Annotated in this window: 54 protein-coding genes and 1 pseudogene; 28 read left to right on the top strand and 27 right to left on the bottom strand. The window is 74.0% G+C overall.

Annotated features, from left to right (window positions below):
* Positions 1-256: 256 nt before the first annotated feature.
* Together ACI794_RS18395 and ACI794_RS18390 are read left to right on the top strand one after the other, a co-directional pair.
* Positions 257-817: an alpha/beta fold hydrolase gene (locus ACI794_RS18395; RefSeq protein WP_456617074.1), complete on the top strand. Its 561-nt coding sequence runs from the start codon at positions 257-259 to the stop codon at positions 815-817.
* Positions 818-819: 2 nt separating this feature from the next.
* Positions 820-993 carry a hypothetical protein gene (locus ACI794_RS18390; protein WP_456601750.1) on the top strand — a complete coding sequence of 58 codons (174 nt, stop codon included), beginning with the start codon at positions 820-822 and terminating at the stop codon, positions 991-993.
* Positions 994-1,028: 35 nt separating this feature from the next.
* Here the strand turns inward: ACI794_RS18390 and ACI794_RS18385 are convergent, their stop codons facing one another.
* Positions 1,029-1,745 (bottom strand): CPBP family intramembrane glutamic endopeptidase, encoded by a 717-nt coding sequence (locus ACI794_RS18385; protein ID WP_456617073.1) that lies wholly within the window; start codon positions 1,743-1,745, stop codon positions 1,029-1,031.
* A 2-nt stretch (positions 1,746-1,747) separates the two neighbouring features.
* Here ACI794_RS18385 and ACI794_RS18380 point away from each other — a divergent pair, with 2 nt between their 5' ends.
* From ACI794_RS18380 to ACI794_RS18330, 11 genes are all read left to right on the top strand, one after another.
* A complete protein-coding gene (locus ACI794_RS18380; RefSeq protein WP_456617072.1) occupies positions 1,748-2,134 on the top strand; it encodes a hypothetical protein in 387 nt (128 codons plus the stop codon).
* Positions 2,131-2,331 carry a DUF6186 family protein gene (locus ACI794_RS18375; protein ID WP_456601753.1) on the top strand — a complete coding sequence of 67 codons (201 nt, stop codon included), beginning with the start codon at positions 2,131-2,133 and terminating at the stop codon, positions 2,329-2,331. Before ACI794_RS18380 ends, ACI794_RS18375 begins: the two co-directional genes overlap by 4 nt.
* Before the next feature lie 379 nt (positions 2,332-2,710).
* Positions 2,711-3,118 carry a hypothetical protein gene (locus ACI794_RS18370; protein WP_456601754.1) on the top strand — a complete coding sequence of 136 codons (408 nt, stop codon included), beginning with the start codon at positions 2,711-2,713 and terminating at the stop codon, positions 3,116-3,118.
* Between the two features lie 235 nt (positions 3,119-3,353).
* Positions 3,354-3,566 (top strand): hypothetical protein, encoded by a 213-nt coding sequence (locus ACI794_RS18365; protein ID WP_456601755.1) that lies wholly within the window; start codon positions 3,354-3,356, stop codon positions 3,564-3,566.
* 53 nt (positions 3,567-3,619) lie between these two features.
* The gene (locus tag ACI794_RS18360) at positions 3,620-4,393 is read left to right on the top strand and encodes a hypothetical protein (protein ID WP_456617071.1); all 774 of its coding nucleotides are present in this window, start codon (positions 3,620-3,622) and stop codon (positions 4,391-4,393) included.
* Complete coding sequence (locus ACI794_RS18355; RefSeq protein WP_456617070.1) at positions 4,393-6,192, top strand: fumarate reductase/succinate dehydrogenase flavoprotein subunit; 1,800 nt, start codon at positions 4,393-4,395, stop codon at positions 6,190-6,192. Before ACI794_RS18360 ends, ACI794_RS18355 begins: the two co-directional genes overlap by 1 nt.
* Positions 6,189-6,944: a succinate dehydrogenase/fumarate reductase iron-sulfur subunit gene (locus ACI794_RS18350; protein ID WP_456601758.1), complete on the top strand. Its 756-nt coding sequence runs from the start codon at positions 6,189-6,191 to the stop codon at positions 6,942-6,944. The genes ACI794_RS18355 and ACI794_RS18350 overlap by 4 nt, the downstream gene beginning before the upstream one ends.
* 186 nt (positions 6,945-7,130) lie before the next feature.
* Entirely contained in the window at positions 7,131-7,496 is a 366-nt protein-coding gene (locus tag ACI794_RS18345) for a peroxiredoxin (protein ID WP_456601759.1), read from the top strand.
* 102 nt (positions 7,497-7,598) lie between these two features.
* Entirely contained in the window at positions 7,599-8,339 is a 741-nt protein-coding gene (locus tag ACI794_RS18340) for a LuxR C-terminal-related transcriptional regulator (RefSeq protein ID WP_456617069.1), read from the top strand.
* 202 nt (positions 8,340-8,541) lie between these two features.
* Positions 8,542-9,993, top strand: coding sequence for an NAD-dependent succinate-semialdehyde dehydrogenase (locus ACI794_RS18335; protein ID WP_456617068.1), 1,452 nt, complete (start codon positions 8,542-8,544; stop codon positions 9,991-9,993).
* Positions 9,994-10,129: 136 nt separating this feature from the next.
* Positions 10,130-11,425: an acyl-CoA dehydrogenase family protein gene (locus tag ACI794_RS18330; protein ID WP_456617067.1), complete on the top strand. Its 1,296-nt coding sequence runs from the start codon at positions 10,130-10,132 to the stop codon at positions 11,423-11,425.
* A 99-nt stretch (positions 11,426-11,524) separates the two neighbouring features.
* Here the strand turns inward: ACI794_RS18330 and dhaM are convergent, their stop codons facing one another.
* The 4 genes from dhaM to ACI794_RS18310 are packed head-to-tail and all read right to left on the bottom strand — an operon-like array spanning position 11,525 to position 14,761.
* Positions 11,525-11,938 carry a dihydroxyacetone kinase phosphoryl donor subunit DhaM gene (gene dhaM, locus ACI794_RS18325; RefSeq protein ID WP_456601763.1) on the bottom strand — a complete coding sequence of 138 codons (414 nt, stop codon included), beginning with the start codon at positions 11,936-11,938 and terminating at the stop codon, positions 11,525-11,527.
* A gap of 2 nt (positions 11,939-11,940) precedes the next feature.
* Positions 11,941-12,573: a dihydroxyacetone kinase subunit DhaL gene (gene dhaL, locus ACI794_RS18320; RefSeq protein WP_456617066.1), complete on the bottom strand. Its 633-nt coding sequence runs from the start codon at positions 12,571-12,573 to the stop codon at positions 11,941-11,943.
* 2 nt (positions 12,574-12,575) lie between these two features.
* The gene (gene dhaK / locus ACI794_RS18315) at positions 12,576-13,577 is read right to left on the bottom strand and encodes a dihydroxyacetone kinase subunit DhaK (protein ID WP_456617065.1); all 1,002 of its coding nucleotides are present in this window, start codon (positions 13,575-13,577) and stop codon (positions 12,576-12,578) included.
* A gap of 53 nt (positions 13,578-13,630) precedes the next feature.
* Entirely contained in the window at positions 13,631-14,761 is a 1,131-nt protein-coding gene (locus tag ACI794_RS18310; protein ID WP_456601766.1) for a TerC family protein, read from the bottom strand.
* A 188-nt stretch (positions 14,762-14,949) separates the two neighbouring features.
* Here ACI794_RS18310 and ACI794_RS18305 point away from each other — a divergent pair, with 188 nt between their 5' ends.
* Positions 14,950-15,324 (top strand): DUF6578 domain-containing protein, encoded by a 375-nt coding sequence (locus tag ACI794_RS18305; RefSeq protein ID WP_456601767.1) that lies wholly within the window; start codon positions 14,950-14,952, stop codon positions 15,322-15,324.
* Here the strand turns inward: ACI794_RS18305 and ACI794_RS18300 are convergent.
* The 6 genes from ACI794_RS18300 to ACI794_RS18275 form a co-directional block, all read right to left on the bottom strand.
* Complete coding sequence (locus ACI794_RS18300; RefSeq protein ID WP_456601768.1) at positions 15,265-16,062, bottom strand: CPBP family intramembrane glutamic endopeptidase; 798 nt, start codon at positions 16,060-16,062, stop codon at positions 15,265-15,267. The genes ACI794_RS18305 and ACI794_RS18300 overlap by 60 nt on opposite strands.
* Complete coding sequence (locus ACI794_RS18295) at positions 16,059-17,000, bottom strand: NAD(P)H-binding protein (RefSeq protein ID WP_456601769.1); 942 nt, start codon at positions 16,998-17,000, stop codon at positions 16,059-16,061. The genes ACI794_RS18300 and ACI794_RS18295 overlap by 4 nt, the downstream gene beginning before the upstream one ends.
* Before the next feature lie 58 nt (positions 17,001-17,058).
* A complete protein-coding gene (locus ACI794_RS18290; protein WP_456601770.1) occupies positions 17,059-17,871 on the bottom strand; it encodes an FAD binding domain-containing protein in 813 nt (270 codons plus the stop codon).
* A complete protein-coding gene (locus ACI794_RS18285; RefSeq protein ID WP_456601771.1) occupies positions 17,868-18,371 on the bottom strand; it encodes a (2Fe-2S)-binding protein in 504 nt (167 codons plus the stop codon). The genes ACI794_RS18290 and ACI794_RS18285 overlap by 4 nt, the downstream gene beginning before the upstream one ends.
* Positions 18,371-20,650: a xanthine dehydrogenase family protein molybdopterin-binding subunit gene (locus tag ACI794_RS18280; RefSeq protein WP_456601772.1), complete on the bottom strand. Its 2,280-nt coding sequence runs from the start codon at positions 20,648-20,650 to the stop codon at positions 18,371-18,373. The genes ACI794_RS18285 and ACI794_RS18280 overlap by 1 nt, the downstream gene beginning before the upstream one ends.
* Positions 20,651-20,839: 189 nt before the next feature.
* On the bottom strand, positions 20,840-22,414 hold the full coding sequence (locus ACI794_RS18275) for a cryptochrome/photolyase family protein (RefSeq protein WP_456601773.1): 1,575 nt from the start codon (positions 22,412-22,414) through the stop codon (positions 20,840-20,842).
* A gap of 165 nt (positions 22,415-22,579) precedes the next feature.
* Between ACI794_RS18275 and ACI794_RS18270 the strand changes: the two genes are divergently transcribed.
* From ACI794_RS18270 to ACI794_RS18235, 8 genes are all read left to right on the top strand, one after another.
* The gene (locus tag ACI794_RS18270) at positions 22,580-23,290 is read left to right on the top strand and encodes an ATP-binding cassette domain-containing protein (protein WP_456601774.1); all 711 of its coding nucleotides are present in this window, start codon (positions 22,580-22,582) and stop codon (positions 23,288-23,290) included.
* Entirely contained in the window at positions 23,291-23,593 is a 303-nt protein-coding gene (locus ACI794_RS18265; RefSeq protein ID WP_456601775.1) for a hypothetical protein, read from the top strand. It abuts the gene before it with no gap.
* Positions 23,590-24,426: an ABC transporter permease gene (locus ACI794_RS18260; RefSeq protein ID WP_456582000.1), complete on the top strand. Its 837-nt coding sequence runs from the start codon at positions 23,590-23,592 to the stop codon at positions 24,424-24,426. The genes ACI794_RS18265 and ACI794_RS18260 overlap by 4 nt, the downstream gene beginning before the upstream one ends.
* Before the next feature lie 199 nt (positions 24,427-24,625).
* Positions 24,626-25,651 carry a 3-oxoacyl-ACP synthase III gene (locus ACI794_RS18255; protein ID WP_456601776.1) on the top strand — a complete coding sequence of 342 codons (1,026 nt, stop codon included), beginning with the start codon at positions 24,626-24,628 and terminating at the stop codon, positions 25,649-25,651.
* The gene (locus tag ACI794_RS18250; protein WP_456617064.1) at positions 25,648-28,236 is read left to right on the top strand and encodes an alpha/beta fold hydrolase; all 2,589 of its coding nucleotides are present in this window, start codon (positions 25,648-25,650) and stop codon (positions 28,234-28,236) included. Before ACI794_RS18255 ends, ACI794_RS18250 begins: the two co-directional genes overlap by 4 nt.
* The gene (locus tag ACI794_RS18245; RefSeq protein WP_456617063.1) at positions 28,233-29,258 is read left to right on the top strand and encodes an NAD-dependent epimerase/dehydratase family protein; all 1,026 of its coding nucleotides are present in this window, start codon (positions 28,233-28,235) and stop codon (positions 29,256-29,258) included. Before ACI794_RS18250 ends, ACI794_RS18245 begins: the two co-directional genes overlap by 4 nt.
* A 106-nt stretch (positions 29,259-29,364) precedes the next feature.
* Complete coding sequence (locus ACI794_RS18240) at positions 29,365-30,321, top strand: hypothetical protein (RefSeq protein WP_456617062.1); 957 nt, start codon at positions 29,365-29,367, stop codon at positions 30,319-30,321.
* Positions 30,210-31,106 carry a PHA/PHB synthase family protein gene (locus ACI794_RS18235; protein WP_456617084.1) on the top strand — a complete coding sequence of 299 codons (897 nt, stop codon included), beginning with the start codon at positions 30,210-30,212 and terminating at the stop codon, positions 31,104-31,106. Before ACI794_RS18240 ends, ACI794_RS18235 begins: the two co-directional genes overlap by 112 nt.
* 63 nt (positions 31,107-31,169) lie before the next feature.
* Here ACI794_RS18235 and ACI794_RS18230 read toward each other — a convergent pair whose 3' ends face one another.
* From ACI794_RS18230 to ACI794_RS18220, 3 genes are all read right to left on the bottom strand, one after another.
* Complete coding sequence (locus tag ACI794_RS18230; protein WP_456617061.1) at positions 31,170-33,128, bottom strand: 3-oxoacyl-ACP synthase III family protein; 1,959 nt, start codon at positions 33,126-33,128, stop codon at positions 31,170-31,172.
* Positions 33,125-38,653, bottom strand: coding sequence for an ATP-binding protein (locus tag ACI794_RS18225; protein WP_456617060.1), 5,529 nt, complete (start codon positions 38,651-38,653; stop codon positions 33,125-33,127). The genes ACI794_RS18230 and ACI794_RS18225 overlap by 4 nt, the downstream gene beginning before the upstream one ends.
* 62 nt (positions 38,654-38,715) lie before the next feature.
* Positions 38,716-39,531: a beta-ketoacyl-ACP reductase gene (locus ACI794_RS18220; protein ID WP_456601782.1), complete on the bottom strand. Its 816-nt coding sequence runs from the start codon at positions 39,529-39,531 to the stop codon at positions 38,716-38,718.
* A 249-nt stretch (positions 39,532-39,780) separates the two neighbouring features.
* Between ACI794_RS18220 and glsA the strand changes: the two genes are divergently transcribed.
* The gene (gene glsA, locus ACI794_RS18215) at positions 39,781-40,731 is read left to right on the top strand and encodes a glutaminase A (protein WP_456601783.1); all 951 of its coding nucleotides are present in this window, start codon (positions 39,781-39,783) and stop codon (positions 40,729-40,731) included.
* Between the two features lie 39 nt (positions 40,732-40,770).
* Here the strand turns inward: glsA and ACI794_RS18210 are convergent, their stop codons facing one another.
* From ACI794_RS18210 to ACI794_RS18175, 8 genes and pseudogenes are all read right to left on the bottom strand, one after another.
* Positions 40,771-41,679 carry an NAD-dependent epimerase/dehydratase family protein gene (locus tag ACI794_RS18210; protein WP_456617059.1) on the bottom strand — a complete coding sequence of 303 codons (909 nt, stop codon included), beginning with the start codon at positions 41,677-41,679 and terminating at the stop codon, positions 40,771-40,773.
* A gap of 66 nt (positions 41,680-41,745) precedes the next feature.
* Positions 41,746-42,966: an RNA polymerase sigma factor gene (locus ACI794_RS18205; protein ID WP_456617083.1), complete on the bottom strand. Its 1,221-nt coding sequence runs from the start codon at positions 42,964-42,966 to the stop codon at positions 41,746-41,748.
* Between the two features lie 170 nt (positions 42,967-43,136).
* Positions 43,137-43,547: a YciI family protein gene (locus ACI794_RS18200; protein WP_456601802.1), complete on the bottom strand. Its 411-nt coding sequence runs from the start codon at positions 43,545-43,547 to the stop codon at positions 43,137-43,139.
* 152 nt (positions 43,548-43,699) lie between these two features.
* Positions 43,700-44,737 (bottom strand): zinc-binding dehydrogenase, encoded by a 1,038-nt coding sequence (locus ACI794_RS18195; protein ID WP_456601785.1) that lies wholly within the window; start codon positions 44,735-44,737, stop codon positions 43,700-43,702.
* 194 nt (positions 44,738-44,931) lie between these two features.
* On the bottom strand, positions 44,932-45,957 hold the full coding sequence (locus ACI794_RS18190) for an NAD(P)-dependent alcohol dehydrogenase (protein WP_456617058.1): 1,026 nt from the start codon (positions 45,955-45,957) through the stop codon (positions 44,932-44,934).
* The gene (locus ACI794_RS18185) at positions 45,954-46,370 is read right to left on the bottom strand and encodes a hypothetical protein (RefSeq protein ID WP_456601787.1); all 417 of its coding nucleotides are present in this window, start codon (positions 46,368-46,370) and stop codon (positions 45,954-45,956) included. The genes ACI794_RS18190 and ACI794_RS18185 overlap by 4 nt, the downstream gene beginning before the upstream one ends.
* A gap of 198 nt (positions 46,371-46,568) precedes the next feature.
* Positions 46,569-46,757, bottom strand: a pseudogene (locus ACI794_RS18180) (iron-sulfur cluster assembly protein); the annotation flags it as partial.
* A gap of 46 nt (positions 46,758-46,803) precedes the next feature.
* Positions 46,804-47,847: an amidohydrolase family protein gene (locus tag ACI794_RS18175; RefSeq protein WP_456601788.1), complete on the bottom strand. Its 1,044-nt coding sequence runs from the start codon at positions 47,845-47,847 to the stop codon at positions 46,804-46,806.
* A 190-nt stretch (positions 47,848-48,037) separates the two neighbouring features.
* Here ACI794_RS18175 and ACI794_RS18170 point away from each other — a divergent pair, with 190 nt between their 5' ends.
* On the top strand, positions 48,038-49,522 hold the full coding sequence (locus ACI794_RS18170; RefSeq protein ID WP_456617057.1) for an AAA-type ATPase lid domain-containing protein: 1,485 nt from the start codon (positions 48,038-48,040) through the stop codon (positions 49,520-49,522).
* A 3-nt stretch (positions 49,523-49,525) separates the two neighbouring features.
* Here ACI794_RS18170 and ACI794_RS18165 read toward each other — a convergent pair whose 3' ends face one another.
* On the bottom strand, positions 49,526-49,708 hold the full coding sequence (locus ACI794_RS18165; protein WP_456617056.1) for a DUF3500 domain-containing protein: 183 nt from the start codon (positions 49,706-49,708) through the stop codon (positions 49,526-49,528).
* Between the two features lie 164 nt (positions 49,709-49,872).
* Between ACI794_RS18165 and ACI794_RS18160 the strand changes: the two genes are divergently transcribed.
* Positions 49,873-50,328, top strand: coding sequence for a hypothetical protein (locus ACI794_RS18160; protein WP_456601791.1), 456 nt, complete (start codon positions 49,873-49,875; stop codon positions 50,326-50,328).
* 87 nt (positions 50,329-50,415) lie between these two features.
* Positions 50,416-51,117: a hypothetical protein gene (locus ACI794_RS18155; RefSeq protein ID WP_456601792.1), complete on the top strand. Its 702-nt coding sequence runs from the start codon at positions 50,416-50,418 to the stop codon at positions 51,115-51,117.
* Here the strand turns inward: ACI794_RS18155 and ACI794_RS18150 are convergent.
* The 4 genes from ACI794_RS18150 to ACI794_RS18135 all read right to left on the bottom strand — a co-directional run bounded on the left by ACI794_RS18150 (position 51,053) and on the right by ACI794_RS18135 (position 53,993).
* Positions 51,053-52,264 (bottom strand): MFS transporter, encoded by a 1,212-nt coding sequence (locus tag ACI794_RS18150; RefSeq protein WP_456617055.1) that lies wholly within the window; start codon positions 52,262-52,264, stop codon positions 51,053-51,055. The two genes, ACI794_RS18155 and ACI794_RS18150, sit on opposite strands and share 65 nt — an antisense overlap.
* Before the next feature lie 60 nt (positions 52,265-52,324).
* The gene (locus ACI794_RS18145) at positions 52,325-53,332 is read right to left on the bottom strand and encodes an SMP-30/gluconolactonase/LRE family protein (protein ID WP_456617054.1); all 1,008 of its coding nucleotides are present in this window, start codon (positions 53,330-53,332) and stop codon (positions 52,325-52,327) included.
* Between the two features lie 96 nt (positions 53,333-53,428).
* On the bottom strand, positions 53,429-53,647 hold the full coding sequence (locus tag ACI794_RS18140; protein WP_456601795.1) for a hypothetical protein: 219 nt from the start codon (positions 53,645-53,647) through the stop codon (positions 53,429-53,431).
* 40 nt (positions 53,648-53,687) lie between these two features.
* Positions 53,688-53,993 (bottom strand): muconolactone Delta-isomerase family protein, encoded by a 306-nt coding sequence (locus ACI794_RS18135; RefSeq protein WP_456601796.1) that lies wholly within the window; start codon positions 53,991-53,993, stop codon positions 53,688-53,690.
* Between the two features lie 195 nt (positions 53,994-54,188).
* On the opposite strand from ACI794_RS18135, the gene ACI794_RS18130 reads away from it, so the two are divergent.
* Positions 54,189-55,703 (top strand): flavin-containing monooxygenase, encoded by a 1,515-nt coding sequence (locus ACI794_RS18130; RefSeq protein ID WP_456617053.1) that lies wholly within the window; start codon positions 54,189-54,191, stop codon positions 55,701-55,703.
* Positions 55,704-55,775: 72 nt separating this feature from the next.
* Complete coding sequence (locus ACI794_RS18125; protein WP_456617052.1) at positions 55,776-56,597, top strand: alpha/beta fold hydrolase; 822 nt, start codon at positions 55,776-55,778, stop codon at positions 56,595-56,597.
* Positions 56,598-56,833: the final 236 nt, after the last annotated feature.

Raw genomic sequence — 56,833 nt, 5'->3', positions numbered from 1 at the left:
AGGAGTCGTCCTCGTCCTCCACCAGATCCTGCGGCACTCCCTCGGACGGCTTCGCGTGCCGGCTGGGATCGAGCTCCTGCGCCACCGCGGGTAGGCACGCCCACGACGCGCTGCGCTTCGGTCGTGCGTCGTCCTCGTCCCGTGCGGAAGGTGCCATGCTGACGGTCGACGGCTGCACGGTGTCCGAGACGCTCGTCGAGGTCGGTGACGGGCACCGCCTGCACGTGCAGGACTGGGGCACGGGGGACGCGCCCCCGTGCTGTTCCTCCACGGCGGTCCCGGCGTCAGGGCCAGCGACGACTACAAGCAGTACTTCGACCCCTCGCGCCAGCGCGTCCTGTTCTGCGACCAGCGCGGCGTCGGACGCAGTGAGCCGTACGGGTCGCTGCAGGACAACACCACCGACCACCTCGTCGCGGACATCGTCCGGGTCCTCGACCACCTCGACGTGGACGACGCCGTCCTCATGGGCGGGTCCTGGGGCTCCTGCCTGGGACTGGCGTTCGCCGTGGCGCACCCCGAACGCGTCCGGGCGCTCGTGCTGTACGGATTGCTGACCGGCCGGCAGCAGGAGTCGGAGTGGCTGAACCAGGGCCGCTGGAGGACCTTCTTCCCGGAGGTGTGGCAGCGCAGAGCAGGGAGTCGGCGTACGCCTACACGACGGCGGACAGCGCCGTCATGCACCTGGACGACCGCTTCGCGCCGACGCCGTTCGCGGACGACTTCGACGCGACGCCGGCCCGCCTGCAGGCGCACTACTTCACCAAAAGCCACTTCCTGCCACCGGACCACATCCTGGACAACGCCCACCGGCTGACGATGCCGGTCTACGTCGTGCAGGGCAGGTACGACATGATCTGCCCGCCGGTGAGCGCGTACGAGCTGGTGCAGCGCCTGCCCCGTGGCGAGCTGGTCTGGGCCGTGAGCGGCCACGGGCCCGACCGCGAGAGCTGGAACCTGCTGCGCACGCTGCTGCTCGAGCTCACGCAGTAGTCCGGGGCCGGACCGCAGCGGCCGGCGCGGCGCCCTCACCCGAGACGGTGGGCCGCGGCTGCGGCCAGCGCGCCCAGGCTGTTCGTGGCCAGGTGGAGGAGGACGGGAGCCAGCAAGCTGCCGCTGCGGAGCCGCAGCCAGGCGAAGAGGATCCCGGCCGCCGCCGTGAAGGCGCAGCCCAGGAAGACGGCGGTGAACAGCCCCGCCGACCCGCCGGCCACCGTGTTGGCCGCCGCCGCGCTCAGGGTCGGGCGGATGTGCCAGATGCCGAAGAGCACCGCCGACACCGCGACGGCCGCGCGCGGCGAGAGCAGCCGCATCAGCGCGGCCAGCAGGACGCCGCGGAAGGCCGTCTCCTCCCACACGACGGTGCCGAGCGGGATCCGGACCAGCGCCTGGTAGGCGACCTCGGCGCAGCCGGCGTCCGCGAGCCGTGCGTCCGCCAGCAGGGGGCGGACCGCCGGTACCGCGAGTCCGATCACGTACCCGGCGGCGACCACGGCGACGCACGCCCCGCCCCACCGCAGCCCGGCCCGGGCACGACGCGGGTCGAACCCCAGTTCCTGCCACGTGAGGCGGGCGAAGCGCGCTCCCGCGAGGAGCAGGCCCGTCGCCGCCAGGTTCACCGCGACGTAGGACTGCGGGTAGCCCGGCATCCGGGTGATGACGACGTTGTTCCAGGCCCCGAGGAGCACGGCGACGGAGGCGGCGAACAGGAGCCCGCCCCGGAGGCCTGCTGCGCGAGCATGCACGCGTGAGGTCTTCCCCGTCCGCGCGCCGGCTCACCTCCGTGGCCGTAGCGCTGTCCTGCGCCGCCGCGGTCATGGCCTGGGGCGAGCTCTCGGTGGGTGCGCTCCTCGCGATCGGCACCGCAGGCACCGCCGTGGTCGTCGCGGGGCTGCTCCGGCGGTCCGGCGCGGCCGCTCCGCCGGTGGGGCGGCGAGGGCTGCCGTGGCTCGCCCTCGTGATCGCCGCCCTGTCCTGGGAGCTGGTGACGCTCGCCGACGACGGGCTGCCGACGGCGAGCGATCTCGCGGACCCTCTCCTCGCCGAGCCGTTGCTGCGCGGCGCCGCCACCGTGGGCTGGCTGGCCGTCGGGGCCTGGCTGATCGGTCGCGAGCGGCGCGGGCCCCGGCGATGACGGACGGCGACCTCACGAGCTCGGCCGGCTTCCTGGGGCTGCTCCTCGTCGCTCTGGCCCTCGAGGTCTCCGCCCGCCTCGGACTCGGTCCGGCCCGAGCGAGCGAGGCCGTCCGCGCCGCGATGCGGACGACGCCCGGCCGTGCCGTCGTCCTGCTCACCTGGCTCTGGCTCGGCGTCCACTTCCTGGCCCGTTGATCCGGTTGCACCGGCCGGCCCCCGGGCGGCACTTCCCGAAGCCGGGAAGGGCCGACGCGTCGACACCGCGTCGGTGACCGGACGAGTGTTCCCGGCGCGGGTGCCGCCAGAGATGGCTGGTACCCCGTCTGCGCATCGTGCTCGTGATCCGCGGTCGGTGCGGCATGATCCGTTGCGGCCGTGCGCCGTCAGAGGGGAGCGACCTGTGCCGTGGAGGTGGTCCGGACCGGCTCTGGCCCTGTTCGGCGGTGCGATCTGGACCCTCCACGCCCTGTGGTTGAGTGCTCGTCCGGAGGGCTGCGTGGGAGCGGACTGCCGTATCCCGGGGAGGTCGAACCGGCCGAGCGAGGACCTCGCCTGGCTCTTCCTCCTGTCCGTCGTGGCGCTCGCGGTGGCGGTGAGCCACCTCGCGGGCGGCCCCAAGGCCTCGGGACGGGGAGCACTTCGTGCCGGCGCTGCCCTGCTGTGGGCCGGCGCCGTGCTGCTCGCGGCGGGCATCGCCGTCAATGCCGCTCTGCCAGGGGACTCACCGCTGTGGTGGCTGCACGACACCGACTCGCTCGGCCGGCTCGTCCCGGTCGCCGGCGCCCTCCTGACGGGGGTGGGCGGAACACGGGCCGGCGGCGTGTTGCGCTGGTCGGGCTGGGCCTTGGTCGTCTCGGCCGTCGTGTCTCTCCCGTTCAACGCGCAGGACGACCGAGTGCTCCTGTCGGTCCCCCTGGGGGTGGCCTGGCTGGCCCTCGGGATCTCGTGCGCCGCGCAGGAGGAGAACCTGCAGACGGCGTGAGCAGCCGGCCGGCCGCTGCCCAGGTGCCTCCTCGGCGAGGCCGACGACTCACCTCGCCTCCAGGTGGCGCCAGGACCGCAGGGCGGGTCGAGATCACACGTACCGCAGCCGAGGCCCTTTCCTCCCTTCCACGTCCGTGGTCGACTGCGGTCCGGCGTCCCTCCCGGCGGCGCCAGCAGCCACTCTGGGGGCAGCGATGTCTTTGGATCAGGACGTAGCCGCGGCTCGTCAAGCCGTGGAAGGCCTGGAAACGGCCTGTCTCAAGGTCACGAGGCACTTCGGGGACACCGTGGACGCGCGCCGGCTGCGGCTCGACGTCGCGCGGCTGCGCGACGACCTCAACCTGCTGTGCGGTGCGCGAACCCGCACCGCGTACGACCCCGTCGCGGCCGTCTACGGGGACGGGGACGACGACGGCCTCGGCGGGTCGGGCCGCATCCGCCGGTGACCGCCACAGCGCCCCGCAGGTCCGGGGCCGTGTCCCCGGGGCACGGGAACGGGATGCCGGCACCGCGTCGTGCCGCGATCGCCGAGCGGACCTTGCGCACCGACCGGTGGTGGCTGCAGCCGCTGATCACCGTCGTGGTCCTGGTGCTGTTCATCGCGTACTCGACGTTCCGTGCCTTCCAGAACGCGTACTACTACGCCTCGCCCTACATCTCGCCGTTCTACTCGCCGTGCGTCACCACCCGGTGCGAGGGCGACAGCTTCCCGGAGCTCTTCACCGGGCCGGCCTGGATCTCCCCGGCCCTCTACATCCTCGTCCTGCCGTTGGGCATCCGGCTGACCTGCTACTACTACCGGAAGGCCTACTACCGGTCGTTCTGGCTGTCCCCGCCGGCGTGCGCGGTCGCCGAACCGCACCGCAGGTACACCGGTGAGACGCGGTTCCCGCTGATCGGGCAGAACGTGCACCGGTACTTCCTCTACGCGGCGCTGCTGTTCAACCTCATCCTCTTCTACGAGGCCTTCCGCGGGTTCCAGGACGAGACCGGCGAGTGGGGCCACATGGGCCTGGGCACGCTGATCCTGCTGGTCAACGCGGTGATGCTGTTCCTGTACTCGCTCTCGTGCCACTCCTGCCGGCACATCGTGGGTGGACGGCTGAACTCCTTCTCGAAGCACCCGTTGCGGTACAAGGCGTGGGGCCTGGTGTCGAAGCTCAACGCGCGCCACATGCAGTACGCCTGGATCTCGCTGTTCACCGTCGCCCTCGCCGACTTCTACGTCTTCCTGCTGGCCACCGGCACGATCACGGACGTGAGGTTCTTCTGATGGAGCTGGAGCAGCACGAGTACGACGTCGTCGTCGTCGGGGCGGGGGGTGCGGGTCTGCGGGCCGCCATCGAGGCCCACGGGTCCGGCGCGCGGACCGCCGTCGTCTGCAAGTCCCTGCTGGGGAAGGCGCACACGGTCATGGCCGAGGGCGGGATCGCCGCGGCCATGGCGAACCTCTACCCGGAGGACAACTGGCGGGTGCACTTCCGCGACACCATGCGCGGCGGGAAGATGCTCAACCACTGGCGGATGGCGCAGCTGCACGCGCAGGAGGCCCCCGACCGGGTCCGCGAGCTGGAGGACTGGGGCGCGCTGTTCGACCGCACGCCGGACGGGCTCATCAGCCAGCGGGATTTCGGCGGTCACCGCTACGCCCGCCTGGCCCACGTCGGCGACCGCACCGGGCTCGAGCTCATCCGCACCCTGCAGCAGCGCACCGTGGCGCTGGGCATCGACGTCTACATGGAGTGCACGGTCACCCGGCTCCTCACCGACGACAACGGCATCACCGGCGCGTTCGGGTACTGGCGGGAGTCCGGGCGGTTCGTCGCCTGGCAGGCGCCGTCGGTGGTGCTCGCCACCGGCGGGATCGGCAAGAGCTACAAGGTGACGTCGAACTCGTGGGAGTACACCGGCGACGGTCACTCGCTGGCGCTGCAGGCCGGCGCGACGCTGGTGAACATGGAGTTCGTCCAGTTCCACCCGACCGGCATGGTCTGGCCGCCGTCGGTACGCGGGATCCTCGTGACCGAGAGCGTGCGGGGGGACGGCGGCGTCCTGAAGAACTCCGCCGGCAACCGCTTCATGTTCGACTACATCCCGGACTTCTTCCGCAAGGAGACGGCGGAGACCGAGGAGGAGGCCGACCGCTGGTACGAGGACAAGAAGAACAACCGGCGCCCGCCCGAACTCCTCCCGCGCGACGAGGTGGCCCGTGCCATCAACAGCGAGGTCAAGGCCGGGCGCGGCACGCCGCACGGCGGCGTCTACCTCGACATCGCCTCGCGGCGGTCGGCCGAGTACATCCGCAAGCGGCTGCCCTCGATGTACCACCAGTTCAAGGAGCTCGCCGAGGTCGACATCACCGCCGAGGCGATGGAGGTGGGGCCGACCTGCCACTACGTCATGGGCGGTGTCGAGGTGGACCCGGACACGGAGGCCGCGCGCGTCCCGGGGCTCTTCGCGGCCGGTGAGGTCGCCGGGGGCATGCACGGGTCGAACCGGCTGGGCGGCAACTCGCTCTCGGACCTGCTGGTGTTCGGCCGGCGCGCCGGGGCGGCCGCCGCGGAGCACGCCCACCGCCGCCCGGACCGGAGCGAGCTGCCGGACGAGGTGCTGACCGACGCCGCGCGAGCGGCGCTCGCCCCGTTCGACCGGGAGGGCGGCGAGAACCCGTACACGGTGCAGCACGACCTGCAGCAGACGATGCACGACCTGGTCGGGATCATCCGTACGGCGCCCGAGATGGAGCAGGCGCTGGAGCGCATCGCGGCGCTCAAGGACCGGGTGGCGAACCTGTCGGTCGAGGGGCACCGGCAGTACAACCCGGGCTGGCACCTCGCGCTCGACCTGCCGCACATGCTCGTCGTCAGCGAGTGCATCGCGCGGGCCGCGCTCGAACGGCAGGAGAGCCGGGGCGGGCACACCCGGGACGACTTCCCGGCCGCCGACGCCGAGTGGGCGACGACCAACCTCGTCTGCTCGCGGGCACCCGACGGCTCGGTGGCGCTCACCCGGCAGCCGCTCCCGCAGATGCCATCCGAGCTCGCCGAGATCTTCGAGGAGGTCCCGGCATGAGCTACGACGCCACCTTCCGGGTGTGGCGGGGGGACGCCGCCGGCGGTGACCTCCAGACGTTCACGGTGGCGGTGAACGAGGGCGAGGTGGTCCTCGACGTCATCCACCGGCTGCAGGCCACCCAGGCCGGTGACCTCGCGGTCCGGTGGAACTGCAAGGCCGGCAAGTGCGGGTCGTGCAGCGCCGAGATCAACGGCCGCCCGCGGCTGATGTGCATGACGCGGATGAGCACGTTCGACGAGGGCGAGCCGGTGACCGTCACCCCGATGCGGACGTTCCCCGTCATCCGTGACCTGGTCACCGACGTGTCCTTCAACTACGAGAAGGCCGCCCAGATCCCGGCGTTCGCGCCCCGGCCGCGCGAGGCGGACGGCAGCCACCGGATGCAGCAGGTCGACGTCGAACGCTCGCAGGAGTTCCGCAAGTGCATCGAGTGCTTCCTCTGCCAGGACACCTGCCACGTCATCCGCGACCACGAGGAGAACAAGCGGAGCTTCGCCGGGCCCCGCTTCCTCATCCGGCTCGCCGAGCTGGACATGCACCCGCTGGACGAGCGGGACCGCCGCGACGCCGCCCAGGACGAGTTCGGCCTCGGCTACTGCAACATCACCAAGTGCTGCAGCGAGGTCTGCCCGGAGGGCATCCACCTGACCGACAACGGCATCATCCCGCTGAAGGAGCGGGTGGTGGACCGGCGGTTCGACCCGCTCACCTGGCTGGGGTCGAAGATCGGACGACGCCCGCCGCAGTGAGCCCTCGACGATCGGCGCGGTGTGGTCAACCGGGAGGGACAGCACCCCTGCGGCAGGACGTCGTGGCCGGGCGGTCGTAGGGAGAACACCGGATGTCCCGGTCCGGTCTCCTCCCTAGCGTTCGGGATGCCGTCGAACAGGCGGCGCGAGCTCCACGAGACGCTCCCGAGCGGACAGGAGAAGGCCATGAGCGGGAAAGCCGTGATCAGCCTGAGCACCGGGCTGGAGGACAGCGAGAAGGTGACGGTCGCGTTCCTCGTCGCGGTGGGGGCCGCGGAGTCCGGGCGGCCGACCCTGATGTTCCTCACCAAGGAAGCCGTCCGGCTCGCCGTCGAGGGTGTCGCCGTCGCCGTCGCCTGCGACGGTTGCCCGCCGCTGACCGACCTCATGAAGCGCTACGAGGTCGCCGGCGGCCGGTACTACGTCTGCCCTGTCTGCCTGAACGCCAAGCGGCTCGACCAGGCGGCGCTGATCGGCGGCGCCGAGGTCCAGGGGACGGTGCCGATGTGGGCGTGGATCGGGGACGACGGCGCCACGACGTTCAGCTACTGAGCGGCTACGGTCCCGCGCGGCACACGCTGCCGGGTCGTGCGGTGGCAGCAGGGCGCGCCACCTCCCCTCCCTGCCGCCCGCCTCCCCGGTCACGATGGCGGGGTGCGGCAGGACGGTGTCCGTCCCCTGGATCGCGGGACCCCGGACCAGGCACGCCTCGTCGGGCGTACCGCCCTGACCGACGTCTCCTTCGGGGAGGCCACGATCACCCGCGAGGTGATGCAACCCGGCTGGCGGTGGTCGGACGACGTCAGACCGGTGGTCGGCACCGATCTCTGCCGGGCCGGCCACCGGCTCTACGTCGTCTCCGGACGGATGCAGGTCGTGATGGAGGACGGCGACCTCGAGGTCGGTGAGGGCGATGCCGTGGTGATCCCCCCGGGCCACGACGCCTGGACCGTGGGCGAGGACCCGTGCGAGCTCGTGGACTTCTCCCCCGACTACAGCCGCCTCATGGCGGCCGGCGACGCCTACCGGCGGAGGACCGATCCGGCACGGCAGGACGGCGGCCACCGCTGCACGCCGACGGCCGCTGCCGCCGAACTGCGGGCCGACGCCCGCGCCGGGCGGCTCGACGGTGGCGCCGTGGAGATCGTGCTCAGCGCGGTCAGCCGGAGGTCGAGGCGGGTGTGCGGACCGGCGGGCCTGACCGCGCGGGAGACCCAGGTGCTGGCGCTGATCGCCACCGGCGCATCGGCGAAGCAGGTGGCCCACCTGCTCGGCATCTCACCCAAGACCGCGGCGACGCACATCGAGCGCATCTACGTGAAGACCGCGGTCACCAGCCGTGCTGGGGCCACCCGCTTCGCCATCCACCACGGCGTCATCGACCCCGCCTGCTGAGCAAGAGCTCCCGACTCGCCGCCTCGAACGCGACCGAGCGGGCCGGTCGGACCGTCGCGGCCGTGTGCGAACCTGCTCGGCGTCGACCCTGCGCCGGTGACCGTCGAGGTCGTAGGTCCCCTGCGTCGCGGATGACACGATCACCGTGGGGGGGCGCCGACCGCTCGCCCCGCGGAACCGGCTGGTCAGTGAGGAAGGCGCCATGACGAAGGACGCAGGACGCACGATCTACATCGACGGGCAGTGGCGTCCGGCCGACGGGGGTGCGACCTTCGCCGTCACGGATCCGGCCACGGGAGAGGTCATCGGCCAGGCGGCGGACGGTGGCCGGGCCGACACCGAGGCGGCGATCGCCGCCGCCGATCGTGCGCTGCCGGGCTGGTCGGGCGCGACGGCCTACGAGCGCGCGGCCGTCCTCGCCAAGGCGGACGCGCTGATGCGGGAGCGCCGCAAGGAACTGGCTGCGCTGATGACGCGGGAACAGGGCAAGCCGCTCAAGGCCTCGATGAACGAGGTCGCGTACGCGGCGGACTTCCTGGCGTGGTTCGCCGAGGAGGCCAAGCGCATCGGCGGCGTCACGATCCCCTCGGCGCGGGCTGATCAGCGGTTCGTGACGATGCGCCAACCGGTCGGCGTGGTCGCCGCCATCACCCCGTGGAACTACCCGATCTCCATGCTGACCCGCAAGCTCGCGCCGGCCATCGCCTCCGGGTGCACGTCGGTGCTCAAGCCCGCCGACCAGACCCCGCTGTGCGCCGTCGCCACCGTGCAGCTGCTGGCCGACGCCGGCCTCCCCGCCGGGGTGGTCAACCTGATCACCACCACGCGCGCGGCCGAGGTCGGGGACGCGCTCCTGGAGTCCCCGGTGGTCCGGAAACTGACGTTCACCGGCTCCACCGCGGTCGGGAAGATGCTGGTGCAGAAGGCCGGCGCCACCCTCAAGCGGGTGTCTGTGGAGCTGGGGGGCCACGCACCGTTCATCGTCTTCCCCGACGCCGATCCCGTGCGTGCTGCCAAGGGTGCCGCGCTGGTGAAGTTCCTCAACACCGGGCAGGCGTGCATCAGCCCCAACCGCATCTACGTCCACCGCTCGATCTACGACACGTTCGTGACGACCCTCGACCAGCGCATCGCGGCGCTGCGCGTGGGCAAGGGGGACGCCGACGGGGTGTCGATCGGGCCGCTGATCGACGATCGCGCCGTGGCCAAGATGGAGGCCCAGGTGCTCGACGCCCGCAGCAAGGGCGCCCGGGTCGTGGCCGGTGGCGAGCGGGTGCAGGTCGACGGGCTCGACGGCACGACCTTCTTCGCGCCGACGCTGCTGGCCGACGTCACGCCGGACATGCTCATCTCGTGCGAGGAGACCTTCGGGCCCATCGCCGCGGTCACGCCGTTCGACGACGAGGACGAGGTCATCGCCCGGGCGAACGACACCGAGTACGGCCTGGCGGCCTACGTCTACACCAACGACCTGTCGACGGCGATCCGGGTGACGGAGAAGCTGCGCTTCGGGATGATCGGCGTCAACGACATCAACCCGACGTCCGCAGCCGCCCCGTTCGGCGGGGTGAAGGCCAGCGGCCTGGGGCGCGAGGGCGGGTACGAGGGCATCGACGAGTACCTCGACACCAAGCTCATCGGCATCTCGGTGTGAACCGGTTCGAGCGGCCGACCGCCCCTGTGCCACGCTCCGGGTGCCGTCCTCCCGGGACCACGCGTGCCGCGCTCGTCGCCTCGCCCCGGGCGGAGACGCCCCTGCCGCCGCACGGACCAGCCGAGAGGGAGACCTGATGCAGACTGCTGAGCCAACGGAGCTGTTCGACCTGCGCATGAGCGAGGAGGCCCGGCCCCTCTACGACCGCGTCGTCCAGTTCCTGGAGGACGTGGTCGCGCCGATGCAGGAGGAGTACTTCCGGCTCGGCGCGGGACGCACCGACCCGTGGTCGTACGCGCCGGGGCAGCTCGAGGTGCTGGAGGCGGCCAAGGACAAGGCCAAGGCTGCCGGCCTGTGGAACTTCTTCCTCCCGGACTCGGAGGTCGGCGGGCTGACCAACCTCGACTACGCCTACATCGCCGTCGAGCTCGGCAAGTACCCGCTCGGCTCCGAGTCCCTCAACTGCTCGGCCCCCGACACCGGCAACATGGAGGTCCTCGAGCGCGTCGGGACCCCCGAGCAGAAGGCCCGGTGGCTCGAGCCGCTCCTCAACGGCGAGATCCGCTCCGCCTACGCCATGACCGAGCCCGACGTCGCCAGTTCCGACGCCAAGAACGTGCGGCTCCGGGCGGTGCGCGACGGCGACGACTACGTCCTCGACGGGGAGAAGTACTACATCTCCGGCGCCGGCGACCCCCGCTGCAAGATCATGATCGTGATGTGCCAGACGAATCCGGACGCGCCGGCGCACATGCAGCAGTCGCAGATCCTCGTGCCGATGGACACGCCGGGCGTCGACGTGCTGGGCCCGATGACCGTGTTCGGCCGCGACGACGCCCCGCACGGGCACATGCACATCCGGTTCACCGACGTGCGCGTGCCCGCCTCCAACATGCTCCTCGGCGAGGGCCGCGGCTTCGAGATCAGCCAGGTGCGCCTGGGGCCCGGGCGCATCCACCACTGCATGCGTGCCATCGGCCAGGGCGAGAAGGCGCTCGAACTGATGATCCGCCGGGGCAAGTTCCGCGAGGCGTTCGGCAAGCCCATCCTGGACCTCGGCAAGAACATGGAGACGGTGTCGCGGGCGCGCATCGAGCTCGATGCCTGCCGGCTCATGGTGCTGAAGGCCGCCAAGGCGATGGACGTGCTCGGCAACTCGCAGGCCCGGGTCTACGTCTCGGCGGTGAAGGCGATGGTGCCGGAGAAGGTCTGCCAGATCATCGACCAGGCCATCCAGATCCACGGCGCCACCGGGGTGTCGCAGTGGACGCCGCTGGCCGACATGTACACCAGCCAGCGCACCCTGCGCCTGGCCGACGGGCCCGACGAGGTGCACCACTTCGTCGTCGCCCGCAACGAGGCAGGTCGCTACGCGGAGCCCGCCCCCGGTCGCGCCGAGTCCCGCGGCCACGGCGTCTTCGCCGGCCCCTGAGCCAGCGGCTGCCCGGGAGCGGAGCCTCCCGGGCAGCCGGCCACGGCGTGGCGCTCCCCACTCACCGGCACACCGGTCGCGGCACGGCCGCCGAGCGGTTCAGCGACCCAGGTGGGCCTCCTTGGGTGCGAGCCCGCGCGCCGCCTCGGCGGCCACCCGGTCCCGGTCGGCTCCGCCGGCGGCGATCACGGCCGCACCGACCAGGCCCTCGACCAGCGGCGCCGCGCTGAGCACCACCCGCGCCCGGACGTCGTCGTCCAGGAGCTCCAGCGCCGTCTCGGCCGACATGACGGCGCTGCCCAGATCCATCAGCACCACCACGCCGTCGCCGGTGTCGGCGGCCGCGATCGCCGCGGAGACGGCGACCGCGTCGGTGCCCAACCCGCCGTCGTCGGTGCCGGCGGCCACCTCGATCGCCACGGTCGAGTTCGGCAGCATCTGCCGGGCCAGCTCGACCGCGGCCTCGGCCAGCGGCCGGCTGTGCGAGACGACGACGATCCCCACCGCCGCCACGGTCAGCTCCTCGCCAGGGTGGTCGCGGCGGCCTCGACCAGCAGGACCGCCGAGGCGGCTCCCGGGTCGACGTGACCCGCGCTGCGTTCGCCCAGGTAGCTCGCCCGGCCCTTGCGGGCGACCAGCGGCGTGACCGCGTCGCGCCCCGCCGCCGCGGCGTCCGCGGCCGCGCGCAGGGCGGCGCCCAGGTCCTGCCCGGCGCCGACGGCCTCGGTGAGGGCCTCGGCCGCCGGCACCAGGGCGTCCACCATCGTCTTGTCCTGCAGCTCGGCCTTCCCGCGTGCGACGACGCCGTCGACCCCGGCCCGGAACGCGGCGGCGAACGCGGCCGGTGAGCCGTCGACCAGGGCGCCGGACATCCGGAGGAAGAGCGTCCCGTACAGCGGGCCGCTGGTGCCCCCGACCTTGCTGATCATGGTCATCGCGACCGTCTTCAGCAGCGCCGCGCCGTCGGCGGGCGGGGTCGCGTCGAGGGCGGCGACGGCCGCGGTCATCCCGCGGTGCATGTTCGTGCCGTGGTCGGCGTCGCCGATGGCCGAGTCGAGCTCGGTCAGCTCGTCCCGGTGCTCGGTGACGGCGCGGGCGTACTCGCGCACCCACGCCGCGAGCGCGTCCACGTCCACGCGGTCGGCCACGCTCAGACCCCCCACCGCAGGGCGGGGGTGTTCACCGGCGCGTCCCAGAGCCGGATCAGCTCGTCGTCGACCTTCAGCAGGGTCACCGAGCAGCCGGCCATCTCCAGGCTGGTCATGTAGGAGCCGACCAGCGAACGGGCCACCGTCACCCCGGCCTCCGCCAGCACGGCCTGCACCTCCGCGTAGACCACGTAGAGCTCGATCAGCGGCGTGCCGCCCATCCCGTTGACGAAGGCGAGCACCCCGTCCCCGCCGGTGAAGTCCAGGTCGGCGAGCACCGGCTCCAGCAGCATCTCGGCGACCTCGCGGGCCGGGGCCACCGGTACCCGGCGGCGGCCGGGCTCCCCGTGGATGCCGATGCCCAGCTCCATCTCCCCCGCGGGCAGGTCGAAGGTGGGCTTGCCGGCGGCCGGGACGGTGCAGGAGGTGAGCGCCATGCCCATGCTGCGGCCCTGCCCGTTGACCCGGCGGGCCACCTCGGCGACCTCCGCCAGCGGGCGGCCCTGCTCGGCGGCGGCGCCGGCCAGCTTCTCCACCAGCACGGTGACGCCCACCCCGCGGCGGCCGGCGGTGTAGAGGCTGTCCGTGACGGCGACGTCGTCGTCGGTGACCACGGCGACCACCTCGGTGCCGGACTCGGCGGCCACCAGCTCCGCGGCCATCTCGAAGTTGATGACGTCGCCGGTGTAGTTCTTCACGATGTGCAGCACGCCGGCGCCGGCATCGACCCCCTGGGTCGCCGCGACCATCTGGTCCGGCACCGGCGAGGTGAACACCTCACCGGCGCACGCGGCGTCGAGCATGCCGAGGCCCACGAAACCGCCGTGCATCGGCTCGTGGCCGGAGCCACCTCCGGAGACCAACCCGACCTTGCCCGGCACCGGGGCGTCGCCGCGGAAGACGACGCGGTGCTCGGGGTCGATCCGCAGCTCCGGGTGGGCTGCGGCCATGCCGCGCAGCGCGTCGTCGACGACGTCTGCCGGGTCGTTGATGAGCTTCTTCATCGCGCGGCTCCTGATCGAGAGGTGGCCAGCGCACGGTAGAAGTGAGCCACGTCTCAGGGCAACGGGGGCCGGTCCGCATCGTCGTACGGGCGGCGCGCCGGACGCGACGCGGGGGCCGCTCCCGGGTGGCTCACGTGCCCGGTCTGGTGCTCCGGGTGCTCCTCACCACGCAGGTCGCCGCGGGTGGCGTGGAGGCTGGTGGCGGTGACCAGCGCGAGGATCCCCACGATCACCCCCAGCGACAGGAGGGTCGGGATCTCCGGGACACCCGGCCACACCCCGTGCGCCCAGTGGAGGACCAGCTTGGTGCCGATGAACGCGAGGATCGCGGCCAGGCCGTAGCCGAGGTGCACCAGCTTGCTGAGCGCACCGGCGAGGACGAAGTAGAGCGCGCGCAGCCCGAGGAGCGCGAAGGCGTTCGTGGCGAACACCAGGTACGGGTCGCTGGTGATGCCGTACACGGCGGGCACCGAGTCGACGGCGAAGACGACGTCCGTGGCGAGGACCGCCAGCACCACCAGCGCCATGGGGGTCGCCGCGCGGCGGCCGGCCTCCCGCACGAACAGCCGGGGACCGTGGTACTCGTCGGTGACCGGCATGAAGCGGCGGATCAGCTTGACCGTCCGCATCGAGGAGATGTCGACCTCGTTGCCGTGACCCGAGCGCTGGTCGCGCAGCACCTTCACCGCGGTGACCAGCAGGATCCCGCCGAACAGCAGGAACGCCCAGCTGAAGTTCGCCAGCACGGCCGCGCCGAGCGCGATGAAGATCCCTCGGAGGACCAGGGCGCCGACGATGCCGAAGAGCAGCACCCGCTGCTGCAGCTCCGCCGGCACGGCGAAAGCCGAGAGCAGGAGCATGAAGACGAACAGGTTGTCCACCGACAGCGACTTCTCGACCAGGTACCCGGTCAGGTACTCCAGGCCCGTCTGGGAGCCGTACTGGAGCCACACGAAGACGGCGAAGGCCAGGGGCAGCGCGACGTAGAAGATCGACCAGCCGACCGCCTCCCGCATCGACACGGCGTGCGGCCGGCGGGTGATCACGAAGTCCAGCGCCAGCAGGAGGACGACGGCGAGGAGGGTCACGGTCCAGAGGAACGGCGTCCCGATCGTCTGCAGCGCCGACACCGGCGCCTCCGGGAGTGCCGCGAACACCTCGTGATCCGGCGAGGTCGCCGTCATGCTCCGCTCCGTTCTGCCGTGTCCTCGCGCGTCCGGCGACAGGAAGAGGCGGGTGCGCGGCGGCACCGCCGTTAGGACGCCCGCCACGGCCTACCCACCGCAGCCGGACCCATCCCGGGGTCCGCCCGTCGTCACCGGACCGAAACATGACGTGCGGGTCCGCTGCCGGCTGGGCATAGGTTGCCGCCGTGGACGTCGTCGTGGAGGTGGGTGGCTGGGAGCACGAGTGCTGCGGCGATGCCATCGAGCGGGGCCAGCTGGTGGACCTCCGCTGCATCCGCCACGAGGGGCCGGACGGCCGGATGCGCCTCGTCGTGAGCCACCACGGCGGGCTCGACGTCCCGGCCGACGAGCGCGTCCGGGGGCGGGTGACCGAGATCCGGGTGGTCCGGGGCGGCGGGCCGGCGCAGGCGGTCCTCCGCGTGCCGAGCGGCCAGGCGCTGCGGGGCTTCGGCGAGGAGGACGACGGCCACCTGGAGGACCCGTGGACCGGTGAGGTGGTCTCACCCGCGGGCTCGGAGTTCCTCGTGACGGTCGCCGTCGTCCTCCCCGGGCGCCGGTGACCGCTCCTCGGCGAGCCGGTCGGCGAACAGCGGCGGCAGGTAGCGGAGCATGAGCGCCGACCACACGACGTGGGTGAGCACCGGCGCCTGGATGCCTCCGGTGATCCGGCGCTGCTGCGCGAACAGCAGCCCCATCGGGACGCTGGCCAGCACGAGCGCCGGGTTGCGGGTGGCCGTCGTGGCCAGCCCGTACACGGCGGTCGAGACGACCACCGGCCGCCGGGCCCCCGCGGCCGCGTAGAGGGCGCCGCGGAAGAACACCTCCTCCGCGACACCGTTGGCCAGCGTCGTCGTCGCCACGAGCGCGGTCGACCCCTGGTCGGCGTAGCGGAGCACCGACCCGATGGCGCGCTCCAGGACGGGGATCCGCCGGGCCACCAGCGCCGCGGCGTAGAACGCCCCGAAGGCGCCCACCCCCGAGGCGACGGGCGTGAGCACCGGCCGGCGCAGCCGGTCGCCCGGCCCGAACATCCGCCCCAGGTGCAGCGGCCCGGACGCCAGCCCCCCGACCACCCACGTACCGGCGACCCCGAGGGTCAACCCGTAGAACCGCGGCGAGCCCGGCGGCGTCGACAGGGACACCCCCAGCAGCGAGGCGCCGGCAACCGCGACGGCGCCGGTGACCCGCCGGCGTCGCCGGAAGGCCGCGTCGCTCTCCCGGTGGTCCCGCGGCACGCTCCGCAGCAGCGGGTGGGCAGCCCGGAGCACCCTGTCCCGCAGGGGCCCGCGGCTGCTCACCGCCGCGCTCCGCGGCTCAGCCACCCGCCGCGCCGCTCCCCCACCTGCTGCCGGCGTTCCCGCGCCCGCTCGATGAGCGCGGTGAGCACCATCTCGTCGTAGTCCATCGGCTCGAACGGGACGACGGACCGGATGGCGTCGTCGGTGACGACCACCTCGATGGTCATCGAGTCGATGAGCGACCGGCCCGTGGCGACGTCCACGTCGGTGACGAGGGCCAGCCAGCGCGAGGAGAGCTGCGGGCTGAGCAGCGGCACCGGGACGACGAACAGGTGCCGGTTCTGGATGTCGGCGACCCGGGTGAGCATCTGCAGGTAGGTGAGCACCTCCGGGCCGCCCACCTCGAACACCCGCCCCTCCGTCCCGGGAGCCTCCAGGACGCCGACCAGGTACCGGACGACGTCGGCCACCGCGATCGGCTGCGTCCGCGTGCTGACCCACCGGGGCGTGACCATGCCGGGCAGGTGGGCGACGAGCTGGCGGGTCATCTCCCAGGAGACCCCGCCGTGGCCCACCACGATGCCGGCGCGCAGCACGGTGACCGGCACGCCGGTGCCGCCCAGCAGCCGCTCGACCTCGCGGCGGCTGCGCAGGTGCGGGGAGAGCCGGTCGTCGTCGCGGCCGAGGCCCCCGAGGTAGACGATCCGGGCGACCCCCGCCGCGGCCGCCGCCCGGGCGAAAGCGCGCGCCGCGTCGGCGTCCTTCCGCTCGAAGTCCCGGTCGCCGAGGGAGTGCACCAGGTAGTAGGCGGCCTCGCAGCCCTCCAGCGCCGTCCGCAGCGACTCCTCGTCGCCGACGTCGCCCGCCACCGGGGTACCGGCGCCCTGGTAACCCTGCGGCCGCCGGGTCATCGCCCGGACGTCGTGGCCGGCTCCGGCCAGCGCGGTGGCCAGCCGGCTGCCCACGAACCCCGACGCGCCGGTGACCAGGATTCTCACCGGGACAGCCTCACCCGGAGGGGCGGTGGGCGCGACCCGTAGGCGGCCGGCAGCGGGCTCAGGCGGCGGCCCGCTCGAGGGCGCGCCTGGTGAGGAGCCGGGCCAGGTGCCGCCGGTACTCGGCGTCGGCGTGCATGTCGGCTCCCGGCGACGTCCCCTGGTCGGCGAGCTCGGCGGCCTCGACGATCGACGCCCCACGGGCGAGCGCCTCCTCGGTCGCCGTCGCGCGGAGCACCGTGCCCGCCATGCTGGCCAGCGCCACCCGTCCGTCGACGGCGGCGGCGGCCACGATCGGCCAGTCGTTCTCCCGCCGGGTGAATTTCTCGTAACCCCACCCGGCGGAGCCGGTGCGCGGCACCCGCAGCTCGACGACCATCTCGTCCGGCGACATGGCCGTCTCGAAGAAGCCGGTCCAGAAGTCGGTCACCGGGACCGCGCGGCGTCCACCGGGTCCCTGCAGGACCACGGTCCCGCCGAGGGCGAGCAGGGCGGTGGGCAGGTCGGACGCCGGGTCGCTGTGCGCGGTCGTGCCCCCGATCGTGCCGCGGTGCCGGACCTGCGGGTCGCCCACCCGGCCGGCCACGTGCGGCAGGATCGGCACCTCGGCACGGGCGACGTCGTCGCGCTCGAGCTCGTGGTGGCGGGTGCACGCACCGATCGCCACCTCGTCGCCCTCGACCCGGACGTAGGACAGGTCGGCGATCCCGCCGATGTCGATCAGCACGCTCGGCACGGCGAGCCGCAGCTTCATGATGGGCAGCAGCGAGTGGCCGCCGGCGAGCAGCTTCGCGTCCTCACCGTGCTCGGCGAGGGCCGCCAGCGCCTCCTCGACCGAGCGCACCCGCACGTAGTCGAACGGCGACGGGATCATGCCTGCACCTCCTGCGCCTTGGGGACCTGGCCGGCGGCCGGACCGGCCTGTGCCGCCGCTCGGACGGCGCGGACGATGTTGTGGTAGCCGGTGCAGCGGCAGAGGTTGCCCTCCAGCCCCTCCCGGACCTCCCGGTCAGTCGGGTCGGGGTTGTCGGCCAGCACGCCGACGGCGGCCATCACCATTCCCGAGGTGCAGAAGCCGCACTGCAGCCCGTGCTCGGCCCGGAACGCCGCCTGCACGGGGTGGAGCTCGCCGTCCGGACCGGCCAGCCCCTCCAGGGTCGTGACCTGCGCCCCGTCGGTCTGGGCGGCCAGCACGGTGCAGCTCTTCACGGACAGCCCGTCGACCATGACGGTGCAGGCACCGCAGGACGTGGTGTCGCAGCCGATGTTGGTGGCGGTCAGGCCGCAGGTCTCGCGGAGGTAGTGGGCGAGCAGCAACCGCGGCTCGACCTCGTCGGTGCGCTGCGTGCCGTTGACCGTGATCGAGACCTGCATCAGCTGCCTCCCTGCTGCGCCTGCTGGATCGCCCGGAACACCCGCATGGGGGTGGTGGGCATGTCGATGTGCCGGACGCCCAGATGGGACACGGCGTCGATGACGGCGTTCTGCACCGCCGGGGTGGCGCCGATGGTTCCCGCCTCGCCGATGCCCTTGGCTCCCAGCGGGTTCATCGGCGTCGGGGTGGCCATGTCGACCAGCTCGAAGCTGGGCAGCTCGGTGGCGGAGATGAACGGGTAGTCGGCCAGCGTGGAGGTGGTCGGGTTGCCGTCCTCGTCGTAGAGCACCTCCTCCAGCAGCGCCTGGGCGACCCCCTGGGCGTAGCCGCCGTGGCGCTGGCCCTCCGCGAGCAGCGGGTTGAGGATCGTGCCGGCGTCGTCCACGGCGATCAGCCTCGTGACCTCGGCCTTGCCGCTCTCGACGTCCACCTCGACGACCACCACATGGGCTCCGAAGGGGAACGTCGGGGCGGCGGCGGTGAACCTGGTCTGCACCAGCAGCTGCTCGTCGGCGGCCAGCTCGGCGAAGGTGACCGCCGCTCCCGGGGCGCCCCGGACGGCGAGGCCGGCCAGGCCCAGGTCGACGACGAGGTCCGCGGGGTCGACCTCCAGCTTCTGCGCGGCCCGCGCCCGGGCCAGCTCGATCAGCTCACCGGCTGCCTGGTGCACCGCCGCCCCGCCCTGCTGCAGGCTGCGGGACCCCATGGTGCCGCCGCCCTGCGGCACCCGGTCGGTGTCGCCGTGCACCACGGTGATCTTCTCGAGCGGGATGCCGAGCTGGTCGCCGGCGATCATGGCCCACGCGGTGGCGTGCCCCTGGCCGTGCGGCGAGGTGCCGGTGAGGACCGTGGCCGTGCCGTCCTCGTGGACCTCGAGCGCGGCGGCCTCCCCCGTGCCGGCACCGTTGTCGGCCCCGGTGATCTCCACGTAGACCGACATCCCGATACCGAGCTGGCGCACGTCGCCGCGCTCGCGCCGCCGGGCCTGCTCGGCCCGCAGCTCGGCGTAGCCGGCGGCCGCCAGCGCCTTGTCCAGGGCCCCGACGTAGTCGCCGTTGTCGTAGGTGGCGCCCGTCGGCGTGGTGTGCGGCTCGTCGAACGCCGGCAGCAGGTTCTTCCGGCGCACCTCGGCGGGGTCCATCCCGATCTCCGTGGCGAACCGGTCGACCGCCCGCTCCAGGGCCGACGTCGCCTCGGGCCGCCCGGCGCCCCGGTAGGCGCCGATGGACGTCGTGGTGGTCGCCAGGGCCCGCGCCTGGGCGTGGACCCGCGGGAAGCCGTAGACCCCCGGGGCCATCAGCAGGGTGAACCTGGGGAGGGCCGTGCCGATCCGCGGGTAGGCGCCGCAGTCCTGGTCCGCCACCAGGCTGTAGGCCTCGATGGTCCCGTCCCGGCGCCCACCGATGGTGACCACCTGGTCCTGGGCCCTGCCGTGCAGCATGCCGATCAGGTTCTCCGACCGGCTCTCCGACCAGCGGACGGGCCGGCCGACGTGCCGGGCCATCCAGGCGACGAGGGCGTACTCCGGGTCGGCACCGATCTTGGCCCCGAACCCGCCGCCGACGTCGGGGGTGATGAGGTGGATCAGGTCAGGGTCCATCTCGAGCCAGTCACCGAACTGCCCGCGGGCCTGCTGGGCGCCCTGGTTGGTGCACCAAACGGTGAGCCGGCCGTCCTCCCCCCAGGCGGCCGCGGCGGCCCGGGTCTCCAGCGGCACCGGGGCCACCCGCTGGTTGACCATCGGCTGGGTGACGACGACCTCGCAGCCGTCGAACAGATCCGCGGGCGCCGGTCCGCCGAAGGCGGCCATCACGTTGGTGCCCGCCTCGGGGAAGAGCAGCACCTCGTCCTTGGCCGCCTCGGCCGTGCCGATCACCGCGGGCAGGGGGTCGATGTCGACCACGACGAGCTCGGCGGCGTCCTCCCCCTGGTACCGCTCCTCGGTGAGGACGACGGCGATCGGGTCGCCGACGAACCGGACGCGGTCGGACGCGAGCCACGGGCGCGTCATGGCCGGATTGACGAAGGGGAACGGCGGTGGCAGCGGGATGAGGTCGGCGACGTCCTGCGCCGTCACGACCGCCACCACACCGGGCGCCTCCAGGGCCGCGGAGCTGTCGACCGACAGCAACCGGCCGTGCGCGACGGTGGACCGCACGAACGTGGCGTGCAGGGCTCCGGCGAGGCGCTCGTCGACGAGGTCGTCGGTGTAGATCGCGCCCCGGGTGAGGAAGAGCGGATCCTCGGTGCGGACCACCCGGGTCCCCAGAATGCTCATGCGCCAGCCTCCCGTCGTCGCCAACGAGCACACTCAACCAGACGCTGTGACGGCGGCCACACATCGTCCCGGCCGGTGGAGTCCGGACCGGGGGGAACGACCCCGAGCAGTCGGGCGAGCCGGCCGCACGACGAGCGGTCTGCCACGCCGTCCCTCCCGGCGGCCGGCCGGTGCCACCGCGGCCTCCGACTACGGCGGTTCCGTGCCTCGGTGCCGCTCCTGCTCGACCACGGCCTCGAGGTCCTTCAGCCGGTCGAGGCCCTGCAGCGGCCGGCGCATGCGGTGGTTCCCCGACAGCCGGTCGCGCGTGCGCTCCAGGAAGGTCCAGTAGCCCGCGGTGTAGGGGCAGGCGTCCTCCCCGAGCCGCTTCTTCGGGTCGTACCGGCAGCCGCCGCAGTAGTCGCTCATCCGGTCGATGTAGGCGCCGCCGGAGGCGTAGGGCTTGGTGGCGAGCACCCCGCCGTCGGCGTGCTGGCTCATGCCGACGACGTTGGCGACCATCACCCACTCGTAGCCGTCGACGAAGCTCTCGTGGAACCAGTCGGTCATCGCCGAGGGGTCGATGCCCCGCTGCAGCGCGTAGTTGCCGAGCACCATCAGCCGCGGGATGTGGTGCACCCAGCCGTCCCGGCGCAGGTCGCCCAGCACGTCGGAGAGGCACGCGGCCTGGACGGCGGCGGCGTCCAGGCCGGCCAGCCAGGACGGCACCTCCGCGTGCGCCCCCAGGACGTTGGCTCGCCGGAAGTCGCGCCCGAGGTGCCAGTACATGTGCCAGATGTAGTCGCGCCACCCCATGACCTGCCGGACGAAGCCCTCCACGCTGTTCAGCGGCAGCGGGTCCCCGGCGGCCACCGAGTCGCGGTAGCACCGCTCGGCCCGGGTGACGACGTCGGCAGGGTCCAGGAGCCCCAGGTTCAGCGCCGGCGAGAGCAGCGAGTGGGCCAGCCACCGCTCGCCGGCGAGCATCGCGTCCTCGTGCGGGCCGAAGGCGCCCAGCCGGTTCTCCAGGAAGTCCTCCAGCCGGTGCAGCGCCTCCCGCCGGGTCGCCGGGAACAGCCGCGGACCGTCGTCACCGACGAAGGAGACGTCGCCGGCGGACTCCCAGCGGTCGAGGTCCGCGCGCACCTCCTCGTCGATCTCGTCCTCCTCCGGCCACCACGGCTCCGGCGCCGGTGAGCGGCCGTCGGCCGGGGGCGGCTGCCGGTTCTCCTCGTCGAGGTTCCACCGGCCACCGACCGGGCGGGCGCCGTCCATGAGGACGTCGTGCCGCCGCCGGGCGTCGCGGTAGAAGTCCTCCATGAGCAGCCGCTGCCGCCCCCGCCCGTCGGCCCAGGCCGCGAACTCGGCCTGGGAGCTCACGAACCCGCGCGCGGCGAGCACCTCCACGCCCGGCCGGGCCAGGACGAAGTCGCGGCTGCGCCACGAGGTGGGCGCGCAGACGCTCAGCGGCTCCCCGACCCGGTCGAGGGCCTCGGCGTAGGTGCCGACCTGGTGGAACTCGGCGCGATCACCGAGCTCGGCGGCGCGGTGCCGGAGGGCCGAGAGCACCAGGTGCGCCTTCTGGCGGTGGAACCGCCGGCGGGCGAAGACCGATCGGGCCTCGACGAGCAGGACGGGCTGCTGCGGCCCGTCGAGGAAGTGCGGGCCGAGCTGGTCGGCGAAGCACCAGCGCCGCGTCGCCGGTGCCCGGACCGGGAAGTCGGCCAGGGCCGGGTCGCCGCGCCCGTCCGCCCCTCCCCCGCGACCGTCCGCGCTCGCCGCCACCGGCTCCACCTCCGCGGACATCGTGAGGCGACCGGCGGTCCGAGCGCTACTCGTCGCGGTGCCGCGGTCACGGAGGCTCTCGACCCCTCACCGCCGCGGACGCCGGCCCGCAGGACGCGCTCGTCCCGAGGTGCGCGCGGGCCCGGTCATGGGACCATCGCGGGAGTGTCGAGCGGAGCGGGACAGGACGACGCCGTCGTCGTCGAGGACCTGCGGGTCGCCTTCGGGCGCACCCGCGCGCTGGACGGCATGAGCTTCCGCGTCGCCCGCGGCACCGTCCTCGGCCTGCTGGGACCCAACGGCTCGGGCAAGACGACCTCCGTGCGGGTTCTGACCACGCTGCTGCGGCCGGACGCCGGGCGGGCGACGGTCCTGGGCGAGGACGTGGTGGCCCATCCGCGCCGGGTCCGGCGGCGCATCGGGCTGGCCGGCCAGTACGCCGCGGTCGACGAGAACCTCACCGGCCGGGAGAACCTCCGCCTCTTCGGCGAGCTGTACCGGCTCCGCCGCGAGGCCGCCGCCCGTGCCGACGAACTGCTCGAGCGGTTCGACCTCGTGGACGCCGCCGACCGCGTCGCCCGCACCTACTCCGGCGGCATGCGGCGGCGGCTGGACCTGGCGGCGAGCCTGGTCAACCGGCCGGAGGTGCTCTTCCTCGACGAGCCGACGACGGGGCTGGACCCGCGCAGCCGGCTGGCGCTGTGGGAGGTGATCGAGGACCTGGTCGGCGGCGGCACCAGCCTCCTGCTGACGACCCAGTACCTCGACGAGGCCGATCGGCTCGCCGACCGCATCGCCGTCATCGACCACGGCCGGGTCATCGCCGAGGGGACCGCGGACGAGCTCAAGACCCAGGTGGGCGGGCAGGTGCTTTAGGTGCGCGTCCCGCGGGTGTGCGGCGACGACGCCCGGCGGGTGCTGACGTCCCTGACCGATGCCGAGGGGGTCAGCGAGCCGGAGCCGGGGACGCTGACGCTCGGCGCCCCGGACGGCGGGCCGTTCGTCGTCCGGGTGGCAGCGGCTCTCGGCGACGCCGGTGTGCCGATCGAGGAGATCTCCCTGCGCCGCCCGAGCCTCGACGACGTCTTCCTCACCCTGACCGGCCGGGCGGCTCCCGACGAGACGCCCGAGGGAGATCCCGCGGCAGCAGGACCGCAGGTGGAGGCGGGCACGCGATGACCACGACCGACGCCGGCCGGCACCGCGCGAGCGGAACGGCGGCAGCGGACGACGGGGAGGGCGTCTCCCTGACGTGGGCCCTGCGGGACAGCTGGGCGATGACCCGCCGGAACCTCCGGACCGCCGCGCGCCAGCCGCAGCTGCTGGTCTTCGCGACGGTCCAGCCGGTGATCTTCATCCTGCTGTTCCGCTACGTCTTCGGAGGCGCCATCGCCGTCCCAGGGCCGATCGACTACGTCAACTACCTGCTCACCGGCATCTTCGTGCAGACCATCACCTTCGGGGCGATCCAGACCGGGATCGGGCTGTCCGAGGACGTGTCCCGAGGCCTGATCGACCGGCTCAAGTCCATGCCCATCTCGCGGGCCGCCGTGCTGGCCGGGCGCACCGGCGCCGACCTCGTGCGCAACACCGTCGTCATCGCCGTCATGGTCGCGGTCGGCTACCTGGTCGGTTTCCGATTCACCAACGGCGCGGTCGGTGCGGTGCTCGCCGTGCTCGTGCTGCTGCTGTGGGGCTTCGTCTTCTCGTGGGTCGGGGCCTTCCTGGGCCTGACGCTCAGGAGCCCCGAGACCGTGCAGGCCGCGTCCTTCCCCATCATCTTCCCGCTGGTGTTCGCCTCCTCGATCTTCGTGCCCGTGGAGTCGATGCCGGGCTGGCTGCAGGCTTTCGTCACGGTGAACCCGATCACCCTGGTCACGGACACGGTGCGCGCCCTGGCGCTCGGGGAGCCGTTCGAGCTGATGCCCGACCTGGCGTGGGCGGCGCTGTCGATGGCGCTCGTCCTGGTCGTCTTCGCGCCCCTGGCCATCGCCCGGTACCGCCGGAGCTGACGGCGACCCCCGGGGCGTTCCGGGGTGATCGCGGGCCGCCGGGGGTGCGTCCGCCCGCCGTCCGCCCTCCCCCCGGGTGCCACCTCCGCCCTGGTCGGCATGATGGCGCTGTGTACGCGCCGCCCTGCGGGGTAAGCGCGCCCGACGAGGGTGGCGCACGAGGACGGCGGCCGCCCGCCGCACCTCACGAGTGGACCTGATGACCGGCAACGCCACACATCGATTCAGCAACACCGCGATCCTCGCCGTGCAGACGGCGGACGCGCCCCAGATCATCACGTCGGCCGCGCTGGACGAGCAGCTGGGTGACACCTACCAGCGGGTCGGGCTGCGCCCCGGGCTGCTGGAGCGGCTCGCGGGCATCCGGGAACGCCGCTGGTGGGCCGACGGCGCCTCGTTCGTCGACGGCGCCGCCACCGCGGGCGCGAAGGCGATCAGCGAGAGCGGCGTGGACCCGGCCCACATCGGCCTGATGGTCAACACGTCGGTCAGCCGGAAGCACCTCGAGCCGTCCACGGCCGTGGCGGTGCACGACGCCCTCGGCCTGCCGAGCTCCTGCCAGAACTTCGACGTGACCAACGCCTGCCTGGGCTTCATCAACGGCATGGAGCTGGCCGCCGCGATGATCGACGTCGGGATGGTCCAGTACGCCCTGGTGGTCAACGGCGAGGACTCGCGGCCCGTCCAGGAGCGCACCATCGACCTGCTCAACCGCCCCGACACCGTCGCGAAGGACGTGATGGGGCACTTCGCCACGCTGACACTCGGCTCCGGTGCCGTGGCCATGGTCCTCGGCCGGGCCGACGAGCACCCCGAGGGTCACCGGCTGGTCGGGTCGGTCAGCCGGGCCGCCACCCAGCACCACGGGCTGTGCACCGGCGACAACGACGGGATGCAGACCGACCTCAAGGGTCTGCTCGACGCCGGCCTGGCCCTGTCCGGGGAGCTCTGGGCGGACGCCGGGACCGAGTTCGACTGGGCGGCAGGGATGGACCGCTACGTCATCCACCAGGTCTCCAAGGTCCACACCGGGGCGCTGTGCGACCGGTTCGGCATCGACCGGGCGCGGGTGCCGACGACCTTCCCGACCCGCGGCAACCTCGGCCCCGCGTCGGTGCCGTTCACCCTCGCGGGCGAGGTGGACGGCCTCGCCGACGGCGACCGCGTGCTGCTGATGGGGATCGGCTCCGGCCTGAACGCCTGCTGCCTCGAGATCGCCTGGTGACGGCGGGCTCGCCGGTCGAGCTGCCGGGGCTGGACCCGTCCTGGTCGCGGTGGGTCACCGTGACCGGCGGGGACGGCGAGAAGCAGCGCTGGCACGTCCTGGACAACGGCGTGACCGACCCGGTCGGGACCCTGCTCTGCGTCCACGGCAACCCGACCTGGTCCTACCTGTGGCGCCGCCTCGTCGCCGCCGCCCCGCCGGGGTGGCGTGTCGTCGCCCCGGACCAGCTCGGCATGGGCTGGTCCGACCGCCCCGCCGCACCGCGGACCCTGACCCAGCGGGTGGCCGACCTGGGCGGGCTCACCGCCGAGCTGGGCGTCCGCGGCCCGGTCGTGACGGTGGCCCACGACTGGGGCGGCATCATCTCGCTCGGCTGGGCACTCGAGCACCGGCAGGACGTGCGCGGCGTGGTCCTCACGAACACCGCCGTCGCCATGCCGGAGGGCGACCTCGGGCCCGCGCTGATCCGGCTGGCGCACGCACCCGTCCTGCGCTCCGCCGTGACCCAGGCCAGCTCGGTGTTCGTCCGCGGGACGACGGCGCTGTCGCGGCCTCCGCTGCCCCGGGAGATCCGCCGGGCGTACGCGCAGCCCTACCGCTCGGCCGAGCGGCGCCGGGCCGTGAGCGAGTTCGTCGCGGACATCCCCTTCGCGCCGGGCCACGTCTCCCGCCCGGCGCAGGAGGCGATCGCCGAGGGGATCCGCTCGCTGGACGTCCCGGCGCTCCTCCTGTGGGGGCCCCGGGACCCGGTCTTCGGCGAGAAGTACCTGGCGGACCTGCGCGAGCGGCTGCCGCGAGCGGTCGTGCACCGCTACGAGGGCGCCTCCCACCTCCTCCCCGAGGACGCTCCGCAGTACGCCGAGGCGGTGGCCACGTGGGTGACCGACACGTTCGGAGCCCCGAGGGCACCGGCCCCGGATCCGGGCGGAGCACCCGAGCCGGCCCGGCCCTGGGCCGCCCTGGCCGCCCGCGCGGACGACGACTCCCCGGCGGTCGTGGCGGCCGGCGGGGGTGCCGTCAGCTGGGCGCGGCTGGCCCGCCGGGTCGCCGACCTCGCCGCCGGCCTGGCCGCGGCCGGCGTCGGTCCGGGGGACCGGGTGGCGCTGCTGCTGGAGCCTTCGGCGGACCTGACGGCGGCGGTCTACGCGACCTGGCGCGCCGGAGCGGTCATCGTCGTCGCCGACAAGGGCCTCGGCCTCCGGGGCATGCGGCGCGCGCTCCGCGGCGCGGCACCGGACCACGTCCTCGGCAGCACCGCCGGGCTGGCCGCCGCGCGGGCGATGGGCCTGCCCGGGGCGCGGATCCTGGCCGGCCGGGCGCCGGCGCGGCTCCGCCGGGCGCTCGGCGCCGGCCACGACCTGGCCTCGCTGGAGGCGCTGGGCCGGCTGTCGCCCGCGCCGGCGGAGGCGCCGCTGGACGCGGACTGCGCGGTCGTCTTCACGTCCGGGGCCACCGGCCCGGCCAAGGGCGTGGTCTACACCCAGCGCCAGGTCGGTGCGCAGCTGGAGCTGGTCCGGACGGCGTACCGGCTCACGCCGGGCGACTCGCTGGTGGCCGCGTTCGCGCCGTTCTCCGTCCTCGGACCGGGCCTCGGGATCGCCTCGTCCGTCCCCGACATCGACGTCACGGCGCCCGCCACCCTCACCGCCGCCAAGCTGGCGGACGCCGCGGCCGTGGTGGACGCGACCGTGGTGTTCGCGGCGCCGGCCGCCCTGCGCCGCGTCGCGGCCACCTCCGCGGAGCTGACCGAGCAGCAGCGGTCTGCGCTGCGCCGCATCCGGCTGCTCATGTCGGCGGGGGCGCCCGTGTCCACCCCCCTGCTGCGGGCTCTCCGCGAGACCTTCCCGGCGGCCGAGCCGCACACGCCGTACGGCATGACCGAGGCGCTGCCCGTCACCGACGTCTCCCTGGACGAGATCGAGGCCGCCCGTGCGGGGAACGGCGTCTGCGTCGGCCGGCCGGTGCCCGGAGTCGAGGTGCGGATCAGCCCGCTCTCCCCCCTCGGCCGCGCCGACGGACCGCTCACGGGCTCCCCCGACGTCCCCGGCGAGGTCTGCGTCCGCGCCCCGCACGTGAAGGACCGCTACGACGCGCTCTGGGCCACCGAGCGGGCCGCCGCCCGCGACCCGGGCTGGCACCGCACCGGGGACGTGGGGCACCTGGACGCCGAGGGACGGCTCTGGATCGAGGGCCGGCTGGCGCACGTCGTCACGACCGCGGAGGGCCCGATCACCCCGGTCGGCCCGGAGCTCCGCATCGAGGAGCTGCCCGCCGTCTCCGCCGCGGCGGTCGTCGGCGTCGGCCCGGGAGGCGCCCAGGTCGCCGTGGCCGTCGTCGTGCCCCCGGGCCGCGCCCGGCGCCGGCTGCCGGGCGCCGGCCGGCTCACCGTGGCGCCGGCCGAGCTCGCGGGGGCGGTGCGCGACGCGGCCGGGATCGACCTCGCCGCCGTGCTCGTGGCCGGCGCGCTGCCGGTCGACATCCGGCACCAGTCGAAGGTGGACCGGGCCGAGCTGGCCCGCCGGGCGACCCGGGTCCTCTCCGGCACCCCGGTCCGGTGGGCCGCCCGGCCGAGCAGGAGACCGTGAGGGTGCTCGTCACCGGCGCGAGCGGCATGCTCGGCCGGGTGACCACCCAGCGCCTGCTGGCGCGGGGGGACGAGGTGACGGTCCTGCAGCGCCGTGCCGCCGGCCTGCCCTGCACCGAGGTGCTCGGGGACGTCGCCGACCCCTCCGCGGTGGCGCGCGCCGTCGCGGGGCAGGACGCCGTCGTCCACCTCGCGGCCAAGGTGGACGTCACGGGCACGTGGGACGAGTACGCGCGGGCCAACGTCCAGGGGACGACGAACGTCGTCGCCGCCTGCGCCGCGGAGGGGGTCGGGCGGCTCGTGCACGTGTCCTCCCCGTCGGTCTCGCACGCCGGGTCGCCCCTGTTCGGGGCCGGCGCCGGCCCCGCCGACCCGGCGGGGGCCCGGGGCTCCTACTCGCGCTCCAAGGCGGTGGCCGAGCAGGTCGCGCTGGACGCGGACTCGGCCGACCTCGCCGTGCTCGTGCTGCGCCCGCACCTGGTGTGGGGGCCGGGCGACGAGCAGCTCGTCGCGCGGATCGTCGCGCGGGCCGGCGCCGGCCGCCTCCCGCTGATCGGCTCGGGCGCCGCCCTGATCGACACCACCTACGTGGACAACGCCGCAGCCGCCCTCGTGGCTGCGGTGGACGCCTGCGGGCCCGTGCACGGTGAGGCGCTGGTGGTCTCCAACGGCGAACCGCGCCCGGTGGCCGAGATCCTCCGTCGGCTGTGCTCGGCGGCCGGCGTGGCTCCACCACGGGGCCGGGTCCCGGCCCACGCCGCCTGGCTGGCGGGCGCCGTGGTTGAGGGGATCTGGTCGGCGACCGGACGGCGCTCGACCCCACCGCTCACCCGGTTCCTCACCGAGCAGCTGACGACGGCGCACTGGTTCGACCAGCGGCGGACCCGGAGCGCGCTGGGCTGGCGGCCGGAGGTGGGCCTCGACGAGGGGTTCGCCCGCCTGACGGCCTGGTACCGGGCAGCGAGCCCGGCTGCGGACCGCGGGGCCGTCCGCAGCGCCCCGCCGGCAGGGGAGCCCGGGTAGAGCGGTCCCTCCCGGTCGCCGATCGCCAGGGCGCCGGGGGCCCCTCGGACGGCAGCCGGCGGCTACGGTCACCTCCTCGCAGTGATCTGGATCACCAGGGGGCGTCGTGTCGACCACCACCGCAGCGCCGAACCCGACCTCGCCGGATCGCGGGAGCCGAGCTCCCGAGGACCCGGCTCCGAGGAGCGAGTCCGAGGCCCTCGCCTCGGTGGAGGGCGGTGAGCCGGTCGCCCTGCCCACACCGCGAGGCGTCGTCCGCGGACTCGTCGCCGCGTTCGCGCGGCCGAGACCCCTGGCACGGGAGGCGGCCCGGCTCGGAGGCGCCACCGTCCGCATCCTCCGCGGCACCGACGTGATCGCCCCCTCGCCGAAGGACAAGCGGTTCGCCGACCCTGCCTGGTCGCAGCACCCGGGCTACCGGCGGCTCGCGCAGTCCTACGTGGCGCTGTCCGAGTCGCTGCACCGCCTCGTCGACGACTACGAGACCGGTGGCCCGGACTGGCGCGAGGTGGAGCAGGCCCGCTTCGTGCTCAACGCGTGCATCAGCGCTCTGGCCCCGACGAACACGCTGCTCGGCAATCCGGCGGCGCTGAAGCGCGCCTTCGACACCGGCGGATGGAGCCTGATCCGGGGCGCCGGCAACATGCTCCACGATCTCCGGCACAACGGGGGGATGCCGAGGCAGGTCGACCGCAGCGCCTTCACGGTCGGAAAGGACCTCGGGGTGACCCCGGGTGCCGTGGTCCACCGCGACGAGGTCATCGAGGTCATCCAGTACGCACCGTCGACGGCACGCGTGCGGCAACGGCCGCTGGTGATCGTGCCGCCACCCATCGGGCGCTTCTACTTCCTGGACCTGAGTCCGGGACGCAGCTTCGTCGAGTACGCGGTGAGCCAGGGATTCCAGGTGTTCATGGTCAGCTGGCGGAACCCGACGAAGGAGGAGGCCCACTGGGACCTGACACCTACTCCGGCGGTGTCCCGACCGCTGTCGACGTCGCGCGGGAGATCACCGGCTCCCCCGACGCCACCACCATCGGGTTCTGCGCCGGCGGGCAGGTGATGACGACGGCGCTGAACCACCTCGCCGCCACCGGCGACGACCGGGTGCACGCCGCCGGCTACGCGGTGACCCTGCTCGACTTCTCGAGCCGGGCACCGCTGGGTGCGTTCTCCGCGCCGCGCCTGCTCGACCTGGCGCGGCGCAACTCCCGTCGTGGCGGGGTCATCACCGCGCGGCAGATGGGCTCGGTGTTCACCTGGATGCGGCCCGACGACCTGATCTTCAACTACCTGGTCAGCGAATGGCTCATGGGTGAGGACCCGCCCGCTTTCGACATCCTCGCCTGGAACGCCGACGGCACCAACCTGCCGGCGCGCCTGCACGAGCAGTTCCTGGAGATCTTCGGGAAGAACACCCTCGTCCACCCGGGCGCGATGCGCGTGCTGGGGACGCCCGTCCACCTGAGCCGGATCACCGTGCCCACCTTCGTCACCGGCGCGCTCACCGATCACCTGACGCCGTGGCACGGCTGCTACCGGACGACGCAGCTGCTCTCCGGGCCCACCACCTTCGTGCTCAGCTCGAGCGGCCACATCCAGAGCCTGGTCAACCCACCGGGGAACCCCCGGGCCAGCTACTGGACGGGCGGCGAGCCCGGTCCGGACCCGCACGCCTGGCGGGCAGCCGCGACGAAGCACACCGGGAGCTGGTGGGAACCCTGGGCCGAGTGGATGCTCGAACGCTCCGGCGATGAGATCCCCGCACCCACCGCAGTCGGCAGCACGCGCCATCCGGCACGGGAGCCGGCGCCGGGCACCTACGTCGTGGAGCGCCGCCCGGGCTGAGCCCGGCCCCCTCCCAGGGCCCCACCCCGAGGAACGAGGGGTGGGGAGGGAGGGGGGCCTTCGTCAGCCGAAGGCCGTCTGCATCTCCTCCGACGCCGGGGCGCGCTCGGGCTGCGCGGGCATGTCCGCCTGGACCTCTCCGGTCCCCCGCTCCCCCGGGCGCTGCACCGCGACCACCGCCGGGTCGACCCGCATCACCGCGTAGCCGGCCACGGCGCCCGCGCCGAACCCCGGTGCGAAGACCCGCATGGGCTCGGTGATCACGCCGTCGCGCACCGCGTCGTGGATGGCCAGCGGGATGCTCGCCGACGACGTGTTGCCCACCGTCTCGATGTTGAAGTAGAGCTGGTCGGCGGTGAGCCCGGCGCGCTCGGCCAGCTGGATCACCATCGTCTTGTTCGCCTGGTGCGGCACGATCAGGTCGATCGCGTCCAGCAGCGACCCGTCCCGGCCCTCCGGCGCGGGCAGCTTCCCGAGCTCGTCGATCATCTGACCCAGGTAGCGCCCGGCCAGCGCCTTCACCTGCGGGCCGAACACCGTGATGTTGTTGTCGAACTCGGGATTGGGCCAGAGGATCGAGTTCACCTCGCTGGCCGGGCCGCTGGCGTAGGTCTTCATGACGTCGATGTCGCCGTCGCCCCCGTCCGCGGCCGGTCCGACGACCAGCGCCGCCGCGCCGTCCCCGAAGATCATCCGCGAGGTGCGGACGTTGCCGATCTTGTCGGAGAACTTCTCGACGCACACGACCAGGACCGGCCGCTCGACCTCCTGGAGCAGCCGGACGGCGTCCGCGACGCCATAGGGCATGCCCGCGCAAGCGGCGATGATGTCGTAGGCGGCGTAGACCTGGTGCATCCCGAGCTGCCCGCAGAGGTAGGTGGCCAGCGACGGGATGAGCCGCGAGCTGGTGCAGGTGCAGACCAGCACGCCGCCGATCTCCTCCGGCTGCCGCCCCGCCTTGTCCAGCGCCGCCTCGGCGGCCTGCAGGGCGAGCTCCTCCAGTGGCAGCGAGCTGTACTCGCGCTGCTCGATGCCGGTCTTGGCGGCGATCTCGTCGGCGCTCATCGGGGACCAGTTGTAGGCCGTGTTGCGGATCAGGTCGTCGTTGCCGCACACCTGGTCGCCGTGCACCGCCGCCAGCGCCTCGATCCGCGGCCGCACCGCGAAGCGCTGCCGCACGTCGAGCTCCGGGTACGGACGCACCGGTGGGCGGGACTCCCGCGCCGCGGCGACCCGCCGCGGCTCCGCGCCGGCGCGCAGCCGGCGCAGGAAGGCCCGCACCTCCTTGTCCCGTGGGTGGAAGGCGACCACGTAGTCGTCGTCCCGGAGGTCACCGGCCTCGGCGAGCTCCACCTGCGACCGCTCCCAGGGGTACTGGTTGTGCAGGACCATGGCCCAGCGGTGCAGCGCCTCGAGCTCGGGGACGTCCTCGGAGACGTCGAGGATGTCCGCGTAGTCGTAGACCGGGTAGTCCGGGTCGTAGCTCGGCAGCCGGAAGGTCAGGTTCCCCGGCTGCTGCAGGAACTCCGCGACGGTCGGCTTGAGCGCCGGCAGCGTCGACGCGTGGTGCCGGCGGTTGGCGAAGACGTCGAACAGGATGTCGAAGATGCGGTCCTCGCAGCCCTCGCTCCACTTCGCCGGCAGCTGCGGGAAGGCCTGCTGGACGCCGGCGACCTTGGCCTCGCCCTCCTCCCACGGCTCGAGGACCGGGAGGAACACGTCCGGGCGGTTGCGCGGGACGTCGGCCCAGCGGGTGGGCCGCTTGTCGTACATCGTGATGGAGAAGCGGTTGGCCCAGAAGAGGTTCAGCGCGAGGTCCCGCATCAGGTCGTAGCGGGTGCCGTAGGTGCCGGTCCGGACCCGCTCGAGGATCTCGGTGCCGCTCGGCGCCTTGGTCTCGAAGTCCCGGCGGACGACGCTGTCGAGCTGCTCCAGCGTCTCCATGGTGGAGAAGTCCAGCTCGGGCATGATGTTCGAGGGGAACACCATGCGGCCGTGCCGGTTCATGACGAAGGCATTCATGGGACGGGGCCTCTCTCCTGGGATCGACGTCCGGTGGCGCGCTCCATGCCCCGCTCGACGGCGGCGATGAGACGCGGCCGGAGCTCGGCGGCCGGGATGATGTCGTGCACCGAGCCGACGCGGCGCGCTCGTTCGATGTCGTGGACCGCCTCGAACCCCGCGGCCACCTCGCCCAGCTTCTCCGAGCGGACGGCGGCCCGCAGGGTGGCGAGCTCGACCCGCAGGTGCGCCTGCTCCACGCCGTCGGCGGCGTTCACCGCGGCTTCCAGCTCCTGGACGCGCGGATCGGCCGACGTCCGCTTGTCGACCTCGCGGGTGAACACCACGGCGGCCGCGGGGGCACCGCCGATCACCGACGCGTACGAGCCCTCGACCGCCAGCACCTCCATGTTGTCGTTGAGGACGCCGGAGAAGACGACGAAGGCCCCGCCGTGGTAGCGCGAGACGACGCAGAAGACGATCGGCCCGTCGAAGTTCGTGATGGCGCGGCCGATCTCGGCGCCGTACTCGAGCTGCAGCTTGCGCAGCGACTCCGGTGAGCCGTCGAAGCCGGAGAGGTTGGCCAGCACGACGAGCGGCCGGTTGCCGCTGGCCGCGTTGATGGCGCGGGCGGTCTTCCTCGACGAGTGCGGGAACAGGGTCCCCGAGGTCCACTGGTCCGGGCCGTCCGCGGGGAAGCTGCCGCGTCGGGGCATCGGCCGTGACTCGACGCCCAGGACCGAGACCGGCTGTCCGCCGAGGTGCGCGTCGTACACGACGACGGTGTCGGCGTCGGCCATGCCGGCCCACCGCTCGAGCACGGGGTGGTCCTGGTCGGTGACCGCACGCATGACCGTCCGGATGTCGAACGGCTTCTTGCGCTCCGGGTTGGTGGCCGGGGAGAAGATGTCGCCCACGGTGGTGAACTCGCTGGCCGGGTGCCGGTGCGGGAAGGAGCGCACGTCCCGGTCGGCGGGGTCGTCGGTGCCGGCGGGCCGCGGCCAGCGCTCACCGGGCGCGACGTAGGCGTGGTCGTAGTGCCGCATCAGGAGCTCCGCGGCGGCGGTCAGGTTCGGCGCCCAGTACTGGGCCTGACCGTTGGGCCCCATGACCCGGTCGTAGCCGCCGATGCCGAAGTTGTCCTCGGCCGACACGCCTCCGGAGTAGTCCAGCGAGTGCTTGCCGGTGAGCACCATCGCGCTGTCGGGGGTCATGACCAGGATGCCCTTGGTGTGCATGAGCATCGTGGCCTCGGCGTTCCAGTACGGCTGGGCCCCGACGTTGATCCCCGCGACGACGACGTTGATCTCGCCGCCGCGCTGGGTGAACTCGATGATCCGGCGCAGGGCCCGGGCGACCCAGTCCATGTTCTCCGTGCCGCTGTCCATCGAGATGCGGGCGCCCGAGGACAGTGCGAACCACTCGACGGGGATGCCCCGCTCCTCCGCCAGGTCGAGCGCGGCGTTCACGCGGGCGCACTCGGGCTCCGCGACGGTGCCCAGCTGCTTCGTCGGGTCGCCGAAGAGGGCCACCCGGGTCACGCCCTCGGGATAGCGCTCCGTGGGCGTGCTGACCACGCCGACGACGATGCCTGCCCGGTTCTGCCCGGCCGGCCGTTCCACGGGGACGAGCCGGCCGTCGCCGTCCAGGTCGTGCTCGACGAACGACCCGCCGGGCCCGGCCAGCTGTGTGCTCAGCTCGTACGGGTAGACGGCCCCCCGCGCACGGGAGCTGAGCACCTTCTCGGTGTAGTCGTCCAGCGGGCGCATGGGTTCGGTCGGCCGGTCCGTCAGCTGCATCTGGACGCCGGTGCCGGGGCGGTACGAGAACCGCAGCGCCACCTCGCGGGGGGCCGCCCCCTCCGCCTGCAGGCGGGCCAGCAGCACGACCTGCTCGATGCCGGCCCCCACCGTCAGCGGCGCGGCCGTCCGGGCGAAGGCCGCCACCTCCGCCAACGGCACCTCGATCGACGGCCAGGCGTAGAGGAACACCCGGTTGTGCTGCAGCGGCCGGCGTGACCGTCGGCGGGACTGCGCCCTGCGCAGGCTGTCGAGGCAGGCGGTCAGCTGCCGTTCCACCGTCGGGAACCCGGCGATCTCGCCGGCGTCGTCCCGGACGGGGGTCAGGTCGCGGACCGCGGCCATGGCGATGAACCGCTCGTCGTTGGGGTTCTCCTTCGCCGTGACGTGGAAGACGTAGGTGTCCTCGGCGGAGGGCACCCGCTCGCCGTCGAAGTTCTTCAGCCGCCACAGGGCGAGCCGCTGTGCGGTCAGCGGGTGCAGACCCCGGATGATGCGGTCCTCCACCAGTTCCCCGGCGTCCGCGCCGTCCGGCGACGGCCGGAAGGTCACGGTCTCCACGTCGCCGTCGGGCGTGGAGACCGTGACGGTCACGCGGCGGACGGTCCGGAACACGGCGGTACCGGCGATCGCCTCCCGCAGCTCCGCCACCATCGCGTCGGCGTCGGCCGGCCGGCCGGGCCAGGTGAGGTAGAGATCCACCAGGACGTGCGACGGGTCCGGGACGTCCGCGATCCACGCCGCCACGGACGCGAGGGCCGACGGGAGACCTGCCGCCCGCACCATCACGGCGACGAGCCGGAGCTGGGTCCCGCCGAGCTCGTACCCGGCGGAGACGGCGGAGTGGCCGTCGAGCAGGAAGGACCGGACGTCCTGCAGGTCGCGGCTGCGGTAGTAGCGGCGGGTCAGGACCTCCAGGACGGGATCGGGCTCGGCCGTGTCCCGCTCGAAACGCTGCGCCAGCAGCCGGACCAACGGCTCGGGGCTCGCGACGAGAGCCTCGATGCGGGCCAGGTCCGCGTGCTCCCCGTCCCGCGCTCCGGCGTCGAGTTCGTCCAGCAGCCGTCGGGCCTCGTCGAGGACCTGCTGCCGTGCCTGCAGGACCACGGGCTCCTCGAAGTACCGGTAGCGAACGGCGCGGGCCAGGTCGCCCACCGAGGGGTAGCGCAGCTGCGTCGCGACCACGAGCCGGTCGAGCACCTCCCCCACCCGGGCCCGCGCCGGGCCGCTCGGCGGTTCCCCGGCCGTCAGCCAGCGGTCCAGCAGCGCCAGGACGGCGGGCAGCTGGTCGGCCACCCGCTGCTGGGCCAGGAAGATCCGTTCGACCGCCTCCTCGAGCCGGGGACCCGGCTCGAGGTCTGCGACCCCGTAGTGCAGGAGGGCCCGGGAGAGCCGGCCCCGGAAGCTCTCCGGCAGAGCCTCGCGCTCGACGTCGAGCGAGTGCAGGTAGGCGTGGAAGTGCTCCCGCGGGCTGTGCACCTGCGTGTCGGTCTCCTCCTCCTCGCTGGCCGGCCGGTTCCGGGAGAGCTCCGAGAGGTCGGCGAAGGTGGTGAGGACGGCGAGCTCGCCGTCCAGCAGTTCGGCGTCGTCCACGGGGAGCTCGTCGCGGGCGCTGCCGTACTCGGCGACCAGCTGCTGGGCGTACCGGGCGCTGACGTCGTAGCCGGTGATCAGCGCCTGCAGGGCCGCGAGCAGCGAGAGGGCCCTGTCGCGGGGGGTGGGTGCCGGTGCCCCGTTCCCGGGGAACACCACCCGCTCCCCCGCCGCCTGCTCGGCGTCGGCGTCCACCCGCTCGAGGGTGAGCAGCGGTGCGCCCGCATCCACCTGGGAGTTGGCTGCGGCGAGCAGCTCGCGCACCCGGCCGGCGAAGGGGGCCTGCACCGCCGTCTCCATCTTCATGCTCTCGAGGACGGCGACCGTCTGCCCCGCCTCGACCTCCTGCCCCGGCTGCACGCGCAGCGCGACGACCACCGAGGGGGCGGGGGCGCGCACCACTCCACCGGCGTCCCGCGTGACGCGGTGCGAGACGCCGTCGACCTCGACCAGGTGGGAGCCGGGCGCCTCGACGGCCACGACCGAGAACCGCCGATCGCCGACGGTCACCCGACTCTCGAGCGCGCCGAGCCGGTCCAGGTCCACGTCGACGTACCGGCCGTCGAGCTCCACGCGGTACCGGTCCTGGCTGACCTTCGCGACGGTGAGGCGGTAGACCTGGCCGCGGTACCCGAGCTCCAGGGTCCGCTCCACCTCGTGCCGCGACCGCGGGCGCCCACCGCGCGCTGCGGCGAGGAAGGCGGCCCGCTCGCGCTGCTCCTCGGCGTCGGAGGCGTCGATCGCGACCTGCGCCAGGGCCACGTGGGCCGACGGCGTGGCATCGGACGCGCCCGCCATCCCGGTGCGGTCCAGCCAGCCGGTGTCCGCCGTCCCGGCCACGACCTCCGGTCGGTCGAGCAGATCGAGCAGGAAGGACTTGGTCGTCGTCCCGCCCCGCAGGACCACGGTGGTCCCCCGTAGCGCGACGCGCAGGCGGGCCAGGGCCTCGGGGCGGTCCCGTCCCCATGCGATGACCTTGGCGATCATCGAGTCGTACTCCGGCGGGATGACGTCGCCGACCCCGATGCCGGTGTCCACCCGCACGCCCGGGCCCGTGGGCAGGCGCATCAGCTCCACCCGGCCGGGGGCGGGGGCGAATCCCTGCTCGGCGTCCTCGGCGTTGAGCCGCGCCTCGACGGCATGGCCCCACTCCGCCGGCGGTTCGCCGGCCAGCCGGCCGCCCCCGGCGACGTGCAGCTGCAGCTTCACGAGATCGAGGCCGGTGGTCTCCTCGGTCACGGGGTGCTCGACCTGCAGCCGGGTGTTCACCTCCAGGAAGGTGAACAGCTGCTCCTCGGGCTGGTACAGGAACTCGACGGTGCCGGCCCCGACGTAGCCGGCGGCCCGCACGAGGGCGATCGCCGAGTCACGCAGCGAGCGGTCCTGCTCGGGCGTGAGGGCCGGCGAGCTCGACTCCTCCAGCACCTTCTGGTTGCGCCGCTGCACCGAGCAGTCCCGGACGCCCGGGGCCCAGACCGTCCCGTGCTGGTCGGCGATGATCTGCACCTCGACGTGCCGGCCGCCCTCGACCAGGCGTTCCATGAAGACGGCGGGGTCGCCGAAGGTGCGTTCGGCCTCGGTCTGCGTGCGGGTGAGCGCCTCGCCGAGCTCGGCCTCGGACCGGACGATCCGGATGCCCCGCCCGCCGCCACCGCTCCGGGACTTGACGATGAGCGGGTAGCCGATCGCGGCCGCGTGCCGGCGCCCGTCCTCCATGCCGTGCACGGGGCCGCCGCTCCACGACGCCACCGGCACACCGGTCTGCTCGGCGAGCACCTTCGCCTCGATCTTGGCCCCGAGCAACCGCATCGCCTGAGGCGGAGGGCCGACGAACACCACGCCGAGGTCGGCGCACAGCTCCGCGAACGCCGGGTCTTCAGCGACGAAGCCCCAGCCGACCCAGGCGGCATCGGCGCGGCTCGTGCGCAGTGCGCGGGCCAGCTCGGCGTGGTCGAGGTAGGGGCTCCCCGCCCCGGTCTCGCGGAGCAGGACGGCCTCGTCGGCGGTGCGCACGAAGGTGGCCCGGCGCTCGGCCTCGGTGTGCAGGGCGATGACCCGGGTCGCGGTCCCGTGCTCCGCATCGAGCTCACGCACGGCGCGGATGAGCCGGACGGCCGGCTCACCCCGGTTGACGACGGCGATACGGCTGAACACCGGTGCTCCCCTCCTCGTCATCGGTCGATGTCCGACGGCCGGCGTTCCGCTGCCCGTCTCCGTCACATGTCGAGGCCGCCGTTGACCCCCCACACCTGTCCGGTGATGTACCCGGAGGCGTCCGCGGCGAGGAAGTGGACGACGCGGGCGACCTCCTCCGGCTCCCCGAGCCGGCCGAGCGGGATCTTCGCCTTGAGGCCGTCGAGCACCTTCTCGGGCACGGCATCGAGCATCTCGGTGGCGGTGTACCCCGGCGTCACGGCGTTGACGGTGATGCCCGGCCCATCGGTCTTGCCCGAGCGCTTCACCTGCATCGCCGCCTCCAGCGCCAGCGTCTTGGTCAGGCCCAGCAGCCCCGACTTGGCCGAGGCGTAGTTCGACTGCCCGATGCCGCCCGTCTCCCCGATCACCGAGGAGATCATCACGATCCGCCCGCTGCCCCGTTCGTGCATGTGCCGGAGCGCCGCCTGGGAGAGGTAGAAAGCTCCCGACAGGTTGACGTCGATGACCCGGCGCCAGTCGTCGTCGGTCATCTTCAGCACGGTCCGGTCGGCGGTGATGCCGGCGTTGTTGACCAGGATGTCCAGCCGGCCGTGCCGCTCGATGACCTCGGCGATGGTCCGGCGGCAGTCGTCAGGGTTGGCGATGTCCCCCCGGTGCACGCTCACGTTCCGCTCCGGGTAGGCGCCGGCGAAGTCCTGGGCGAACATCTCCGCCCGTTCCCGGTTGCCGCTGTACCCCGCTGCGACGTCGGCGCCCTGCTTGGCCAGGCTGCGGCAGATGGCGGCGCCGATCCCGCGGGTGCCACCCGTCACGAAGGCCACCCTGCCGAGCAGCTTGTCCCCGGACCTCGTCGAACGTTCCTGCGTGGCTGTCATGGCGTCCTCCCTGGGCGCGGCGCGCCTCACCGTGGCCCGCGGGGGTGGGACGACGGTGATCTGCCGCCTGGTGCCCCGACGCCGGGCACTCGCGCAGCATCCTGGCCGCGGCCGCCGGCGTCAACGGCGCCGGTGCTGATCCGCGACGCCACCGTCGCCGTTCCCGACGTCGGCACTCGTCCCCGGTGGAGCGCTCCGCACCGGTCGGCGCGGGAGTGTCCGCACCCGGACGACGGGTAGCGGGGGTGGATGCCCCCCTCGCCCCAGCCCTCCTCCCCCGACCGCACCGCCGACCTCGAGGCGGTGCTCGCCGAGGTCGCCGACCGCTCGCGGCACCTGGCCGAGGAGGGCGAGGTCGAGGAGCAGCCCGAGGAGCTGCCCTCGGCCGACGCCGCCCGCTTCGGGCTGGCGCTCGCCGAGCTGGACGGCACGGAGCACGTGACCGGCGACGCCGACGTCGGCTTCGCGGTCCAGAGCGTGGTGAAGGTGTTCGCCCTCACGGCCGCCCTCCAGCTGGTCGGCGAGGAGCTGTTCGAGCGGGTGGGCCGTGAGCCCTCCGGCGACCCGTTCAACTCGCTCATCCAGCTGGAGCACGAGAAGGGCGTCCCGCGGAACCCCTTCATCAACGCCGGGGCGCTGGTCGTCTGCGACGTCCTGCTGGACGCGGCGGACGACCCCTTCGGGGCCGTGGCCGGCCTCGTCGGTGACCTGACCGGCGAGGAGGCGACCCTGGACGGGATCGCGCTGGACGCCGAACGGGAGAGCAGCTCCCTCAACCGGGCCATGGGCCACCTGATGAGCTCGTTCGGGAACGTGCACCACCCGGTCGACGAGGTCGTGGAGCTCTACCTCCGCCTGTGCTCGATCACGGTGACCACGCGCACGCTGGCCCGCGCCGCCCGCTTCCTCGCCAACGACGGCGTCAACCCGCGCACCGGCGCGGCGGTGCTGTCCGAGCCCCTGGCGCGACGGGTCAACGCGCTGATGCTGACGTGCGGCACCTACGACGCCGCCGGGCAGTTCGCCTACGACCTGGGCTTCCCCTGCAAGAGCGGGGTCGCCGGAGCCGTGATGGGTGACGTGACCGGGCGCTTCGGCGTGTGCGCGTGGTCGCCGCCGCTCGACGAGAAGGGCAACTCGCGGGCGGGGCGGGCAGCGCTGCACCTGCTCTCGGAGCGACTGGACCTGTCCCTGCTCTGACCCGGGGCGGCACGAGCCGGGAGGGGGTGACCGAGCCCGTCACGACGCGGGCGTCAGGCCCCGCCGCAGCTCGTCCAGGGCCTGCGCGAGGCCCACCCGCGGCGCCCAGCCCCACGCCCGCGCGCGGTCCGTGCGCAGGGCGCCGGTCCACACCGGCTCGTCGGTCCACTGCGGCTCGACGCCGAGCGCGTCGGCCACCGTGCCCAGGTAGTCCCGCCACGTCGCGGGCTCACCCGCGACGACGACCGGCGTGGTGGCGCCGGCCACGGGGCCCCGCTCCGCGTCGTCGGCGGTCGCGATCGCACCGGTGGCGACGTCCGCGATGAGGGCCGCGAGGTCCTCGACGTGCACCCAGGCCCAGGTCTGCTCCGGGTTCGCCCGGCGCTCGCCGTCGCGCACCTGCTTCGGCCGCAGCGTGTTCCAGACCGACGTCTCGCCCGCGCCGAGGACCGCCGGGGGGCGCACCAGCACGGTCGTGAGCCCGCCGACCTCGGCCAGCGCGGCGTCGGCGGCGTTCTTCGTGTCGGGGTAGGCGCCACTGCCCTCGGGCAGGAGGGCGCCGTCCTCGGCGACGTCGCCGACGCCGGCCGAGCGGTCGTACACCCCGGCGGTGGAGAGGTGCACCAGCCGGGCGACGCCGGCGTCCCGGGCGGCCCGGGCGACGGCCCGCGTCCCCTCGACGCCCACCCGGTGCTGCACCTCCCGGGGGGAGCCCATCGGGTGGACGGTGGTGACGACCGCGTCGGCGCCCGTGGTCACCGAGCGGGCGAGCTCCTCGTCGGCGAAGTCACCGACGTGCTCGGTGACGCCGTCCAGCGAAGGCGCGCTGCCGGCCCGGCGGACGACGGCACGCACCTGCGCCGACCGCTCGACGAGCGCCCGGCAGACCGCGGTGCCCACCAACCCGTTCGCACCGGTGACCACGACGACGGGAGGGGTGGATGCCATGGCGCCACCCTGCCAGCGGCGGCACGACTCCGCCCACCGCGCGGCACGCCCGCCTCCGCACCCGGGTCAGGGCAGCGCGGCGAGCTTGCGCTGGAGCACGCCGCGTTCGCGCTCGTTCCCGCAGAGGCCGACCGCGCGCTCGAGCTCCCGGCGCGCCTCGCCATGGCGGTGGAGCCGCCGGAGCAGCTCGCCGCGGACGCTCGGCAGCAGGTGGGAGCCGGACAAGGTGCCCGCCGCGACGAGGTCGTCGACCAGGGGCAGCGCGGCCGCCGGTCCGCGGGCCATGGAGATTGCGACCGCCCGGTTGAGCTGGACCACCGGCGAGGGCGCCAGCCGGGAGAGGACGTCGTAGAGCAGGACGACCCGTTCCCAGTCGGTGCCCTCGACCGACGGCGCGACCGCGTGGCACTCGGCGATCGCGGCCTGGACACCGTACGCGCCGAGCCCGCGGCCGACCCGCCCGGCCTGGGCGAGCGCCGCCCGCCCGCGCCGGATCGCGGCCCGGTCCCAGCGCCGCCGGTCCTGGTCCTCCAGCAGCACCGGTTCGCCGTCGTCGCCCACCCGGGCCGGGAACCGGGCCGCGGTGAGCTCGAGCAGGGCGAGGAGGCCGTGCACCTCCGGCTGGTCGGGCACCAGCCGCGTCAGGACCCGGGTCAGCCGGATCGCCTCGCGGGCCAGGTCCGGCCGGATCCAGTCCTTCCCGGAGGTGGCCGTCGACCCCTCGGTGAAGACCAGGTACAGCACGCTCAGCACGGAGCCGAGCCGCTCGCGGCGCTCCTCGGCCGGCGGCGCCTCGAAGGGCACCTCGGCCGCGGCGAGCGTCTTCTTGGCCCGGGTGATGCGGGCCTGCACGGTCGCGGTCGGCACGAGGAAGGCCCGGGCGATCTCGTCGCTGCCCAGGCCGCCGAGGACGCGCAGCGTGAGCGCGACCTGGGCCTCCCGCGAGAGCACCGGGTGGCACGCCACGAACATCAGCGCGAGGACGTCGTCGTCCACCTGGTCGGGGTCCCACAGGAGGTCGTCGTCGTCCGTGGCGGGTGACCAGGCGCCGGAGGTGGTGCCTCCATCGGTCAGGCCCCGGGCGAGGGTCGCGTACCGCTCGTCGCGTGCGGACCGGCGTCGGAAGGCATCGATGGCCCGCCGACGCCCCACGGTGAGCAGCCAGCCCGCGGGATCGCGCGGCGGCCCCTCCCGCGGCCACGTGACCAGGGCCTCGGCCAGCGCCTCCTGGGCCAGGTCCTCGGCCAGCGCGAAGTCGCCGGTGTACCGCGCCAGCCGGCCGACGATGCGCGCCGACTCGATGCGCCAGACCGCCTCGACGGCCTCGCGGCCGCTGCCGGCCCGGGGGGGGGGGGGGGGGGGGGGGGGGGGGGGGGGGGGGGGGGGGGGGCGGGGGGGGGGGGGGGGGGGGGGGGGGCGGGGGGGGGGGCCCCCCCCCCCCCCCCCCCCCGGCGGGCTCACAGCTGGCCGGTCCGCTCCCGCCACGCCCGCTCCTTCTGGATCCACTCGTTGTCCTGGGGGAACTCGTCGATGCTGCTGACGCGGCGGATCTCGGCCTTCATGCCGGGGCCGGCCAGCGGCGCCCGCTTCGCCCACTCGACGGCCTCCTCCTGCGAGGCGACGTCGAGGATCCAGAAGCCCCCGAACAGCTCCTTGGTCTCCCCGTACGGGCCGTCGGTGACGACCGGTGGCTGGGAGGAGTAGTCGACGACGACGCCCTTCGCCGCGTCGTCGAGACCCTCGGCCGCGACGAGGACGCCGGCCCGGATCATCTCGTCGTTGAACCGGCCCATCGTCGTGAGGACCTCGTCGAAGTCGACGTTCGCCATCTCGGCGTAGCTCTCGTCGGTGGCCCGCATGATCAGCATGTACTTCACGGCGTCGCTCCTGCGTGGTGTCCGGGTCCCGGTCGGACCCTCTCACCCCTGGGTCGAACGGCGACACCACCGGATCGACAGCCGGCGTGACATTCTCCGATGCCCTCACGCGGGCGGGCTCACGCCCGACGGGCGGCGGGCGGTCAGCGGGCGGGGTCGACCATCGTCATCCCGGCGACCTCCGCCCGGTCGAGGACGGGCAGCAGGTCCGCCGCCTCCGCGAGCCCGATGGTGCGCTCCACCAGCAGGTCGGGCCGCAGCGCGCCCCGCTCGATGAGCGCCAGCATGCCCGGGTAGTCGGCCGCCGCCATGCCGTGGCTGCCGAGCAGGTCGAGCTCCCAGCCGATCACCCGGTCCATGGGGACCCGCGGGTGCCCGCCGACCGGCGGCAGCAGCCCGATCTGCACGTGTCGGCCCCGGCGCCGGAGGCTCCGGATGCCGTCGGCGCAGGTCTGCTCGCTCCCCACGGCGTCGACGGCGACGTCGCTGCCGCCGCCGGTCAGCTCCCCCACGACGGCCGGGACGTCGGCGCCGTCGGCCAGCACGGTGTGCTCCGCGCCCAGCGTGGCCGCGGCGGCGAGCGCCGCGGGGTTGCGGTCGACCGCGACGACGCGGCAACCCGTCGCGCGGGCGATCATGACCGCGCTGAGCCCCACGCCGCCGGCTCCCACCACGGTCACCCACTCACCGGCGGCGATCCGCGCACGGCCCACCAGGCCGCGGTAGGCCGTCGCGAACCGGCAGCCGAGCGCGGCCGCCGTCGGGAAGTCGACGCGCTCCGGGACCGCGACCAGGTTGGTGTCGGCACCGTGCAGGGCGACGTGCTCGGCGAACGACCCCCAGTGCGTGAAGCCGGGCTGCTGCTGGTCGGGGCAGACCTGGGCCTCCCCCGCCCGGCACCACCGGCACCGACCGCAGCCGCAGACGAACGGCACGGTCACCCGGTCCCCCGTCTGCCAGCGAGCGACACCGGCGCCGACCTCGGCGACCACGCCGGCGAGCTCGTGCCCGGGCACGTGCGGGAAGGCGATCTCGTCGTGGCCGGCCCAGGCGTGCCAGTCGCTGCGGCACATCCCGGTGGCCATCACGCGCACCACCACCCCGCCCGCCGGCGCCGTGGGCGCCGGCACCTCCCGCACCTCGGGCCTGGCTCTGACGGAGTCGACGACGACGGCGCGCACGCCGCCATGCTGTCAGCCGCTGATCACCCGCCCGTCAGGCGATGCGGCGGAGCCGGTCGATCCGCAGGCCGTCGTCGTCGGGGGTGCGCATGTGCGCGATGACGGTGAGCAGGTCGGGGCGGGTGTCGGTGGGGTGGTCACGGGGCCTCCTCGGCCGGTGGGGCGCAGTCTGGGCGGTGGAGGGGCCGGCCCGGTCAGGGCACGAGGATGGCCCGGCCCCGGACCTTCCCGGCGTCGAGATCGCGGATCGCGTCCACGGCCCGGTCCAGCGGGTACTGCTGGGTGTGCAGCGTGACCTTGCCCGCCTGCGCGAGCACCATCAGCTCGGCCAGGTCGGTGTAGGTACCGACGATGTTGCCGACGACGTTCTTCTCCCCGGCGACGAACTCCAGCGTCGGGATCCGCAGCTCGCCGCCGTACCCGATGACGTAGAGGGAGCCGGCCGGGCCGGTCATGCGCCAGCCGTCCATCTCCGCCCCCTGCTCGGCGACGAAGTCGAAGACGACGTCGGCACCCCCGCCGGTCAGCTCCTGCACCGCCTGCACCTGGCCGCCGTCGGCGAGCACGGTCTCGTCCGCGCCGATCTGCCGGGCGAGCTCCAGGGCGTCGGGGTTGCGGTCGACGACGACGATCCGCGTGCCCGACAGCGCGGCCAGGCACTGGACGCCGATGTGGCCGAGCCCGCCGGCGCCCTGCACGACGGCGGTCGCGCCCGGGTGCAGCAGTGGCAGGGCCTTGCGCACGGCGTGGTAGGCGGTGATGCCGGCGTCGGCGAGCGCGGCGACGTCGGCCGGGTTGGTCGACGGGTCGAGCTTCACGCAGGCGCGGGCGGTCGTGCGCAGGTACTCGGCCATGCCGCCGTCGTCGTTCGACAGCCCCGGGAAGAAGGCGTTCTCGCACTGCATGTCCCGGCCGGCGCGGCAGGCCGCGCACAGCCCGCAGCTCGGCTGCGGGTGCAGGATCACGGTGTCGCCGACGGCGACGTTGGTGACGCCCTCGCCGACCGCGTGCACCCACCCGGCGTTCTCGTGCCCGATCACGTAGGGCAGGTCGGGGTTCTGCAGCTCCGCCCACTGGCCCTCGAGGATGTGCAGGTCGGTGCGGCAGACGCCGGCGCCACCGATCTTCACGATGACGTCGAGGGGCCCCCGCAGCTGCGGCTCGGGGATGTCGTCGATGCTCGGGTCGGCGTGGTACGAGTGCACGCGGACGGCCTTCACGGGCGGGTTCCCTTCGAGACGGTGAGCGGGAGGAGCGGTCGGTCCTCGGGGCGGGGCGCCTGGTCGGCCTCCGACCCGGGGTAGCGGGTGGTGAGCAGGCCGCGGCAGAAGTGCGCGTTGCCGTCGATCGAGATCCGCACGGAGCGGGCCCTGCGCAGGAACAGCGCGGCCTCCTCCCTGGCGGGGCGGGTGCCGTCGGCGTCGACGAGCACGGGTGCGTCGTCGTCCAGCGGCAGGCCGAGCGCGGCCCGGCGGTGCAGCAACGCCTCGGTGGTGCGCTCCCCCGCCGGCAGGTCACCGAGCACGACCGCCGCGACGTCCACGCCGGGATCGGTGCGCAGCAGGGCGGTGACCGCCCGCTCCATCGCGGCGGTGTGGGCCTTGCGGACGAAGGTCGCGCGGAGCTCGTCCAACGAGTTCTCGGCCTCGTGCCCGAAGGTGCCGCGGTAGCCCGATCCGGCGGCCAGGCCGCGGTTGATCAGGTCGGAGTCGTGGGGGGGGGGGGGGGGGGGGGGGGGGGGGGGGGGGCGGGGGGGGGGGGGGGGGGGGGGGTTGTGGGGGGGGGCGGGCGGGCGCCCCCCCCCCCCCCCCCCCCCGGACTCAACCCCGGGGACGGCGGCTACCGCGGCCCGGGCATCGGACGCCATGAGCCACGCGAAGTTGGGCGCGCAGAACGACGTCGGCAGCCGCAGGTGCACCTCGGCACGGGCGCCCGTCACCGACACGGAGCGGACGAAACCGAGGTCGGTGATCGGCTCGTCCAGCTCCGGATCGGCGACGGTGGCCAGGGCCGCGCGCACCGCGGCTCGCAGGTCGGGGAGGAGGGCGGTCACGGGGGCCTCGGCCTCAGACGGTCGCGAGGTCGGCGGCGGCCGGGTCCCGGGGGCCGGTCAGGGTCTGGTCGGCGTCGGGCAGCTGCAGCTCCGGCGGCACCGGCAGGTCGTAGAGCTTGGCCGCGTTGAGGCCGAGGACCTTCTTCTTCTGCACGGTGGTGAGCGGCGCGTACTCGGTCAGGTCCTCGGGGATCTGGAAGTCGACGAACTTCTGCACCAGCCACTGCGGGGTCCACAGCGCGTAGTCGCTGGAGAAGAGGATGCGGTCCTCCCCGATCCAGTACAGGAGCTCGCCCATGATCTGGGCGAAGTAGCGCGGCCGGGTGTGGATGAACGGGATGGCCACGGCCAGGCCGGCGACGACGTTGGGCTCCTGGGTGGCGATCCAGCAGAAGTCCTCGAGCCGCGGGAGGCCGCAGTGCTCGACGACGAAGGTCAGGTCGGTGAAGTCGGTGGCCACGTGGTCGACGTCGGCGACGTCGAAGGCATCGCGGTCCAGCGGCCGGATCGTCGGGCCCTTGTGGACGTGGATGTTCCGGATGCCGACCTCGCGGCACACCTCGAGGTACCGGTAGGCCATCGGGTCGGTGAGCTTCCAGCCGCGGGACTCGCCGTGCCAGTCCGCGGTGTAGAGCTTCACGCCCTTGAGGTTCATCCGCTCCGCCGCGGCCCGCAGGGCGTCCAGGCCGTTCTCGCCGTCGCGCGGATCCCAGTAGTGGTTGTAGGTCAGCTTGTCGGGGTGGGCCTGGGCGAGGGCGAACGCCTCCTCGGTCTGGCCGAAGCCCCGGTGGTAGAACTCGGCGAGCCGGGCCGGCTGGAAGATCGCGTGGTCGACCATCCCGTCGCCGAAGACGTCGCGCATCAGCCGCTCCCCGCCCTGGTAGAGGTACTCCTCGTAGGACCAGACCTCGGACTCGGGGCTGAGGTTGCGGTGGTAGTCGTAGAAGCAGTCGATGAACTGCTTGCCGTGCACGTTCCGCTGGTTCTCCGGGCGTGCGTCCCACAGCGCGATGTGGGCGTCCACGATGAAGTAGTCCTCGCCGTCCCTGCGGTACATCTGCCGGCCTCCCAGCGTCTCCCGATGTGGCGGCGGTCACGCCGCTCGGACACGACGCTAGGAAGGTCGCGCCCCGCCCGGAAGATGTGGTCTGTCTCACTTTGAGACGTCGTTGAGGCGTACCGTGCCGGGCCAACCAGGAACGAGACGGGTGCGGAGGCGCACGCACCCCCGGAGGAGGTGCTCCGGCGTGGAGACGGAACGGCCCGGGTCGCCACCCGCACCGCTCGGCCCCGGCCCGCGAGCCGACGGGCGGCTCGCGGCGCCCCGGCTTCGGGCCTCGTGGCGGCGCAGCCAGGAGTACGGGGTACCCCCCGACGAGGTCCTGCCGCGCTTCACCGGCTCGGTCGACACCGGGTCGCTGCTGTACGAGTGCGGATCGCAGGTGCTCGCGGGGCTGCAGGCCACGATCGCCAACGAGCCGGTCAGCCTGATGGTCGCCGACCGCGAGGGGCTGGTGCTGACCCGGCTGTGCAGCGACGCGGGGATGCGGCGCTCCCTGGACGCGGTGCACCTGGCGCCGGGCTTCTACTACTCCGAGCGGCAGGCCGGCACGAACGGGCTCGGCCTCTCACTCGCCGACCGCGCCCCCACGCTCGTCCGGGCCGCGGACCACTACTGCGCCGAGCTGCGCGGGTACACCTGCGCGGCCGTCCCCGTCCTGGACCCGGTGTCCGGCGAGCTGGCGGGGTCGATGAACCTCACCACCTGGTCGGACTCGTCCTCCGAGCTGCTGCTGGCCCTGGCGCAGGCGGCGGCCGGCGCGACGAGCGGGCTGATGCTGCAGCGGACCACCGGCCGGCCGGCGGGATCGGCACCCCGGGGCGAGGTCTTCCGGGTGGTCGCCGGAGCCGCCGGCGACGGGGACCCGTGCGTCTCGGCCGCGTGGCATGCGGCCCTCGCGTCCGCGAGAGCGGCCGATGCGGCGGGCCGGGTGCTCGCCGTCGTCGGCGAGCCGGGGGTCGGCAAGTCGATGCTCGCGGTCACCGCGCGCCGGCACCGGGGCCGCGGCCGCCGGGTCCTGCACGCCCGTGCGCCCGGCGACGACGGCGCTGCGGCCTGGCTGGACCTGTGGACGCCCGAGCTGCGGGACCCCGAGGTGCACGTCGTCGTGTCGGCCGCCGACCGGCTGCCGGCGTGGGCGGCCGAGGAGCTCGCCGCGGTCCTGGCCGCCGCGCGGCGGACCGACGGCCGCCCGCAGCCCTTCGTCCTGACCAGCCGGGAGTACGCCGCGCTCCCCCCGCCGCTGGCGCTGCTGGTCGACGCCGTCGTCGAGGTGCCGCCGCTGCGCCTGCGCACCGATGACGTCATGGCGGTGGCGCACGCCGTGGCACGGGCCGAGCGGCACCGCCCCGTCGAGTTCACCGCCCGCGCGGCCCGCGCGCTGACCGGCTGCCCGTGGCCGGGCAACACCCGCCAGCTGCGCCAGGTGGTGCGCGAGGCCGTGGCCCGCGCCGACGTCGTCGACGTCCACCACCTCGCCCCGGAGGTGCTCGACGGGGGTTCCCGCGTGCTGAGCCGGCTGGAGCGGCTGGAGCGCGACGAGATCGTCCGCTGCCTCACCGAGCCGGGCACCACAGTGACCAGGGCCGCGCAGACCCTCGGCATCGGCCGGGCCACCCTGTACCGCAAGATCGCGCACTACGGGCTGGCCCTGCCCGAGGCGCCCGGCTGAACGTTAGCCGTGGTCGGAGACCCGGTGGCGGGCCAGCACGTCCAGCCCGAGATCTGCGGCGGGGTCGCGCCACACCGAGTGGGCGTGGGTGGCCCCGCGCTGGGCGTTGTCCCACTCGATCAGCAGCCTCCGACCCTGCACCCGGTAGCAGTGCGGCGCCCCCGGCTCCCCGGCGGATGCGGCCACCTGGTGGACGGGCCTGGCCGCTGGGTGAACGGCAGGCATGCCGACGAAGGACGGCACGCGGACCGGGGGCGTCGGATCGGCGGCCGGCGGTGGTCGGCGTGGTCGGACGCCGTGGCGTGGCACACACTGGCCGTCGTCGGCACCGCCCGAACAGGAGCCCGTCCATGCGCCGCTGCCTTGTCGTCGCCAACCAGACCCTGTCGAGCGAGAGCCTCGGCCGGGCCGTGCAGGAGCGCATCGCCGCCGGGCCGCACTCCTTCCACCTCGTGGCGCCGGCCACCCCGGCGCGGGACGAGGTCGACGGCCCGAGCGCGTACGCGGCCGTGGGGCCCTCCGTGCAGGAGCGCGCCTTCGCGCTGGCGCGGCAGCGTCTGGACCGGGCGCTGGACGAGCTCCGCGCCCTGGGCGCCGAGGTCGACGGCGAGGTCGGCGACCCCGATCCGCTGCAGGCCGTCCGGGCCGCGCTCGGCCACTTCCCGGCCGACGAGATCGTCGTCTCGACGCTGCCGCGCGGCCTGTCGCAGTGGCTCCGCCGCGACCTCCCGGCCCGGCTCCGCAAGGCCTGCGGTGTCCCGGTCACGCAGCTCACCGAGGAGGCGGGCACCGGGGCGCGCACCTGAGCCCCCGCGAGCCCGGCGGGTCGGGAACCGTCGAGCGGTCCGTGAGCGTTGCCTGGGGACCGGCCCCCGCCCTGCACGAGGAGCTCCATGACCACCCCGCTGCCCACCGGCCCCGCCGTCGCCCTCGAGGTGGGCGACGACGGCGAGCTGTCGTGGCTGATGTCGCTCGACCCCACGGTCCTGGCCGTCCTCGGCGGCACCGTGCTGGTGCTCCTGCTCGTCGCCCTGCTCACCGCTTGGCTGGTGGTGCGGCGCGTGCGGCGCAGCCCGCTGGTCGCCCGCGGCCGGGAGCTGGCCTCCCGCGGCCGCGAATTGGGCCTGCAGGGGGCCACCGCCGTCGCCGCGCGCCGTCTGCCACCGGGGTCCCGGCGCTCCGCGGCGGAACTGCAGCTGGAGATCTGCCGGGCGCGGGACGGGCTGCGCCGCCACGTGGCCGCGGCGCAGGCCGCCGGTGCGCACCTCGGGGACGTGCCCGACCTGCTGCCGTCGCTGGTCGCCGAGGGCAGCCGGCTCGAGCAGCGGCTGCGGCTCCGAGCCCTGGGGGCCGACCCGACCGACCGCTCCGATCCGGAGCCCGAGGCCCGGGCCTACCTGGACACGGTCGCCGACGTCTGCGAGGCGGTGCGCGAGGCGGAGCGGGCGGTGGTGGCGAGCAGCCGCCCGGTCACCGACGTCGCCGATGCGGTCGCCGCCCTGCGCGCGCACACGACCGCCTACCAGGAGCTCACCGCACCGCCGGCTGCGCCCTCGCTGCCTTCTCCGGCGCCGGAGCTCCGCGACCGACGCTGAGCACGACCAGGGTGGCGGCCAGCCCCAGGACCAGGCAGCCGGCGATCGCCGGGAGGTAGGAGCCCGAGGCGTCGACGGCCGCGCCGGCCAGCGGTGCGCCGAGGGCGGAGCCGATCCCGGCGCTGGTGTACAGGACGCCGAGCAGCCCACCGAGGCGGGTGGTGCCGAAGCGGTCGGCGACGACGGCGGGCCCGATCGCCACGAAGCCCCCGTAGCCGACGCCGAGCACCACGGCGAAGGCGAGCAGCATGCCGTACCCGCTGCCCAGCGCCCACAGCGCGAAGCTCAGCCCCATGGTGAGGAAGCACCCCTGGAAGGCGCGCAACGACCCGGTCCGCGCCGCGATCAGCCCCAGGAGCAGCCGGCCGGCGGTGCTCGCCAGCCCGATCACGCCGACCAGGGCCGCCGCCGCGACCCGGTCGACCCCCTGCTGCACGGCGTACCCGGGCAGGTGCACGAACGGCACGAACAGGGCCACGGACAGCAGCCCCGAGGCCAGGTACAGCCGCCGGTAGTCGCGGTTGCGCACCGCGTCGCGGAGCGTCAGCGCCGCCGGGCCCGCCTCCACCGGCGGCGCCTGGACCACCAGGGCGCACACCACGAGGACCACCGCCCCGGCCAGCCCCAGCACGAGGTGGGTGGTGCGCCACCCGAGCTCGCCGATCAGCGCGGCGGCCAGCGGCGCCACCGCGAGGGTGCCCAGGCCGATGCCCGTCACCGACACCCCGATCGCGAGCGTGCGGCGCCGCTCGAACCACCCGCTCACGACGGCCACCATCGGGACGTAGGCGCAGGCCACCCCGACGCCGACCCCCAGCCCGTAGGTGAGCAGGCCTATCCAGAGCTCACCTGCCAGCGAGGTCGCGGTCAGCCCGGCGCCGAGGGCCACGGCACCGACCAGCAGCACCCGCCGGGGGCCGTAGCGGTCCACCGCGACGCCGCTGAGCGCGCCCAGGCCGAAGTAGGTGAGCGAGGTCAGGGCGAAGAACGCCGACGTCGCGCCACGACCGGAGCCGAACTCCTCGGCCATCGGGGCGAGGAAGGCACCGAACGAGTAGGCGATGCCGAACGAGACGAACATCCCGGCGAACGCCGCGGCGACCATCACCCAGCCGCGGACCGAGTCGACCGCTGCCGAGGAGCGCATGGGGTCGGACGATACGAGACCGCCGGGCGCGACGGTGCGAGGCCGGGACCGGCCGGGTCGTCAGGGGCGGAACCGCAGGACGACCACCTCCGAGTCCTGCGACGGGGGGGCCTCGTCGAACTGGCTGTCCACCAGCAGCAGCCGCCCGCGTGCGACGTCCGCGGTGGTCAGCACGCGGTCGGGGTCGGTGGCCACCTCGGCGACCGCCCGGGCCGCCGTGGCGTCGGGGTCCAGCCGCAGGTAGGTGAGGAGGCGCGGGAAGTTGCGGACGGCGACCAGCGTGCGCCCCTCCACCACGAGCCCATCGGCCGAGGTCAGGTCGACGTCGCCGGTGTCGACGAGGGTGGGCGCCGCCGTCGCGAGGTCGAAGCGCCACAGCTGCCCGGCCGCGCTGTGCGCCACCACCAGCGACCGGCGGTCGGGGGCCACCTCGATGCCGTTGAGGCCGAACGTGCCCGGCTCCTGCGCGATGGTGCCGGCCGCGTCCGACCACAGCGACGCCGTCCAGTCGCCGTGCTCGCGGGCGATCCGGAAGATCCGCGGGGTGGTCGAGTCGGTGACGTAGGCGGCGCCGTCCGGGCCGATGACGACGTCGTTGAGGAACAGCGGGCCGTCGACGGGCATCCGCAGGGCCGCCAACAGGTCGCGGTCGTCGTCGTAGATCCAGAAGTCCGGGGCGTCCGCGGGCGCGCCGTCCTGCGTGCGGTTGTCGCCCCCGGCGACGTAGACCCGTTCGCGCCGGTCGGTGGCGATGCCGACGGCGACGCGCCGGCCGTCCGCCAGGGCGTCGTCCTCGTCCAGCCACACATCGGTCCGCGGGTGGTCGAGCCGGCCGCGGTGGAGCTCCCCGCCGGTGGTCTCCGTGACGTAGAACGCCCGGCCCTTCCCGGCGACGGCGATCCCCTCGAACTGGGAGCCCTCCGGATCGCCGGACAGCGCGTAGGTGACCGGCTGGCCGCGGCCCTCACCGGGACGGCGGTCGTCCGCGGCGACCGGCGGGGCGAGCGCGAGCACGAACGGCGGGAGGAGGAAGACCGCCGCGGCGGTACGGCGGAGCGTCGGGCGCATGAGGCCTCCGTGTGGAGTGGGTGGACCCCCGTGCGACCCACACGATGACGCGGGACGCCCGGGAGCGCCAGCGACCTGCGCGCCCGGCCTCCGGCGTCAGGGCTCGGCCGCGTCCCCGGTCGCGGTCAGCCACGCCCGGGCCGCCGCGTAGTCGTCGGCGGTCCCGAGGACGCGGTAGCCGCTCGGGGTGCGTTCCAGCAGCAGCCAGGCGCCGTCGAACGCCTCGAGGACCGTGTCGTCGCAGCGGTCCGGCAGCCCGTGGGGGAACCGGGCCGAGCGGATCTCGCGCCGGTGGGGCGGCGGCGTCGCGGACATGGGCTCGCCGGGAGGGGTGGCCGATCCGCACCGGCCGCCGTCAGGACTTCCAGCGCCTGCGCACGTCTTCGGCGAAGGCGGTGTACTCCCGGACCGGGAGGACCTCCTCGAGGGTCAGGTGGTGGCTCATGGGCAGGGCGCCCATCACGACCTGGTCGAGCTGGTCGTGCGACTCGACCTCCACGATCCCGATCACCCGGCGCTGGCCGGCCACCTTGTACAGGCTCTTGATCAGCCCCGCTTCCATCGCGCCGACCGCCGCCTGGGTCTCCCGCTCCCACTCGTCCCAGAACTCGTCGCGGTCCAGGCGGGTGTGTTCGACGCGGAAGCTGAGGTGGAACAGCATCGGGCGCTCCTGAGGTGCGGGGCGGCGCCGTCCGACGCCGCCGCTGCGGGGTGGCCGTCAGGGTGCTCCCGCCTCCTCCGCGCGACAAGGCTTCGGACCGGCCGGTGTTCCCGGGCGCGCCGGGTCTCCCGCAGCGGCCGTCGCGGTGGGTACCTTCTGTGACCTGGACCACAGCAGCACGTGGAGGTCGGCACCATGACCCTGACCGAGCAGCGCACCGAGCCGGAGCAGGCGGGCGACCCGTCCCCCCCCGAGCACGTCGACGTCCTGATCGTCGGGAGCGGCGTCTCGGGCATCGGGGCCGCCCACCACCTCCGGGAACGCTTCCCCGAGAAGTCGCTCGTACTCCTCGACGCCCAGGACCGCCACGGGGGGACCTGGTGGACCCACCGGTACCCCGGCGTCCGCTCGGACAGCGACCTGTTCACCTACGGCTACCGCTTCAAGCCCTGGCGCGGCCCTTCCATCGCGGCGGGCGAGGAGATCCTGAAGTACCTGGACGAGGTCATCGCCGAGGACGGCCTCGCGCCGCACATCCGCTTCCTGCACCAGGTCACGGCAGCGAACTGGTCGAGCGAGGACCGACGGTGGACCGTGCACGTCACCCGCACCGACACCGGGCAGGAGCTGCGGTTCACCACCGGCTTCCTGTGGATGTGCCAGGGCTACTACAACCACGCCCGGCCCTACCAGCCGCGCTGGGAGGGGATGGAGCGGTTCGAGGGCCAGGTCGTGCACCCGCAGCAGTGGCCCGACGACCTGGACCTCTCCGGCAAGCGGGTCGTCGTCATCGGGTCCGGCTCCACCGCCGCGACGCTGATCCCCGCCATCGCCGGGCAGGCGGCGCACGTCACCATGCTGCAGCGCTCGCCGTCCTACTTCCTCGCCCCGCCGTTGACGCACGACCTCGCGGTGACGCTGCGGCAGCTGGACATCCCGGAGGACTGGACCCACGAGATCCTCCGCCGGGCCTACACCGCCGAGTTTAACGAGCTGGCCCGGCTGGCGCACGAGGCCCCCGACGATCTGCACACGTTCCTCATGGAGTCGATGAAGCCGCTGCTCCCGGAGGGCTTCGACGTCGAGAAGCACTTCACGCCGCGCTACCGCCCGTGGCAGCAGCGCATCGCGATCGTCCCCGAGGGTGACCTGTTCGCGGCGCTCCGGGAGGGGAAGGCCTCGATCGTCACCGACACGATCGAGACCTTCACCGAGACGGGGATCCGGGTCGGCTCCGGGGAGGAGCTGGAGGCGGACGTCGTGGTCACCGCCACGGGGTTCGACCTCTCCGTGCTCGGGGACGTCGCCTTCGCCGTGGACGGCGAAGCGGTGGACTTCACCGAACGCTTCACCTGGCGCGGCCTGATGATCAGCGGCGTCCCCAACATGGCCTACGTCTTCGGCTACTTCCGGCACAGCTGGACACTGCGGGTGGACCTCGTCAGCGACCTCGTGATCCGGCTGATGGAGACCATGGAGCTCAAGGACGCCACCATGGTCGTCCCGACGCTGCGCGACGAGGACGCCGGCATGCAGGTGCGCCCGTGGTGCGACCCGGAGGACTTCAACGCCGGGTACGTCATGCGGTCCCAGCACGTGTTGTTCAAGCAAGGCGACCGCGAGCCGTGGACGCACATGCTGGAGCACGCGGCAGAGGCCGAGATCCTGCCCAAGGCCGATCTCGACGACGGGTCGCTCGTCTACCGGTGACGCCGTCGCCCTGCCCAGATCTCCCGACGGGCGCCGTGCCCGGCGGGTTCCACAGCTCAGCGAGGAGCCACCATGCCGCAGACGGCCGTCCGGACCGGAGTGACGCTCAACTACGAGATCAGCGGCGAGGGCGACCCGCTGCTGCTCGTCATGGGGACGTCGGGATCGCTGCTGCTCTGGGGCGAGCTGATCCCGCGGCTGGCCGAGCACCACCGGGTGATCGCCTACGACAACCGCGGACTCGGCGGCAGCGAGCGAGGCGAGGGCGAGATCACGGTGGCCTCCTTGGCCGAGGACGCCTCCGCCCTGCTGGAGGCACTGGACGTCCCGCGGGCGCACGTCATGGGCTGGTCGCTCGGCTCGGCGATCCTGCAGGAGCTCGCGCTCGCGCACCCGGAGCAGGTCGCGACCGCGGTCATGTACGCGACCTGGGCGCGGTGCGACGGCTTCCAGCGCTCGGTGCTCTCCGCCCTGCGGCACCCCTACGCCACGCGGGACATGGAGGCGGCCCTGGCGAGCGCCGGCATCGCCTTCTCACCGCAGCTGCTCGACCACCCCGACTTCGAGAAGATGCTCGAGCCGATGCTGCCGGCGTTTCCCCAGACCGAGGAGCAGATGCAGGTCACGGTCGAGCAGTGGGACGCCGACCTGGCGCACGACACCCTCGACCGGCTGGGCGGCATCACCGCCCCCACCCTCGTGGTCGTGGGCGAGCAGGACCTGCTCACCCCGCCCTGGCAGGCGAAGGCGGTCGCCGACGCCGTTCCCGGCGCGCGGTACGAGCTGATGACGGGGCCGGGGTCCAGCCACGGGCTGCACATCGAGCGACCCGACGACCTGGTGCGCCTGGTGACCGCGTTCCTGAACGAGCACACGCTGCTGCAGTCGAGCTGAGCGGGGGGGGGCGGCCCGGGACGGTCAGCGGGCAGGACCCACGACACGCGCGGGGGGGGGGGGGGGGGGGGGGCGCGGCCCCCCCCCCCCCCCCCCCCCCCCCCCCCGCCCCGGGGCCGGGGCGACGATCACCGCCATGTGAGCACGTGACCCGCACCGAGTCGGGAACGGCCAGCGGCCTGGCGCGCCATGGAACCTCCAGTCCGGGCGGTCCGGCGGTGCGGTCGGCCACGTCG

This window comes from Blastococcus sp. SYSU DS0541 (assembly GCF_054050875.1).
This window is presented reverse-complemented; position numbering and strand designations above follow the sequence as displayed.

Excerpts from the sequence above, each read along its gene's own strand:
- ACI794_RS18390 (WP_456601750.1), top strand. The coding sequence starts at position 820 with ATGCCGGTCTACGTCGTGCAGGGCAGGTACGACATGATCTGCCCGCCG.
- ACI794_RS18125 (WP_456617052.1), top strand. The coding sequence starts at position 55,776 with ATGCCGCAGACGGCCGTCCGGACCGGAGTGACGCTCAACTACGAGATC.
- ACI794_RS18335 (WP_456617068.1), top strand. The coding sequence starts at position 8,542 with ATGACGAAGGACGCAGGACGCACGATCTACATCGACGGGCAGTGGCGT.
- ACI794_RS18210 (WP_456617059.1), bottom strand. The coding sequence starts at position 41,679 with ATGGCATCCACCCCTCCCGTCGTCGTGGTCACCGGTGCGAACGGGTTG.
- ACI794_RS18175 (WP_456601788.1), bottom strand. The coding sequence starts at position 47,847 with ATGTACCGCAGGGACGGCGAGGACTACTTCATCGTGGACGCCCACATC.
- ACI794_RS18355 (WP_456617070.1), top strand. The coding sequence starts at position 4,393 with ATGGAGCTGGAGCAGCACGAGTACGACGTCGTCGTCGTCGGGGCGGGG.
- ACI794_RS18255 (WP_456601776.1), top strand. The coding sequence starts at position 24,626 with ATGACCGGCAACGCCACACATCGATTCAGCAACACCGCGATCCTCGCC.
- ACI794_RS18150 (WP_456617055.1), bottom strand. The coding sequence starts at position 52,264 with ATGCGCTCCTCGGCAGCGGTCGACTCGGTCCGCGGCTGGGTGATGGTC.
- ACI794_RS18155 (WP_456601792.1), top strand. The coding sequence starts at position 50,416 with ATGACCACCCCGCTGCCCACCGGCCCCGCCGTCGCCCTCGAGGTGGGC.
- ACI794_RS18220 (WP_456601782.1), bottom strand. The coding sequence starts at position 39,531 with ATGACAGCCACGCAGGAACGTTCGACGAGGTCCGGGGACAAGCTGCTC.
- ACI794_RS18200 (WP_456601802.1), bottom strand. The coding sequence starts at position 43,547 with ATGCTGATCATGCGGGCCACCGACGAGAGCTACGCCGAGATGGCGAAC.
- ACI794_RS18285 (WP_456601771.1), bottom strand. The coding sequence starts at position 18,371 with ATGCAGGTCTCGATCACGGTCAACGGCACGCAGCGCACCGACGAGGTC.
- ACI794_RS18140 (WP_456601795.1), bottom strand. The coding sequence starts at position 53,647 with ATGTCCGCGACGCCGCCGCCCCACCGGCGCGAGATCCGCTCGGCCCGG.
- glsA (WP_456601783.1), top strand. The coding sequence starts at position 39,781 with ATGCCCCCCTCGCCCCAGCCCTCCTCCCCCGACCGCACCGCCGACCTC.
- ACI794_RS18130 (WP_456617053.1), top strand. The coding sequence starts at position 54,189 with ATGACCCTGACCGAGCAGCGCACCGAGCCGGAGCAGGCGGGCGACCCG.
- ACI794_RS18135 (WP_456601796.1), bottom strand. The coding sequence starts at position 53,993 with ATGCTGTTCCACCTCAGCTTCCGCGTCGAACACACCCGCCTGGACCGC.
- ACI794_RS18360 (WP_456617071.1), top strand. The coding sequence starts at position 3,620 with ATGCCGGCACCGCGTCGTGCCGCGATCGCCGAGCGGACCTTGCGCACC.
- ACI794_RS18230 (WP_456617061.1), bottom strand. The coding sequence starts at position 33,128 with ATGAATGCCTTCGTCATGAACCGGCACGGCCGCATGGTGTTCCCCTCG.
- ACI794_RS18330 (WP_456617067.1), top strand. The coding sequence starts at position 10,130 with ATGCAGACTGCTGAGCCAACGGAGCTGTTCGACCTGCGCATGAGCGAG.
- ACI794_RS18160 (WP_456601791.1), top strand. The coding sequence starts at position 49,873 with ATGCGCCGCTGCCTTGTCGTCGCCAACCAGACCCTGTCGAGCGAGAGC.
- ACI794_RS18280 (WP_456601772.1), bottom strand. The coding sequence starts at position 20,650 with ATGAGCATTCTGGGGACCCGGGTGGTCCGCACCGAGGATCCGCTCTTC.
- ACI794_RS18145 (WP_456617054.1), bottom strand. The coding sequence starts at position 53,332 with ATGCGCCCGACGCTCCGCCGTACCGCCGCGGCGGTCTTCCTCCTCCCG.
- ACI794_RS18310 (WP_456601766.1), bottom strand. The coding sequence starts at position 14,761 with ATGACGGCGACCTCGCCGGATCACGAGGTGTTCGCGGCACTCCCGGAG.
- ACI794_RS18260 (WP_456582000.1), top strand. The coding sequence starts at position 23,590 with ATGACCACGACCGACGCCGGCCGGCACCGCGCGAGCGGAACGGCGGCA.
- ACI794_RS18375 (WP_456601753.1), top strand. The coding sequence starts at position 2,131 with ATGACGGACGGCGACCTCACGAGCTCGGCCGGCTTCCTGGGGCTGCTC.
- ACI794_RS18350 (WP_456601758.1), top strand. The coding sequence starts at position 6,189 with ATGAGCTACGACGCCACCTTCCGGGTGTGGCGGGGGGACGCCGCCGGC.
- ACI794_RS18290 (WP_456601770.1), bottom strand. The coding sequence starts at position 17,871 with ATGATCCCGTCGCCGTTCGACTACGTGCGGGTGCGCTCGGTCGAGGAG.
- ACI794_RS18345 (WP_456601759.1), top strand. The coding sequence starts at position 7,131 with ATGAGCGGGAAAGCCGTGATCAGCCTGAGCACCGGGCTGGAGGACAGC.
- dhaK (WP_456617065.1), bottom strand. The coding sequence starts at position 13,577 with ATGAAGAAGCTCATCAACGACCCGGCAGACGTCGTCGACGACGCGCTG.